We start from the raw sequence: 57671 nt of genomic DNA, 5'->3' as shown, positions 1-57671 counted from the left end.
CTGGAAATAGGCTGCAAAACGGTGCATGTACTGGTCGTAAGGTAAAATTGCTTCGCTTTGTGCGCCCATAAAGTTGCCATACCAGATGCCGATAAGCGCCATAATTACCGGTATGTTTTTATCGAAAGATGTGTTTTTAAAGTGTTCATCCACTTCAAAAGCACCTTTTAACACCTGCTCAAAGTTGTTGTAACCTATGGTTAAGGCAATTGATAAACCAATGGCGCTCCATAAAGAGTAACGACCACCAACCCAATCCCAGAACTCAAACATGTTTTTAGGGTCAATACCAAACTTCACTACCTCTTTTTCGTTGGTACTTAATGCAGCAAAGTGCTTGGCAATGTGTGTTTCCTCTTTGGCAGCAGCTAAAAACCATTCCCTGGCTGAATGGGCATTGGTCATGGTTTCCTGTGTGGTAAAGGTTTTGGAAGCAATCAGAAACAGGGTTTCTTCCGGCTTCACCTTTTTCAGGGTTTCCGCAATATGGGTACCATCCACATTACTTACATAATACGTTTGAATGTCTTTCACCTGGTAAGGCTTCAACGCTTCGGTTACCATTACAGGGCCTAAATCGCTGCCACCGATACCAATGTTTACAATGTACTTGATTTTTTTACCGGTATAGCCTTTCCATTTACCACCATGCACATTGGCACAAAAATCTTTCATCTGCTGCTGTACACGCTGTACATCGGGCATTACATCCTTTCCTTCACTCACTACCGGGTTACCCGAAAAATTACGCAGGGCAGTATGTAAAACACTACGTCCTTCTGTTTCATTGATCAAATCGCCGGCAAACATGCTGGCAATAGCTTCCTTCAAACTGCAGTCTTCTGCCAGTTGTAATAAAAGATGCTGGGTTTTGGGTGTTATCAGGTTTTTGGAATAGTCAAACAATATGTCACCTAAAGTGAGAGAGAATTTCTGAAAGCGATCCGCATCCTGTGTAAACAAATCACGCAGGTGCATACGCTGCATTTCATCTTCATAATGTCTTCTAAGCAAGAGCCAGGCCTGGGTATTCGTAGGATTTACTTTTGGAAGCATATTCTTTGTTTTTTATTCTTTTGTTTTTTCTCTATGTTGTTTATAATGCCTGTATTACAGCCAGCGTTTCTTCAATCATGTGTAATTGAATGTCCAGGTGCAATACCATACGAATATGGGTTGGGGAAATGGCTATAACATGGATGTTTTTCTCTTTTAGCAATGATGCGAGTTCAGCGGCTGTGTATCTACCTTTCACCTCAAAAATTACAATATTTGTTTCTACCGGCAATATTTCACCCACAAAATCTTTTTCACCCCAGGCTTTTGCTAACTGCTGCGCATGTAAATGGTCGGTTGCAAGCCGGTTTACATGGTTGTCCAGCGCATAAACACCAGCTGCAGCCAGAATACCTGCCTGGCGCATGCCGCCGCCCATTGCCTTACGCACCCGGCGCGATTTGGTAATAAAAGCCTGCGTTCCTAACAGCAAACTACCTACTGGCGCACCAAGCCCTTTACTTAAACATATAGAGATACTGTCAAATACCTGTCCATATTGTGCAGGCGTTTCCTTTTTTGCCACCAGAGCATTAAACAAACGTGCGCCATCCAGATGAAAAGCCAGCTGATGGGTAACACATACCTCTTTAATAGCCTGTATGTCGGCAAAATCGTAGCAAGTACCTCCACCAAAGTTCACCGTATTTTCCAGCGACACCAATGTGCTTACCGCTTTATGAATATCATGAGGATTGTTCACTCCCTTCTGTACCATTCCCGCTGTTACCCGGCCATTATTTCCCTGTAGCAATTTAACCGAACAACCGGCATTAGAGGCAATTCCCCCACCTTCAAATTGGTAAATATGCGACAATGTATCACATATAACCTCGTTACCAGGCTGGGTGTGACATCTAATGGCAATTTGATTGGTCATGGTGCCGCTGGGGCAGAAGAGGGCGGCTTCCATATTAAAAAGAGCCGCTGCTTTTGTTTGCAGGAAATTTACTGTAGGATCTTCACCAAATACATCATCACCGGTTTCCGCGTTCATCATCGCCTGTAACATGCCGGGAGTAGGGCGGGTTACTGTGTCAGATCTGTAATCCATCATGGCTGCAAAAGTAGTATTTCGTAACAGTTTAACCCGCAGAAAATCAGATAATAGTATACCCGTAATCAGCAGGAAAAAGGGCGCCCTGCCCCTTAATATAGGGTATTTATGGTAATTTTTTTATAAATCGCCCTTTTTTTTCAACAATTCCTCGTAGATTCCGTTGATAACGTATACCTTTGCAAACGCTTTATTCCTATTTTTTTGAATAGTTTAACGCCTCGACCGCAAAAGTTACAAACAATTGAAGTCCTGTAAACGTTTTTATAAAAACAAGTATTATACATTATGAGGCAGCTTAAAATTGCCACACAGATCACCAATCGTGATTCCCAAGCCGTAGAAAAGTATCTGCAGGAAATCTCTAAGATTCCGATGATCACTCCCGAAGAGGAAACCACACTGGCGCAACGAATCAAGATGGGCGATCAAAGAGCTTTAGACAAGCTGGTGCAGGCGAACCTACGATTCGTGGTATCTGTTGCAAAACAATATCAACACCAGGGTTTATCGTTAAGCGATCTTATTAACGAGGGCAACCTCGGTCTTATCAAAGCAGCTCAACGCTTTGACGAAACAAAGGGTTTCAAATTCATTTCATACGCCGTATGGTGGATTCGCCAGTCCATTTTACAAGCGTTGGCAGAGCAGGGTAGATTAGTCCGCCTGCCTCAAAACAAAATTGGCACCTACAACAAAGCAAATAAGGCTTACATGGCCTTTGAGCAAGAACATGAAAGGGAACCTTCTACCGAAGAACTGGCAGAAATCCTGGAAATGAGCGAAACAGAGATCAACAATATTTTCCAAAGCAACACCCGTCACACATCGTTAGACGCTCCGGTACACGAAGCAGAAGATGTGGCCATGGGCGACTTGCTGGAAGGTAGCGATGACACAGACGACGACGTGATGAAAGACTCTTTAAGAGAAGAAATCCGCCGCGTTTTAAAATCATTAAGTCCCCGCGAAGCTGAAATAGTAAACGCTTATTTTGGTCTGGATGGTGAAAATGGTGTAACTATCGAGCAAATTGGTCAGAAATACGATCTTACCAAAGAACGTATCCGCCAGATTAAAGAAAGAGCCATTAAGCGCCTGCAGAAAGCACGCTATAGCAATGCGTTAAAAGCGTACTTAGGATAACCAGTTTGGTTTTCTTTATGAATATACCCTTTGCACAGATGCTGCAAAGGGTATATTTTTGCCCCTTCAAATAAGAACATATCTCACAATGGAAAAAGAAACGGTAGAAAAGGTGCATTGCCTGATCGTTGGATCGGGACCTGCCGGTTATACTGCTGCTATTTATGCAGCACGGGCCAATATGAAGCCTGTGTTGTACCAGGGCATTCAGCCCGGCGGCCAGTTAACAATTACTACAGAGGTAGAGAACTACCCTGGTTATCCGGAAGGTATACAAGGACCAGAAATGATGGTCAATTTTGAAAAACAGGCCACCCGCATGGGAGCAGATATCCGCTACGGATTAGCCACCAAAGTGGATTTTACAGGTCCTGTTCACAAAGTATGGATTGACGACGAAAAACTGATTGAAGCAGACGCGGTGATCATTGCTACCGGCGCATCGGCCAAATGGCTGGGGCTGGAAAGCGAGCAAAAACTGAACGGCTATGGCGTTAGCGCCTGTGCGGTGTGCGACGGTTTCTTCTTCAGAGGTAAAGAAGTAGCTATTGTAGGTGCAGGAGATACTGCATGCGAAGAAGCTATATACCTGAGCAAGCTTGCTTCTAACGTACACATGATTGTGCGCAAAGGAGAAGAAGGCATGAAGGCCAGCAAAGTAATGCAGGACAGAGTAAAAGCTACTGCCAACATTAAAGTATACTGGCATTCTGAAACCGTAGAAGTTACCGGTGAAAACAAAGTAGAAGGCGTAACTATTAAGAACACACAAACAGGTGATGTGCAAACTGTTCCTGTAAGCGCGTTTTTCGTAGCTATTGGCCACCAGCCTAACAGCGGCATTTTTAAAGGATGGCTGGATATGGATGAGGCCGATTACCTCCAAACCATACCTGGTACCTCTAAAACCAACATTGAAGGCGTTTTTGCTGCCGGCGATGTACAGGATAAAATATACAGACAAGCTGTAACTGCTGCTGGCAGTGGTTGCATGGCTGCACTGGATGCAGAACGCTATTTAAGCGAAAAAGGACTGGTATAACCACGTTCTGTTAAACGAGTACAAGTAGACATATTATCAGGCTGCAGGTGACAGATAAATTTATATTATCTTGCCTGCAGCCTTTTTTATATCATATGCTTACAATTCATTTACAAAAGCTTCGCTTTTTTGCCACACACGGCTTGTATGCCGAAGAAACCATTGCCGGAAATGCTTTTGAAGTAGACGCGATAGTGCATTACCAGCCGGCGCGCCTGCCCGTAACCCGCATAGCAGACACAGTTGACTACACACGTATATACCAGGTAATAGCCGACCGCATGAAGCAGCCTACCGCTTTACTGGAAACCATTGTATACAACATAGCCAACGACATTATACAGGAGTTTGCCCTGGTACAGGAGGTGCATATCATACTACACAAACAACACCTGCCGGTAGTCAACTTCTCCGGCAGCGTAAGCGTACAATACCGTATCAACAGAAAAGACCAACAAACACAACCATAAAACAATAAGCCATGATAAAGAAAAACCTGGCCATAGCCCTGTTTAGCCTGGTAACCTTTCAGGCAGCCCTTGCACAGGATGCCACTGTTACCCTGAAAGAAGCAGAGAACCTGGAAAAACAACTGAAAGAAGATGCAGCACTGGAAAAGTTCAAGTCGGTAGCCATAGCAGATTCAACCAACATCACTGCCCTGCTGAAAACCGCCGAACTGAGTTGTGCAACAGGAGGAAGGATCAAAGATATAAAAGCCCGCAAGCCCTCTTACGACCAGGCCCTTACCTTTGCCACCCGCGCTTATAACCAACAGCCCGAAAATGCACAGGTAAACTACATTATGAGCCTGGTATCTTCTAAAATGCCGGAAGTAGAAGAAGAAAACAAAAAACTGGTTCAATACATTAAACAAACCAAAGAGTACGCTGACAAGGCCCTTGCCATTAATCCCAACCACGGCAAAGCCAACTATATGGTGGGCAAATGGAACCTGGAAATGCTGAATATGAACTGGTTTAAAAAAGCAGCAGCCAAAACCCTGTACGGTGGCAGCGGCATGCAAAAACCATCACTGGATACCGCTATAACCTACATGGAAAAATGTCGCACACTGGAACCTTATTTTGTGCAAAACTACCTGGACCTGGCTAAAGCCTATAAACAGGATAACAAACCCGCTAAGTCTATTGAAGTATTAAATAAGCTGGTAAAACTGCCTTCCCGTACTCAGGACGATATAGCCCTGAAAGCAGAAGGCAAGGCATTACTGGATGCAACATTATAATAGCTTTTAATAAAAAACCCCTGGTATTAATACCAGGGGTTTTTCTATATAAGTAATGATTTTATTAGCTTCCGCTACCACCACTCATCATATCCATTCCACCACCTTGCTCAGCCTTGTTATTCTTACGCTTGAATAAAGTAGCGTCAAACTTGCCAAAGCGATAGCTCAGGTTCAGACGCAGAATTTGTGGGTCACGTCTTCTTTGTGTATTCTGGATCATGAAAGTACTTTCAGAATAAGTGCTGTATAACTGTGTTCTGAATATATCATTCATGCTAAGAGTGATAGAAGCGCTGTTACCACCTTTCCAGCTCCAATCTTTACGAATAGCCAGGTCGAAGCTGTAACGCGGTTTAATATAGCCCTGTGCTGTACCAGTGGTTTGGCTACCCATCATTCCACCACCAAAACGGCGGTTGTTATTGCCGCTGTTGGGGGGTAATACTGTTTTAGCCTGGTAATCGCCTGAAAACTGGATAGAGAAACTCTTAGGCAGCTTAAAGTTGTTATTTACTTTAGCAAACCAGCTGATACGTTGGTTGCTGGTACCAGTAGCCGTTTTCAGATTATCGTAGTTGATTTTGGAATTGTACAGGTTTAAGTTTAACGACAGGTCCCATATTTTAGCAATGGTATTGCGGTTCGTTAACTCCAAACCGTAGGTAACGCTGTTGTTGGCGTTTACAGAGGTGTTGTACACAGCACTGTCGCCGGTTTGCGGGTTAATATCCTTATACTGATAGCTGGTAATTAAGTTAGTAGCATAACGGAAATACGCCGAGGCCAGGAAGTTGGCGTTCTTTTTATATGCATTGTTATAGTTCACCTCCAGTGAGTTGGTAAACTCCGGCTTCATAGCAGGGTTGCCCACACTCAGGTTTTGCGGATCGCTGTAATCCACCACAGGAGTCAACTGGAAAAATCCGGGACGATTCACTTTACGGGTATAGTTAAACTGTAAATCCTGCTTATCGCTCATTTTATAGGTAACAAACGCAGTAGGGAACAGGCTCAACGGGAAGTTTACGCTAAAGCTGGTGTCCTTGTTTAACAGGGTTCCTTTATAATTGCTGCTTTCTGTACGTAAACCCAGCTGATAATTCCATTTAGTGCCGGTTTTAAAGCTATAAGTTACATAAGCGGCATACACCTGGTCTTTATACTTATAATGGCTGCTGGCAACCGTATTCAGCTCATACTTATTAGTAGTGAAACTGTACAGGTATTGATCGTTGTCGTTTTGAAAATCACGGATAGCCGCACGTACACCTGCTTCCAGTTTGCTGTTTTCGGTTAACGGGTTTTCATAATCACTCTGGAATGTCCAGAATTTGTTGGTGCCCTTACTGTTGGTGCTTTGTAACACCGGGTTCAGATCGGGATATAAAGGATTGGTGGTGTAAGTATTTAACACTGCTTCGCTTTTGCTGGTACCACTGCTGTAGTTAACATCTGCACTGATATTATGACCACTTTTAGCAAAGTTGTGCTTATAACTTAACTGGCCACCAGGGTTATTGAAATTCATGTTGGTTTTAGACACCACATCATTGTGTGAAAACTTAGCACCGCTCTTCAACGAGTCCAGCAGCTGAGGCTGATCGTTATCAGATTTACCATTTACAAAATTGGCGTTTACAGTAAGTGTGTTACGGTTATCAATAAACCAGTCGAAACCTGGTCTGATAAAATAGAAGCGGTTGTTTTGTACACCATTGATCTCCTGGGTAATCATGGTAGGGTCGTCACTTATATTGGTACGATCGGTATAAGAAGTAGACTTTGACTTACGCTCGTTATACATGCCATTCAGGGTAAAATTAATTTTACCCTGGCGGTAATTAAGATCACCGCCGCCGTTAAACTTGCCACGGGAGTCAACACCCGCACGAATACCGCCATTATAACCGGTTTTCTTGTTCTTCTTTAATACAATGTTTAAAATACCACCACCGCCGCTGCTGGCATCGTACTTGGCAGAAGGGTTGGTGATCAGTTCTACCTTATCAATAATATCGGCAGGAATCTGGTCCATAGTTAAAGTAGTAGGGCGGCCATCCACAAACAATTGTGGGGAAGAGTTACGTAAAGTAACGTTACCGTCAATATCCACGTTTATAGAAGGAATCTGCTTCATTACCTCTGTAGCAGTTTGTCCGCTGCTCACCAGGTTTTTATCAACGTTGAATATCTTACGGTCAACACCCATTTCAAAAAATTGCTTGGCAGAAGCTGTTACCGTTACATTGCCCAGATTGGCATCGCTGGCTTCCAGTTTAATGTTGCCCAGGTCTTTATCCACCATATTCAGCATTTGCTGCATACGGTCGGTACCACCACCGCTGCCGGCAGAAGCATCACTACCACCTTCGCCACGGGAGGGCATTTTAAGATCAAAAGAAACGGGATTATTATAATCGGTATAACCTAATGCAGTAGCGCGCAGTTTTAATTTACCAAAAACAGGCAGGCTTTCCAGGCTAAAATCGCCGTTACTGCTGGTTAATACAGTACCAGCAATCACTTCTTTAGGCTTATGGGTTACTGTATCAAACTTAGAGGCAACAACCTGTACAGTGGCGCCTTCAATACCTTTGTTTGTTTTGCTGTCAACAATTTTTCCGTACAGATGGCCGGCATTCATATTCTGACCGCCACGGCCACCACCCATTCCACCAGGCCGTTGCGCATATACGTGAGATAATATACTCAGAAGCAAGGCAAGAACCAGATACAACAATCTTTTTTTCATAAATTCTCTCATTCGAAGTCAAAGCTCGTGTAACCTGATATACAAAAAAACTGCGCCAGATGGTATTCGGTCGCCCGATAAAGAATTTAGGCAATCAGCATCAGCCCTAATTGAAGCATTCCCACCACAAAACCAACCAATATGCCAATTACCGATAGTTTTGCCATTTGTGCCGCTGCGGGAGCGTATAAATGCTGATGTAAGAGAAGAGGAGAGAGACTGTTTATTTTTTCAGCAACCAGCTGTGCAATGTCCGTATCCTTTTCCAAAGCCTGCACATATTGATGCACTATTGCCGGAAAAAGCGTTTCCAGTTCACCCATAAAAATATCCTTCATTTGCTGAATAGTTCTGTCGCCAATAAACATGCTGATTACCGGCATAGCCTTAGGCAGCTTTACGCGTAAAAACTCATCAATATGCGCTTCCACTCCGGGCTTCACCTGTTGAAAAGTATCAGGTCGGGTAAGCTGTTGTTCTATAACTGTAAAAGAAAGCTCTTTTTGAATCACACGCCCCAGCTCAGTTGCAATACGCGATTGTTTAGCAGGTAGCAGCCCTTGCCATTTAAAACCCGGCAATACTACCGGCCTTACAGGGTAAAATAATAGATATACCACCACACGAACAGACAACCAGCCGGCAAAAGCAGTAAAAAAAGGAAGTAACCAGTAGCAGATGTTCATTGTTAATAAGGTTCAGTTTTATGAAATAAAAAAGCCTTGTAAAGTTATTAACTGTTACAAGGCTTTAACTGTGGGGAGGATAATGGGGCTCGAACCCACGGCCTTCAGTGCCACAAACTGACGCTCTAACCAACTGAGCTATACCCTCCGTTTTCCTTTTTGAGTACCTTTGTTCTCATTGGGGTTGCAAAAATAGAAAAAATTCAATATCAAGCAAATATGAAAGCATTTTTTTTTAAAATAATTTTTCAGGTCCTACGAAGCGCTTCATAAAAAAGCATGTTAATAGGAGGAATGGTAGCTTATAACAATCATATTTCCATTATTTTTGAGGAGCATGAGCAGAAAAATTTTAAGAATCATGATGAGTAGAAAAGTACTGCCTTTTATAATAATAGTATTATGCGGATTAGGTTTATGGGCTTTCAGGTATAGAGGTGAAGACGAAACAGCAATGGCACGTCGTCAGCAACTACTTGCAACAGTAGGATACATCCTGGAACAGAAGCATTACGATCCCAAGCTGATCGATGACAGTTTTTCAAAGGACATTTTCAAAAAATACATTGAAAGCCTGGACCCCGAGAAGAATATATACCTGGCTTCCGATATAGCTTCCCTTAAAAAGTATGAAACCACTATTGACGACGAAATCCATGGTGCACCTATTGGCTTTTTCGCAACTGCAGGTGATTTGTATACCAAACGCATGGGGGAAATTACCACCTTGTATAAAGAGATCATGGCCAAGCCGTTCGATTTCAGTGTAAACGAAAAAGTGCAGTTGGAAGCAGACTCACTGGACTATGTAGCCGATGAACAGGCCCGTAAGGAAAACTGGAGAAAACGTTTAAAATACCTGACATTAGACAGGTTTGCCGATTTACAGGATGCCCGCGCCAAAAGCAAAGCAACCGATTCTATCCATAGCAAAACCGACACACAACTGGAAAAAGACGCCAGGGATAAAGTGGTGAAGCTGATGGACCGCAACTTTAACCGTTTAAAAAAGCGCTTAACACAAGACGAACAGTTTAACCTGTTTGTAAATACGATTACCGGCGCAATGGACCCACATACCAACTATTTACCGCCACTGGAAAAAAGAGCGTTTGACGAAGAAATGAGCAACCGCTTTTACGGCATTGGAGCACAATTGCGGGAAGAAGATGCTGGTGGGGTAAAAGTAATTAGCGTAGTACCTGGTAGCCCAGCCTGGAAAAGCGGTCAGATTCAGGTAAACGACCTGATTATTAAAGTAGCACAAGGTTCAGCTGAACCCGTAGATATTACCGGCCTGGGTGTGGATGATGCCGTAAAACTGATTAGAGGTAACAAAGGCACAGAAGTAAAACTGACCTTAAAACGCCCCGATGGCAACATTAAAGTGGTTTCACTTTTACGTGACGAGATAGTACAGGACGAAGCATTTGCCCGTAGTGTAATACTGAATAACGGCAACAAAAAAATAGGTTACATCTACCTGCCTGAATTCTATGCTGATTTTGAGCGCGCTAACGGATCACGTTGCGCTGCCGATGTTGCAACAGAGGTAATAAAGCTGAAATCTGAAAATGTAGATGGCATAGTACTTGATTTACGCTCTAACGGTGGAGGTTCTCTGTATGAAGTAGTGCAAATGGTAGGTTTATTCATTAATAACGGTCCGGTAGTACAGGTGAAAGACAGAGATGGCAAACCATCTATCCTGAATGATGAAAACAATGATCATTTATATGACGGTCCTTTGGCTGTTATGGTAAATGAATTAAGTGCTTCTGCATCAGAGATCTTTGCAGCAGCTATACAGGATTACAAACGCGGTATTATTGTAGGCAGTACCTCTACTTTTGGTAAAGGCACGGTACAAAAGAACCTGCCATTAGGTAAACCTATTGATATGTTCAGTGGCCGTACCGAATATGGCGCATTAAAACTGACATTTGAGAAATTTTACCGTATCAATGGTGGTTCTACCCAGTTAAAAGGCGTTGCATCGGATATTGTGTTACCAGATTTGTTCGAGTATCAGAAGTTCAGGGAAAAAGATTACACCTCTGCTTTACAGTGGGATCAGATTCCTAAGCTTACTTATAATACCTGGGACAAAGATGCAGATATAAATACAGTGAAAAAAGCATCAGAACAGCGTATTAGCAACAGCTATGCCTTTAAAGCCATTAAAAACAGTGCTGAATGGGCCAACGCGAATGCTAATAAAGAAGTAAGCCTTAATATCACTCAGTTTAGAGATGACCAGAAAAAAGCACGTGAAATGAGCAAGCTGAGCGATAGCGCGCTGAAACTGACTAAAAACAAAGAATTAAACGTTCAGGTATTGAAAGCTGATAAAGAAAAATACTACAACAACCCCGATAAAGCGAAAGGAGAGCGTTATCAGGATTGGCTGAAAAGGTTGAAAACGGATTTGTATATAGATGAAACCATGCGTATTGTAACCGATATGGCCGCCGGCAGGCAGCAAAATGTTGCACGCCAGTAAATAATACTTTGAAAAACACCCGTATACCCCAACGATGAACGTTATTGTAGGATCGTATAACCCTGAGAAAATGAAAAATGAGGAAACAGGTAAAAAGTGGTTTGCCGTTTACACAAAACCACGCTGGGAAAAGAAAATAAACTCAGTGCTGGAAAAAAAGGGCATAGAAAGCTGGTGTCCTTTACAAAAACTGCAAAGACAATGGAGCGACCGCAAAAAGGTAATTGAAGATCCGTTGTTTAAATCGTATGTGTTTGTGCGCATTGCCGATCAGGAAAAACTGCGCGTATTGCAAACAGATGGCATTTTAAACTTTGTGTATTACCTGAATAAACCTGCCATCATTAAAGACGAAGAGATAGAAACGATTAAATCGTACCTGTTACAGAAAGATGCTATTATAACTGTACATTCTATCGATTCATTTGATAAAGATGCCCGCATCAAGATAAAACAGGGCATTTTTATGGATCAAACCGGCACCGTGTTACGGGCATCAGGGAAAAGAAAGGTATATGTAAGTATGGAAAGCTTAGGCCAGGTGATGATGGTGGAGTTTCCCATCGACCACCTGGAGCTTATTGATTAATATTATAGAGCCGCACCGATGGCAACATCGATTGCGGCTTTTATATCTGCATACATTTCCCGCTTTTGCTCGCTCTGCCCGTTCTTTACAAACACAATGAAGGAATACTTATTTTTTACATCAATCATAGGCCAGGTGCCATCTGTGCCTGGACTGGTTATTACTACTGCATTTTGTTGTTCATCGGCCTGTTGTACCCAGCCACCATATGTATAAGCCCATCCTTCCAGATTTTTGGGTATATATTTTACAGTAGCAGCAATAGTGCGCGCTTTCAGCAACTCATCTACCACCGTACCCGGTAATATTTGTTTACCATTGAATACGCCCTTATCCAGCAGTAGCTGCTCAAATTTTACAAAATCGGCTGCAGACGAGACCGCTCCTTCAGATGGACTTACCGCTTTATCAAAAGTGCTGAATGAGGTATTGCGCATACCCAGCGGCCGCAAAATACGATCCTGCATCAGCCTGTCGAATGGCTTTTTAGTAACCACCTCCAGTATACGGCCTGCAATATCCCAGCCCTGGTCGCTATACTGATACGCATCACCCGGTTTAAAATCAATCTCCCGTTTAGAAGCAATATCATTCACTGCCTCTTCCAGTGTTGCATATCCTTTTAAACGTCTTACAAATCCCTTGTCGGTACGAAAACCCAATGTTTGCTCCAGGCATTGACGAATGGTGACATACGACTTCATATAAGTAGTAAAAATGGGTAAGTACTGGCTTATTTTATCATCCAGCGACAGTTTGCCTTCCTGTACCAGGGTTAATACCAAAGCCGCAGTAAGCCACTGACTGGTTGCACCAATAGGCGCGGGGGTAGTTACCTGGCATTCGCCCAGCGTTTTCTGGTATACTACCTTATTGTCTTTATATACCATTATCACCGCATCTTTCCCCAGCTGTTTCTGGTATTGCTGCACCTTGGCATCTACACCACTGAAATTATATTGCGCCTGGGTAGACTGCATAATTAGCAGAGAAGCCGTTACTAAGCTGACGGATCTGCAGAAAACCGTTCGTATCTGTGACATATTTTCCTATTTAGAAAGGTTGGATTGTGTTTTGAAGATAATATGTTATTCTTTGATAAAATAAAAGTATAGAAGAAACCGGATTATTTACAGACTAACAGACTCAACAAATACAAAGAGTTAAGGGTTACAATAAAACAGGCTAAAATCAATCAACTATATGAATCTGAACAATTATACGATTAAAGCACAGGAAGTGATACAGGCGGCGCAGCAGCAGGCTTTTAATAATGGAAATCCGAATATAGAAACCAACCATATATTACAGGTGCTGCTGAGCGACTCAGATAGTCCTGTAGAATACCTATTAAAGAAAAACAACGTCAACATTTCTTATGTAGAAGGCAAGCTGGGTGAAAGTATCAAAAAGCTGCCTAAAACATCCGGCGATGCTGCACAAAGTGTTAGCCGCGATTTAAGCAATGCTTTACTACGTGCAAACTCATCCTTAAAGCAATTTGGAGACGAGTTCATCAGCGTTGAACACGTATTACTGGGCATTTTACACGGTAACGACGATACCGCCAAAATGCTGAAAGATGCCGGTTTAACCGAGAAAGGGCTAATAGCTGCTATTAAAGACTTACGCAAAGGCGCTACCGTTAACTCGCAAACCGCTTCGCAGCAATACAATGCCCTGCAGAAATATGCCAAAAACCTGAACGAATTAGGCAGTCAGGGCAAATTGGACCCGGTGATTGGACGCGACGAAGAAATACGTCGCACCCTCCACATCCTTTCCCGCCGCACCAAAAACAACCCCATACTGGTGGGTGAGCCCGGTGTAGGTAAAACCGCTATAGCAGAAGGCTTAGCCATGCGTATAGTAAACGGGGACGTACCGGAAAACCTGAAAAGTAAAATCATATTCGCTCTGGATATGGGCCAGTTGATTGCAGGCGCCAAATACAAGGGTGAATTTGAAGAGCGTTTAAAAGGGGTGGTGAAAGATGTAGCGGAAAGCGATGGAGAAATTATCTTATTTATAGATGAGATTCACACCCTGGTAGGGGCTGGCGGTGGTGAAGGAGCCATGGATGCAGCCAACATACTAAAGCCTGCCTTGGCACGTGGAGAGTTGCGCGCTATTGGAGCTACCACCTTAAACGAATACCAAAAGTATTTTGAAAAAGATAAAGCCCTGGAAAGACGCTTTCAGAAAGTAATGGTAAGTGAGCCAGGCGTAGAAGATGCTATCAGTATTTTACGGGGTATTAAAGACAGATACGAGACACACCACCATGTTCGCATAAAAGATCAGGCTATTATAGCTGCCGTGGAATTATCCAACCGCTATATTACCGATCGTTTTTTACCGGACAAGGCCATTGACCTGATAGACGAAAGCGCCGCACGCCTGCGCCTGGAAATGAACAGCATGCCCGAAGAACTGGACGAGCTGGAAAGACGCATTCGTCAGCTGGAAATAGAAAGAGAAGCTATTAAGCGTGAAAACGATGAAAGCAAGCTGAAAGACCTGGCACAGGACATTTCACTGCTGGCTGTACAGCGTGATACCTTAAAAGCCAAATGGAGCCAGGAGAAAGAGATTGTAGAAAGGATACAGGCTGCTAAAGCCAATATAGAATCATTAAAACTGGAAGCAGAAAGAGCAGAAAGGGATGGTGAGTTTGGTAAGGTAGCAGAGATTCGTTACGGTAAGGTAAAAGAGCAGGAGCAGGTAATTGCAGAAGCAACCGGCCAGCTGGACGCCATTAGTGAAAGAAGGCTGCTGAAAGAAGAAGTGGATGCAGAAGACATTGCAGAAGCCGTAGCCAAAGCCACCGGTATTCCGGTAAGCAAGATGCTGCAAACAGAACGTGAGAAGCTGCTGAACCTGGAAGACGAACTGCATAAAAGGGTAGTAGGACAGGAAGAAGCTATCACAGCCGTAGCAGATGCCGTACGACGTAGCAGGGCAGGGTTAAATGATCCTAAAAAGCCAATAGGTTCATTCATCTTCCTGGGCACCACTGGTGTAGGTAAAACAGAACTGGCAAAGGCCCTGGCAGAATACCTGTTCGATGACGACAGCATGATGACGCGTATTGACATGAGTGAATACCAGGAAAAGCATTCTGTTAGCCGTTTGGTAGGAGCGCCTCCCGGATATGTGGGTTATGATGAAGGGGGGCAGTTAACAGAATCTGTGCGCCGGAAACCTTACAGTGTGGTGTTACTGGATGAAATTGAAAAAGCACATCCGGATGTATGGAACATCCTGTTACAAGTGCTGGACGATGGCCGTTTAACCGATAACAAGGGGCGTGTGGTAAACTTTAAGAATACCATTATTATCATGACCAGCAATATCGGCAGCAACATTATCCAAGACAACTTTGAAAACGTAAATGAAAGCAATAAGGATAAGGTTATTGAGAAATCAAAAGCCGAGCTGATGAACTTGTTAAGACAATCCATTCGCCCTGAGTTTTTAAACCGGGTAGATGAAATTATCATGTTCCAGCCGTTACTGCGCAGCGAAATAAAAGGAATTATCCGTATACAGCTGCAACATCTCAAACACCTGGTATCCAACAATGGCATCACGCTCAACTTCAGCGAATACCTGCTGGACTTCCTGAGCGAAAACGGTTTTGATCCGCAGTTTGGAGCCCGTCCGTTGAAAAGGTTGATACAAAAAGAAATTATCAACGGCCTGAGCAAAAAGATACTGTCTGGAGACGTAGATAAAAACCATCCTGTGTTAGTAGATGTATTTGACGGGGTAGTGGTTTTTAGAAACGAAGCATAATAGTCTTTGTTCATAGATATACACTAGAGGTCATGTAATTAAATCATTACATGACCTCTTTTTTTGCATAACAGATTGTGAAAATTTGTAAGTTGCATCAGTTTTTCACCCCCCTTTGAGAGTATGTGGCCATTTAAAGAGAATTCCGGCAAAAAGAGTAGAGGACCCAAAGACCCATTTACGACTATCATCAGCATTCCTGGCACCTGGAAAAGCTGGGACGATCTTATGCAGAAAGTAGCAGTTCGTTGCGATGGTGAATATTTTATTGTAGGTAATATGCTTATCCATATTAAAAGCCTGCGACATTATTCCCTGGAAATGCATGATGTAGACAAAGACATTGTTTCCGGATTTACTGAAGCCGGAAAAACTACAGGCATGACCGAAACCTTCACTGCCAGCCTGGAAAAGGCCAATTCCATTATTTATATTTCCGGGCCAACCGGCAACCTGGAAGAAGCAGAATACATAGCTTTTGCAGCCACCGCCTTACTACAATCAGGCGGTATAGGCGTAAAAATAGAAACCGCAGGCAAAGCTTTTGAGAAAGACAACTGGCTAGAGCTCACCAACAAATTTAAGCCTGCCAACCTGTACAATATGTTTGTGGTAGCTTCTGTTACCGATGATCAGGCAGCTGTATATTCCCGCGGCATGCAAAACCTGGGATTAAAAGATACCATTATAGTAGGGGAAGACCCACAGCAAGCCATTACCACCATATCCGTATTCAGCAACTACCAGATCACCGATAAGTCCATTATACAGCACAAGCAAGTGTTTAGTACACAGGATAATGCGACCAAATTCAATATTACCATCGAAAAAAAGCATCCCTGCAAAGGACACCAGCTGCTGGAAAATCCACTGGGTGCATGGAAACTCTCTAAAACAATATAAGCAGGAAAATAACTATCTTACCATAGGCTTTTCCAATGGTAATTCAAACCTACATACCACGGGAGCAACTGGCACCCTACAGACCCACATTCCACAAACCCTTACCAGCCTGGCCTTGGAAGCTGGTTACCTTGTCCAGCCACACTTCAATAAAGATTTCAAACACTTTACAGGCCAAACACCCGGCGAAAGTTATGTAGTAGCAGGCGCAGACAAGCAAGTAAGAAAAGAAGCCGTCACCGAAAACAACCTGAAACTGGTAAGTAATGTTTTTCTCCGTGCAGCAAGCATTGAAAAAGCAGTAGAACTGGCTAAAGACTGCCCTATACTGGCCTATGGCGGCTCCGTAGAGGTAAAGGAAATACCAGCAGTGGCAGCAAATGTTGCCCGGTAAACCAGGGAGCTACTCAACGGATTGTATAAAATACCCGGTTAAAACGCAAAGCCAATGAGTAGCTTTTTTTCATATACAATATTCCGCAGGAGTGCTTATATTTAATAAAACAACTCCATTGATCTTATCCATAAATCAGAAGAATGGTTTATAGTTAATGAATAAACAATCAGTTATTACATGATTAACCTGAAAAGAACCACATCGGAAGATCCTGATTTTATTGCACTGGTGCTAGAGCTGGATGCAGATTTAGCTGCACGCAATGGGGAAGAACAAAACTTTTACGGTCAGTTTAATAAACTGGACAGCATTAAACATGTGGTGGTTGCCTATAGCCAATCAACAGCAGTGAGCTGTGGAGCTATAAAAGTATTTGACACCAGCAGCATGGAAGTAAAGCGTATGTTTACCAGGCCGGAAGCCAGGGGTAATGGAATTGCTTCACAGCTACTGGCCGAACTGGAAAGATGGACAGCAGAACTGGCTTTTACCCGTTGCGTATTAGAAACCGGTATCAGGCATACGGAAGCAATTTCATTATATCAGAAAAGCGGTTACCAGTTAATACCCAATTACGGGCAATATGCCGGAGTGGATACCAGTGTATGCTTTGAAAAGAATATAGCCGGTTAAACACACACTGGCAGCATTCCTTACTTCATCTGCACAGCGCTATCGTTCAGTTCAAAAGGATGCTTTTGAAGTAAACGAAGTATTTCAGCGCCTGCCAGCAATAATGGTCCATAACCATGTGCCGCATAGTTACTTACCGGCCGGTAATAATAAAAAGCGGGGTCAAACCCCATGCCTGTGCCTACACAGGTGTTTTGCACCTGTCCGTTCTCTGTCACCTGCGTACTCACCGCATTCCAGGCCAGCAATACCATAGGGCCATAAGCCTTGGCATCCAGCCAGCCTTTATTAATAGCACGGGCTATACAATATGCATAGATAGCTGTAGCCGAAGTTTCCAGGTAAGAGTCATTTTTATCCAGCAGCTGGTGCCAGAATCCCGTTTTATCCTGCCGTTCAGCCAGTCCTGCCACATGCAGCTTCAACATCTGCAACACTTCACTACGGCCGGGATAGTTGTCCGGCAAAGCATCCAGTAATTCAATCTTGGTCATCAAAGCCCAGCCATTGGCACGGGCCCAATGAAACTGCGGATGCGGGTCCATATCCTGTACCCAGCCATGCATATATAATCCTTTCTCTTTATTAAACATGCGGGAGGCAAACTGGTGATATTGTTTTAATGCCTCAGTATAATAAGTTTTGTTACCTGTCAGTACCCCCATTTGCGCTATAGCAGGCAGGCTCATATATAAATCGTCCAGCCATAAAGTATTAGGCTGGGGACGGTTACGTGCCAGCGTTCCGTCCTTTAAACGAAACTCTTTAGTCATAATATACGTAAGATAATTATCTACCATAGGGCGTACCAACGTGGCATCTGCTCCATTCCGTATGGCTTTGATCATAGATGCCGCAATAGCTCCTGCATCATCCAATGCATGTGGAGTTAATACACTGCGAACAGGAGTTGCCGCTCCCTTATTCTCCTGCACATACTTCCGGTACCGGTTAGTAACAGCACCAATGAAATTAACCCGGTTAAGCGTATAGTTGGTAAACGAAGTATCACCGGTAGCAGCACCCGCTTCCAGCATACCCGTATACGTTACACCCCATTCGTAACTTAACAGCCTGAAATCGCCCGGCTTAAAAATAGTATTACTATTAGCCGTGTGGATGTCATTCACCACCTGGCTGCTGGTTTTATCTACCAGCTGAAACGGAGTAACCCCATTCAGATATTGATATACTCTTTTTAAAACAGCTGTTACTTTTTGCGGAGTAGTTTCGCCGTAAGGCACTGTGTAAGCCGGTTTCATTAAATGTAGGGGAGCAGTAGCGTCATTGCCCTTACCAGTCATATACTGGGCAGATACAGACAAAGGCAATATTCCTGTACAAAAAAAGCCTATGACTATTAAAGCCCGCTTATTACATAGATTGTTCATATGGCATTATTAAGTTGTAAACAATACTATTGCATCCTTTTGGCATCTGTATCCTGCACTTTCCTGACCAGCCGCGAACCATACCCGATTTTCTGCGTTATCCTAAAAAATGCACGCTTTTATAAAAATAAGAAAAGGTTCCATATCAGGCAGGACAGTACAGGATAATTAGTATAAAAATTATCCTTAATATTCCAATAACGATTGCAATAATTTTTTACTTAAACACTGCTATATGAATTGTAACAAACATTTCTTAAGGGGCATGTTGTTGACATGCGTCTCGTTCTTCCTCATTTCACAAACGTATCTTTTAGCCCAATCCGGCAACACTACCGGTAAAGTAACAGATGAAAACGGAACTCCCATTAGTAACGCCACTGTACAGGTAAAAGGAGGTACCACTAAAGCAATTACCAAAACAGACGGCACCTTTAGTATTCAGGCCACTACGGGCAGCACACTGGTAGTGGGTTCAGTAGGCTTCTTAAGCATAGAAGTAACTGTAACCGGTTCGTCTTTGCTGTTGGCTTTAAAACCCAATGCCAACGACCTGCAGGACGTAATTGTGGTAGGTTACGGTACCCGGCGCAAAGGTGATGTTACCGGCTCCGTAGCATCTGTTAACCAGGATAAGCTACGTGAAGTGCCTACCACCAACGTAACACAGGCACTACAGGGCCGCATACCCGGCCTGGTGGCTACGCCGTCATCTTTTGCCCCCGGCTCAGGTGCCACCATACGCATACGCGGAAACCGTTCGCTGGTAGCCACCAACGATCCGCTGGTAGTGCTGGATGGTGTGCCTATTGCCTATAGTATCAATGACATTAACCCATTGGATATTGAAAGCATTGATGTATTGAAAGACGCATCCGCTACCGCCATCTACGGCTCACGCGGCGCTAACGGCGTAATACAGGTAACTACCAAAAAAGGAAAGACCGGTAAAATATCCGTAGAATATGACGGCAAAGTGTCATTCGATAACATCATACGTCCACTGGAGGTATTCAGCGCAGCAGAATATGCACAGTTAAGACGCGATGCCTATTTTGGCAACAAAGCCTATAATTTGGCTTTAAGCCCCGGCACCGGCACGAACACTTCACTATATTATCCCGATCCCAGAGTGGACTCTATACTCTTTCTGGCCCGGCAGGATTATTACACCTGGCAGTCGGTAGCAGATGGTTACACGTGGATAGACAGGAGTCGCTTTATAGCCGCCAAACGCGCTACCACCACAGAAGAAAAAGCCATGATGGCCAATTTAGGGGTATCTGTATTAGACAGTATAGCCATTTATGATCCCTCCAAAATAAAGGGGTACGACTGGCAGAAAAATGGCCTGCAAACCGGCATCACCAACAACCATAATATTACAGTAACCGGTGGTAGCGAAAAATTCAGAGCTTCTTTTTCAGCAGGCTATTTTGGCCAGAAAGGTATACAGGTAGGGCAGGACTTCAACCGTTATTCCTTTAGCTTAAACACCGATATCAGGCCCAATAAAGTAGTAAACTTTGGCGGCGGCATCATCTATTCCACCTCCATACAAAACACAGGCCCGAACGTATATGGTGTAGCCAGCAACATGCTGCCTATAGCCAGGCCATACGACACATCCGGCACGTTTATACTCAACCCGGGCAACGATGCCAACATTGTAAACCCCTTAAACGATGCCAACACTGTTTTTAATGAAACAAGAGTGAACAGGGCCATTCCCAACATGTTTGCCGAAATTCAGGTAATCAAAGGATTGAAACTGCGAGCAGCAGGTAACATAGATGCTTCTAACGTGCGCATAGGCACCTTTAACGGTTCTGTTTCATCCGTAAGAGCAGGCGGCACAGCCAACGCCAGTTACACCGCACGCAGCTACTTCTCCTGGTCGGTACAAAACCTCCTCACTTACGATACGCGTATTAAAAACAAACATTCCATCAATGCTCTGATAGGGCAGGAGTTTGTGCAAAGCCGCTTTGAAGAAAACTACTCAGCAGCCGATCAATTAATATACGAAACACAGAAATGGTATTCGTTACAAAACAATGCCGCCACCACACCTACACAAACAACAGGCACCTTTACCAAAACCAAAAACTGGTCGGCCTTTGGCAGATTAAACTATGGCTTTATGGACAGATACCTGTTAACCTTTACAGTAAGGGACGACTGGTCATCTGTGCTACCCGCCAGCCGTCAGCACCAGGTGTTTCCGTCGGGCGCTTTTTCCTGGCGTATAGATAAGGAATCGTTCATGCGCGACGTTTCGTTTGTAAACAGCCTGAAACTGCGTATAGGCTACGGAGAAGTAGGTAATGCCGGTATTGATCCTTACCGCTCCAGCGGTACACTGATAAGAACACCGTATAACTATGGCGGAACAGCAGCACAAGGATACGCCCCATCCACCTTACCATTGGATATTACCTGGGAAAGAACCAAATCAAAAAGCGCCGGTTTGGATTTTACCCTTTTTAACAACCGCATCAACGGTACCATCGAATACTATCAAACCAACAGTAACCAGATATTAAGCAAACGACTGCCTACCACCAGCGGCTTTTCCAGTGTGTTGGTAAACGTAGGTGATGTCAGGAACAGGGGTATAGACATTAGCCTTAGTACCATTAACATAGCCAATCCTAAAGGCATTACCTGGACAACAGACTTTATATTCGGTATTAACAAAGAATCGATAGTAAGCCTTGATACCAAACAGGATAATATATCCAGCCAGTGGTTTATAGGTCAACCCCTGAGCGTTTATTACGATTATAAGTTTCAGCGTATATTCCAGTACAGCGATACCGCCAAAGGCGGCATACTGGCTGATTATTTCTGGAAAAAAGCTGGTAACAAAACTAACACCAGTTATCAGCCCGGCCGCCCTTATGTAGCAGATATCAATGGCGACACCAGCATTACAGAAACAGACAAACAGGTACTGGGATCACATAACCCTAAATGGACAGGCAGTATCAGCTCAACACTTACTTATAAAAACTTTGAGTTAAACATACTGGTATATACCCGTCAGGGATCTTTAATCAGAGAAATGCGCCCCAGTCTAAATGGCCGCTACCAATCGTTTAAAGTAAACTACTGGACGCCATCCAATCCTTCCAATGAATATGCACAGGCCAACAACACGATTGATATACAGCAATACTGGCAGGCTATGGGCTTTAGAAGCGGCAGCTTTGTAAGAGTAAGAAACATATCACTGACCTATCGCTTTCCACAACCATTGCTCGACAAATGGAAAGTGGCGCGGTTAAACGTGTATGTAAACGTGCTAAATCCTTTTCTGTTTAGCAGTTACAAAACAGCCGATCCTGAAACCATTCCTTACCTGTCGTCTTATCCTAGCAGTTCCACTTCCGGCCCCGGGCCTAATTCATTTAACTACAGAAGCGTAGTAGTAGGGGTGAGATTAGGACTTTAATTATCGTATACTGTAAACATTCGTTATGAAAAAGCATATCATTATATATACATCATTATTGCTGCTCATATTCAGCGCCTGTAAAAAGTTTGTAAAGGAAGAGCTGGTAAGTACACTTACCTACGATTATTATAAAACAGACCAGGGGCTGGAAGACCTGGTAAAATCTGCTTACGTGCCTACACGTTTTAAGTTTGAGAACGAGCAGTGTTATGCCCTATTTAACTTTGGCACAGATGAATTCAGACTGGGCGATCAATTCAACTACAGCTTTTACAATACCTACGACCAGGCATCATTAAACCCTGCTCAGGGCTTTGTAAATGATTTATGGACTAACAACTACAATGGCATTAACATCTGTAACCTAGGCATAGCCTACATACCTGCCTACAACAACCCGGCTTCCAAAACACTGGCAACCGAAGCTGCTAAAAATCAGCGGGTGGCAGAACTGAGGTTTTTACGCGGTTATTACTATTTTCAATTAGTGCAACAGTTTGGCAGCGTTCCGTTGGTAGTACAATCAGCATCATCAGGCAGAAGCGATTTTACAAAAGAAACAGTAGCCAATGTATACAAACAGATCATTGCCGACCTGCAGTTTGCTTCACAAACCTTAACAGTCACAGTATCAGAAGCCGGCCGTGCCACCAAAGGAGCTGCCAACCATTTCCTGGCTAAAGCATACTTAACACGGGGTAGCGCTGTTACCGATCAACGCGGCCAGCAATCTACCGACATGGATAGCGCGATTTACTATGCCGAGCTGGTCATTAATTCAGGCACTTATGTATTAGAAGCAGACTATCTGAATTTATGGAAAGGAGTATATCCCAAAGGTTATCCTAAAGTAGCCGTAACAGCCACTATTAATGCAGATGGCGATCCACCATACAACACCAACTACCAAAGTACGGTTGCAGCAGGCGACTATGCCGAGTTTCAAACAGCGCAGGCCAGCAAGGAAATCATCTTTGCAGCACAGTTCAGTAATGTACTCAACTTAAATGGAGCCAGCGGCACCGGCGGCAACCGGGCGCATCTCTTTTACGTGATGCAGTACGATGCCGGTATTCCCGGGCTGGTAAGAACCACAGACAACTTTAATATGCGTCCATACCGCCGCCTGCGTCCTACAGATTATACTATAGACCTGTTCGACCGTAAAAACGATTCCCGTTTTTACAAAATATTCCGCACAGCCTACTATCGTAATAACGGAACCTCTGCCACAGCCAATAATGCCGTAGCCAAGTGGACAGCCACCGATGCACCCAGCGCAGCCTTAATAGGCAAACCTCGTTACACCAATGGCGATACGGCAGCCTTTTTTATCGTTAACAACAAAACAACCACACTTACCAGTGCCGACCTCGCCAACACCAACCGTTTCAGGTATGTAACTTTTGCACGTTATTACAAAAATGCATCTGGTGTATTAACCGAAGGCTTTAGCGATAACAAGTACCTTACATTGGTAAAACATCTTGACCCCGTAAGAGCCACCCCCAACTATAATGAAGAAAAGGGAGTAAGAAATGGCATACTGGCACGCTTTGCCGAAACCTATCTGATTGCCGCAGAAGCGTATGGCCGAAAAGCTAATTACTCCAGGGCACTGGATTATATTAACATAGTGAGAAGAAGAGCCGCTTACCATGCCGGCGAATTTAAAAACCCCGCTACCTGGATATTTGACGGTAGTACTAAAGATGATGTAAACAGCACAGAAGCCAACCTGCAGGCCACTACCGACCTGTTTACTTCCAATGCCGCCAGTGAACAATATCCATCTACTGTATCCAGCACTGCAGACCGTTTTATTCATTTTATGCTCAATGAACGCACCCGCGAACTATGCGGAGAATTTTACCGCTGGGAAGATCTGGTACGTACAGAAACGCTTGTAAGCAGAACCAAACAGTTTAACCTGGATGCCACTTTTATTGATGATCACTTCAAACTTCGTCCCATACCATCGCTGCAAATAGATGCAACAACTATCGGTGGGCAGCCGATGACTGACGATCAGAAAAAAGCCTATCAAAACCCTGGCTACTAATCATTGAATACAGACCGATAATAGAAAAAGGTGTGTTACCAACCGTAACACACCTTTTTTATACTACTTTTACGCCCCAGAATTCAAGCATGAAACATTCACAATCAATAGGAATAATAGCAGCGTTAGCTTTAATAGGAGTTTGTTTTTTACCCTGGAGCTATATTCCCGGTTTGCAGGCAACCCTAACCGGCATGAACACCGGCGTTACCCATTTTGGACGCCCTGGCCTGTTAACCATGGTATTAGCTGCTCTATCCGCTGTCCTGTTCCTGATTCCTAAAATATGGGCTAAAAGAACCAATGTGGTGATAAGTGCTGTTGGCATTTCCTGGGCTGTTCGTAATTTTTTATTGCTCTCAGCCTGTTTAATGGGAGATTGTCCCGAAAAAAGAGCCGGACTGTATCTTATCCTGCTTTTATCTTTTGTGGTATTATTAATGAGCTTCTTTCCTAAATTGGATGTAAACAAAAAAGAAGACTAGTTAGTCTTCTTCAAAAAAAGCAAGGCTGCCACCCACCCAGGTTTCCCGTTTGTTATAGCTTACCCCAATCATTTTACCTTTACTAAGGCGTGCCAGGTTATGCGTGGCAACAGGTCGCGCTTTTCCTTCTTCCCAGAAATAAAACACACGAATCTCTGTTTTAGCTGGTCCGTCCGGCGTTTCAATAACAGGAGCATACTCCACCTTTCTTTGCAGTATCCAGTTATGCCGGTCTGTAATACGCTTGATCATCTCCGCCGTTACATCTATTTCCACACCTCTTCCCGAAAAGGAAAATAAGGGCTTTAATACATATTGATCAAGGTTATCAGGGATAGCTAGTAAATCACTTAAAAAAGAGGTAGCCGGGATATAAGGATGCTGTAAATAGGGGAGCGTGAATTTACTCACCCGGTAAAACCAGTCAGGATGTGGTATCCATTCTACTTCCAGCTGCTCATGCAAAAGAGCGCCTTTAGCCTTTACTTCCGGTAGCTGTTGCTCCAGCTCGTCGAAGATAAGGCGGTTATAAATGCGCTTTACCCGAACAGGCTGGCCGTTCTCATTCGTATAATACAACCGGTTTCCTTCCGAATACAATGCTGTAAGGCATACAGGCTTTATACCCGTATAATGCTGCGTACAATAAAAATCAATACGGGTTTTCTGACGATGCGGAAACAGGTCCAGCAAAATCACTTCTTCCGGTTGGCAGCTACCTAATATAATATTACGCAGAAGTTGCAAATAACTTTCTTCTGTGTGCCCGTTCAGGTAAGTAGTTAAAGTACCAGGAATAGCATATACCTTTTGTGCAGCTGCCGCCATATAACTTTGAAAACCAAATAAGCTGGGAAAGCCTTGCATCTCTATCAATTGCGGCTCTGGCAAACCATCTGCGCCCAGGCAAACACCAAAGTCAAACACCATAAAATGCGAGTAAGGCTGGCTACCCGGAATGTTCCATTCAGCAGGAATAGCCGCATCAGTAATGGCAGTAAAGTTGTCCTGCGTTATCACATCAATAATGGCTTCACAGGCATCCAGCATTTTATGTTTAAAATCGCGTCCCACAAACACCGGCGTTTCTGCCACCCGAAATTCTATAGCACCCGGGTACTGGCTGTCTAATGCCTGGAGGTATTGTTGGTATAAACTTTCTGAATAATTCCTGTTAAACCATTGCCTGTATTCCTTAATCATAACTGCACACTTATAAAGCGGGAAGATAAATACTTTCTTTTAATTCTATTTTCTTTAACAATACCACTTGGTTACTTAACACCCTGTTTGGTAATAAATAGATGCAGGCCTGCTAACAACAAAACATCTACTTAAACACACACCAAACCTACAATCATTTATGAAACAGTATATCTATTTCATGGCTATAATAGCCTTGCTGGCAATGTCATGCGGACAGGGAGAGTTACAAAAAGAAGCAGCGTCCGATTCAACAGGCACTGGCATCAACATAGGCAACATACAGGAATTATCTGCCAGTGACACCCTGCCATACAACGATTCTGTTACCGTGTTACAGTCAGGCGGCGCGCCCATAATAGCTGCCGACTGGGATAAGAAACTGGTTAAAACTGCCCACTTAAATCTGGAATTACATAACTACGACAGCTTTGACTATGCGTTACATCATCAGCTGAAAAGCTTTGGCGCTTATATAGCTTCCGAAAAACAGGAAAGAACAGAAAGTACTGTACAAAACACGCTCACGATAAAAGTTCCTGTGGCGCAGTTTGAAAGCCTGCTGGGTAGTTTAAACGGACGTGGCATTCTTGTGAAGGAAAAGGAGATCACAGCCGAAGATGTAACCACCAGTATTATCGACACCAAAGCCCGCACAGAAGCTAAAAAAATAGTACGTGCACGCTACCTGGAACTGATGAAAGAAAGTAGAAAAATGGATGATGTACTTACCATACAGGATCAACTCAACAACGTACAGCAAACCATAGAAAACAATACCGGCCATGTAAACCAGCTGGAGCAGCAGGCAGCTTACAGCACCATTAACCTGAGCTACTATCAGCCCAACGTTATCACCGACGTACAACCTGACCAGCCTGGTTATGGATGGCAGTTGTTCACGTCCTTTACCAACGGTTTATCCATTATAGGTAATGTACTCCTTTTTATAGTTGCCATATGGCCATTCGCCATCATAGGCATAGTTGCATGGCTATATTTTAGCAAAAGAAGAAACCATTTGAAAACGCAAAAATCAATACAAGATGCGTAGATTTAAGCTCAGGAACAATTACAGAATATGACGAAGAAGAAACTGGTAATATTAACAGGGGCAGGCATCAGTGCAGAAAGCGGTTTAAAAACTTTTAGAGATAACGGTGGCTTATGGGAAGGTCACAAACCACAGGAAGTAGCCAACCCACGCGCCTGGCAACGCAACCCCAAAATGGTACTTGATTTTTATAATTTCCGTAGAAGCGAAGTATTAAAAGTACAACCCAACGCGGCTCATATTGGTCTTGCTGAATTGCAGGACCAATATGACATGCAGATCATCACCCAAAACGTAGATGACCTGCATGAAAGAGCCGGCAGCAGAAACGTATTGCACCTGCACGGCGAGATATTTAAAATGCGCAGCGTACGCAACGAAAACAAAATTTACGATATCACCGGCGATATAAACTTGGGAGATAAAGCGGAAGATGGCGGCCAGCTAAGACCACATATCGTTTGGTTTGAGGAACCCGTGCCATTGATAACCAAAGCAGCAGAAATAACCAGCGAAGCCGACATTTTCGTAGTAATAGGCACTTCATTAGTAGTGTATCCTGCCGCAGGCTTATTAGACTACACACAACCCGGTATTCCCGTATTCATATTAGATAAATCAATACCAGAACATCGTTCTGGTATCAGAATTACCACAATAGAAGCCCCGGCCACGGAAGGCATAGAACAATTAAAAACTTTATTGGCAGCTTTATAATAATCTCCCATTAAACCTGTTGCATGTCTCCCTGTCAAACCCCTTGACAAGACAAGGCTCACTTAAAGGAAAGAATATAGTATGGCATATACTCATGCAAAGTATGCTCAATCAAAAACACCACCAGTGAATAGTGGTTTGAAACCATTTAAAGGAAAATGGACAGAAGCAGAAGCCCGGCATCTGTTAAAACGAACCCAGTTTGGAGCAAAACCAGCTGATGTAAAAGACTTTGCCCGGCTGTCAGTAGCACAATGTGTATCAATACTCATCAACACTGCGGAACCAGCACCATTACCACCGGTAAATGATTACAACGATATCAACTTTACTGATCCGGACGTGCCCGCAGGCGAAACATGGGTAAATGTGGTGAAATCTGTTGGCACACAAAACTTCAAAAGACAGAATTCCTTAAAGATATGGTGGACAGGGCAGATGCTGTTCCAGTCCAGAACCATCCGGGAAAAAATGGTAGTTTTCTTGCATAACCATTTTGTTACAGAAACACGGATAGTAGGCAGTTATATGGCCTACCAATACAATGCCCTGTTACGGGATCATGCATTGGGTAATTTTAAAACCCTGGTGAAACAGATAAGCATTAATGCAGCCATGCTTCGCTATCTGAATGGTGCCCAAAACACAAAAAAAGCGCCAGACGAAAACTATGCACGGGAGTTACAGGAACTATTTACAGTGGGCAAAGGCCCCGGGTCGCATTACACAGAAGCAGATGTAAAAGCAGCCGCAAAAGTATTAACAGGATATACCATTAATAACACAACCGGCACTTATCAGTTTGTTCCTGATAAACATGATGAAGGAGATAAATCCTTTTCTGCCTTTTATAATAATCATGTGATCCATGGGCGTAAAGGTAAAGAAGGTGAGCAGGAACTGGACGAACTCCTTGATATGATTTTTGCGAAGGAAGAAGTATCCTGCTTCATATGCCGCAAGCTGTACCGCTTTTTTGTATATCATCATATAGACGAACATACAGAAAAGAACATCATTGTTCCACTGGCCCAAACCTTCCGAAAAAGCAATTATGAAATAAAACCGGTGTTACAACAACTGTTACAAAGCACTCATTTTTATGATATGGCCAACAGGGGAGGTATTATAAAAAGTCCGCTGGATTTTGCTGCTGGCATGTACAGAGAATTTGACATCCAATTATCTAAAGACATAGATATAGTCAGCAAATCCCGGATAGTGCAACGCATCTATCAATTTGCGGCCACCACCCAGCAGAATATCGGCGACCCTCCCAATGTAGCAGGTTGGCCTTCCTGGTACCAGGAGCCCTTGTACGATAAGCTTTGGATCAATTCAGACACCTATCCCAAAAGAAGCAGGTTTGCCATATCTGTGATACAACAGGGCATTAATTTCCAGGAAAATTGTATTGCCCGGGTAGACATTATTGAGTTTGCCAAAAAGACATCTGATCCGTCGCAGCCAGATGTACTTATTAATGATTCAATTCAATTGCTATATCCCTGTAACCTTTCAGAAACGGAAAGAACCCAGATAAAGAATTCTATTTTATTGACTAACATGCAGGGCAATATGGGCGATCATTACTGGACACAGGCCTGGCTGCAAATGTTGCAAAAGCCGGACGACAAAACCATTCGCAATAATGTATTGAACAGGTTAAACAATTTATATAAATACCTGGTAAGCTTGCCACAGTATCAATTATGCTAATTTTATAACCGTGAACAAATGAAAAGAAGAGACTTTTTAAAAAATACAGCCGCTGGTGTACTGTTACCTTATCTTTTAAATGGCTTTTCATTAAAAGCATTCGCTGGCACCTCACTGATGCATGCTGCCAGTTATGGTGCTGATAACGATCATATATTAGTATTGGTACAACTAAGTGGTGGCAACGATGGCTTAAACACGGTGATCCCCATCAGTCAATACAGTGCTTACCAGGCAGCCAGAAGCAATATTGCACTTCCCGAAAACAAGCTGCTCTCTCTTTCCGGAACAGAACAAACCGGCCTTCATCCTGCTATGGCCTCTATGCATCAATTAATGAAAGAAGGCAAAGCCGGTATTATACAGGCAGTAGGATACCCTCAACCCAATTTTTCACATTTCAGATCGTCAGACATATGGATGACAGGCTCTGATTCCGCTAAAATAATTACCACTGGCTGGGCAGGTCGTTATCTGGACCAGGTATATCCCGAATTTCCGGAAAAATACCCCAGTACAGTTATGCCTGATCCCTTGGCCATACAAGTAGGTTCTATTGTTTCAGAAACATTTATGGGGCCAGCTTATAATATGGGCTTGGCAATTAGTAATCCAACCTCTTTCTATAACCTGGTGGAAGGTAAAAGCGAAATAGATAAATCGACCCGCCTGGGCGAACAATTGGATTATCTGCAAAACGTAAGCGTTAAAACAGACCAATATTCCACTGTTATTAAAACAGCAGCCACTAAAGTTCCCAAACAATACAGCCAATATCCTGCGCAAGGAACCAATGCACTGGCCGACCAGTTAAAAATTGTAGCCCGCCTTATTGCAGGTGGCTTACAAACTAAAATCTACCTGGTAAGCCTGGGCGGGTTTGACATACATTCAAGCCAGGTGATCAGCAAAGACACCACCACTGGTACACATGCTGTGGTATTAAAAAAATTGTCTGATGCAGTGTATGCTTTTATGAAAGACCTTGACTATTTAAAAGTAGGGGATAAAGTAATGGGCGTAACCTTTTCCGAATTCGGACGCAGGATTCGCTCTAATGCCAGTGGCGGAACAGACCATGGAGCTGCAGCCCCGGTATTTTATTTTGGCAACAAGGTAAAAGGCACTATTGTTGGTAAAAATCCAACCTTGCCGGAACATGCTACTGAAAATGATAACATAGCCATGCAGCACGATTTCAGAAGCTTGTATGCCACTTTACTACAACAATGGCTCAAACTGTCACCTGCACAATCAGAACAGGTACTTTATGGTAAATTTCCGTTATTACCCATAGTATAAAACAGCTACGATAATAATTCAACCTCCTCAGTAAAACGTATCCCTTCTGTTTCCAGTTCGCTCAAAACAGGATGGTATATAACAGGAGATAAGGGAATATGTAAACCGGTTAAGCGAATAACTCCTTCCAATATCAATTTAGCAGCAATACCCAGCGGTAAACCTACCGTTTGGGCCATGGCTGTATAACTGTCATCTTTACCTTCAACTACTAAATAGCTTTTTGCGCGGAATGACTGGTTCTGTATTGTATATTTCAGCTCATGCATCATTACCACCAGATCTTTATCATCAGGTAATAAGGGCAGCCTTGTTTCCAGCAGCCATTGCAACACATCTGCAGCGCTGCAAAGTCCCTTGTTAATAAGTGTATTATTGTCGTTCAGTCCCAGATACACCAGCTGATTATATATTATGGTATCCGGCTTCAATTCATAAGCTGAATCAATGTGCAGGCTGCTGAAATGTTGGAGAAAGAATCCCTGAATGCTAAGCCCATCTGTAGCATACACTTTTTCTTCATTTGTAAGCTGCCAGTCCACTATAAAACGCCAGCCTATGCAAAAATGAGGATGCCGCAAAGTGGTTCTTACAAACGTATGCGCCTTTTGCAAATCATATAGCCCGATATAAGAAAGAGAATCCCGGTTAGGGTAACATACATAAGATTGAAAATGTGGGATAGATACCGTTTCGTTCTTTGCAAAAAGCGAAGAATAGGGTACACTTACTATTTCATTATTTTGTTTGTAGACCGCACCGGATTTACCTGCCATTACCACATTACGTGGATTCCAGCTTATTTTATAATGCCAGGGGTTGGTGTCATTTTCAGGGGCAACCAGCCCTCCACAATGTGATTGAAAAGAGCTGATAATGCCCTGTTGCGTGTGAATAGAATGGATAAGCCGCCCTGCACTCATGTGATCGATACCAGGATCTAAACCCATTTCACATAAAAACAACAAGTCGTTTTGCTCAATAGCCGGCTGCAAAGCCCGCATACTATCATCTATATAAGAAGCTGTAAGCAAATGTTTTTTGAACGAAACACAATCGCGGGCGATAATAATATGCAAAGCAGGTGGCATTAAAGAAATAACCAGGTCGCTTTCCTGGATGTAAGCTACTCTTTCCGTCTCATTTTCCAGGTTAATAATTGCACCTTTTACCAGCGGGTAATTGCCCATGATCTTTTCCTGTATGCTACCGGCGTTGCCATCTACAATAGTTACCCGCCACTGCAATTGCTGAGATAACCGTAATAAATATTGAATAAGTACAGTTGCCGATTTGCCCGCACCAAAAAGTAAAATGTGTTTCATACTTTAAGATACACCTGTTATCCTGAAACAAACACATAACAGGCAGGCTATTTATTATTCAGCAATCAGGTAAACACCTTTCTTTTCAATACTTAAAAGAGCCACTTTATAATCTACACGTTGCCCGTTTTTAGCCATAGGGGCGTTCAGCACCACTTCGTCCTGTGCAGAAAGATTGTTTACATATAAAGTTTCGCCTTTTTTAAACTTGCCATTGCTATCATAATATTGCAGGTCCAGCACCACCAGGTCTACCGGGATATTACTTTTATTGTTTACATGCAAACGCACCTGCTTATTATTGTTATCCATTTGCTCTACCTCATCCCTTACCGAAACATAATCGGTGATCTTGTTTTTACTGGCAACAGTAACAGGAGCGTAGTTTTGGGAAACAGAAACGGTAGCAGGCCCATCGGTCGTTTTAGTAACAGGCGTACTATTATGATAAACCGCCTGTGTTACAGGTGCACCAGTAACATTCTGAACAGGCTTAGTCCATTTACCTTTATTAGCAGGCAGTGTGGCAACAGCAGCAGTAAGCACTGTTTTTTTAGTGACAGCGGCCACAGTGGTAGCCACCCGCTTACCAGTATTAACAGTAAAAGGAGGTGTAACAGTAGTAACCCGGTTTTGAGTAGCCGGTATTGTATTAGCAACAGTTCGCATTTCCGGAACTGCTTCCGGTTGGGTCGGGGCCGGCTCGTTAACAGAAGGCTGCAAAACAGCCGGTTCAGCTGCAGGAGTAGAAACACGTTCTTTTACCGGCTCAGTGGTATTAATCGTTTCCAGCTTATGCTGGTTGTTCCAGCTGCTACCAATCCAGATGCCGGCAGCCAGTACCGGAAACAATCCAACCAGCAGGGCATAACGAGCAAAACTGGCTTTTAAACCAGAATGTTTTCTACCCAATACAGTTTGGCTATACCGTTCTTTTATGATATCCAGCGATTCGCTGTATTTTGTTTGAGGAACCATCTTTTCATCCTGCAGTTCGCTATTGCCTACAATTTGGGAAACAACAAGAGGAACAGTCGGCTGATGAGGTGTTATTGGTGCCATAGAAGGAATAGCCGTTTTTTCCTGGGGTATAACAGGCATTTCCTGCAACAGGATTGCAGTCGGCGTAACAGCTTTCTCTATCGCCGGTGTTATATTTTCATCAATTTTCCGCCAATCAGCCTTAATTCTAAACCGAGGTTTGCCGGGTTTGGCCGTTTTCCGGTAAAAACGGTCGTAAGGCTGTTCCTCCACAGCAGGAGCAAAATCTGCCATTTCCGGCAATTCTCCAGGATATCGCCAGGCAGCACTTTTGCCCTCTACCCAAATAAGGTCGTATGCTTTTAGCCCCATCACTCTTAATTGTTCCACATTATAGGGTCCTGTTTCCTTATTGTTCCGTAATAGACGATAAGTACTCATAAATAAGCCTGTTTGTATATATAATGCACTTGTCGTGCCTTTTATTGTGAACAATCAGTTAACATAAAAAATAGCTATCTTCGCCGATCGGTTTCTATAACATAAAATCTACAGAAGCACATTCAATGATGGACGAGAATTTATTGCCACAAGAAACAAGCGATAATGACCGCATTATCCTGGTGAATATTGAAGAACAGATGAAAACGGCCTACATAGATTATTCTATGTCGGTTATTGTGGGCCGTGCGTTACCCGATGTAAGAGATGGCTTTAAGCCGGTACACCGCCGGGTGTTATTTGCCATGAATGAGTTGGGAAACCATAGTAACAAGCCTTATAAAAAATCTGCCCGTATTGTAGGGGAGGTAATGGGTAAATATCACCCGCACGGTGATAGCGCCATTTACGACACCCTGGTACGTATGGCCCAGGAATGGAGCCTGAGATATACACTGATTGATGGTCAGGGTAACTTTGGCAACCAGGATGGTGATGATGCGGCGGCTATGCGTTATACAGAGGCCCGTCTGGAAAAAGTAGCAGAAAGCATGCTGCTGGATATTGAAAAGGAAACTGTTGACTTCCAACCTAACTTCGATGATTCACTCGAAGAACCAACCGTATTACCAACCCGGATACCCAATTTGCTGGTAAACGGCAGTAGTGGTATTGCCGTAGGTATGGCTACTAACATGCTGCCCCACAACCTGGGCGAAGTAGTTGATGGCTGTGTGGCTTATATAGAAAACAAAGAAATTACCGCTGAAGAGCTTACACAATATGTAAAAGCGCCCGATTTTCCTACCGGAGGTATCATATTTGGTATGGAAGGCGTAAAACAAGGCTTTTTAACAGGCCGTGGCCGCGTAGTACTAAGAGGTAAGTGCACGGTTGAAACCAAAGACAGTGGTCGTGAACAAATCATCATTACCGATGTGCCTTACCAGGTAAACCGTGATGCATTAACAGATCGCATTGGTCAATTAGTTACTGAGAAAATTGTAGAGGGTATAGCCCATGTGAACAATGAAAGCAACATGCGTGAAGGTACCCGTGTGGTAGTAACTTTAAAAAGAGACGCAGTTGCACAAGTTGTTATAAATCAGCTTTTTAAATACACAGAATTACAAACCAGTTACGGTATTAATAACGTAGCAATTGTAAGAGGCCGTCCTAGAATTCTGCATCTCAGAGACCTGATCAGTGAGTTTGTTGAGTTTAGAATGGAAGTGGTTATTCGCCGTGCCAAATATGAATTAAGGAAGGCCCGTGAACGCGCCCATATTTTACAAGGTTACCTGATTGCGCTTGATCATCTGGATGAAGTGATTGCATTAATTCGCAATTCTTCTACACCTGATATAGCCAAAGACGCGTTAGTAACAGCAGGCTGGGGCATTGATGAAATTCAAGCCAAAGCCATCCTGGAATTACGTTTACAGCGTTTAACAGGCATGGAAAGAGATAAGATTAAGGCAGAATATGACGAACTGATGGCGTTGATTAACCGTTTGGAAGAATTGTTAGGCAACGAAGCTTTACGTTATGACCTGATCAAAACAGAATTATTAGAGGTTAAAGAGAAATTTGGCGATAAGCGTAAGACAGAGATTCAATACATGGCAGATGAAATGCGTATTGAAGACCTGATTGAAGAAGAAAACGTGGTAATTACTATTTCTCATCTGGGTTATATTAAACGCACTTCAGCAACAGAATACCGTCAGCAACGCAGAGGCGGCAGAGGCGCAGTAGGTAGCAAAACAAGGCAGGAAGATTATGTAGAACACCTGTTTGTGGCATCTACCCATGATAACATGATGTTCTTTACCGAAAAAGGCCGTTGTTATTGGTTGAAAGTGTATGAAATTCCAGAGGGAGAAAAGCAAGGCAAAGGTCGTGCTATTCAAAACCTGATTCAGATCCCAACAGATGATAAGGTAAGAACCATTATTAATGTTAAAAATCTGGCTGATAAAGAGTTTGTAAACAGTCATTACATTATCCTGTGTACCAAGAAAGGTATTATTAAAAAGACCTTACTGGAAGAATTCAGCAGGCCACGGGCTAATGGCGTGAATGCTATTAATATTGTAGAAGGTGACCAGTTACTGGAAGCCAGAATGACTGATGGTAACAACGACATTCTGATGGCTATTAAAAGCGGCCGTGCTATCCGTTTCCCGGAAGATAAAGTTCGTACTACAGGCCGTGGAGCAATAGGCGTTACCGGAATTGAGGTTGACGACGAGAATGATGAGGTTATTGGCATGATATGTGTCTCAAAAGAGACCGCTAAAACCGTATTAGTAGTAAGCGAGAAAGGCTATGGTAAAAGAACGCCAGTGGATGAATACCGTATCACCAACCGCGGTGGTAAAGGGGTAAAAACCATCAGCATTACCGAAAAAACCGGTCACCTCGTAGGAATTGTAGATGTGGAAGAAAAAGAAGATCTTATCATTACCTGTAAATCAGGCATCACCCTTCGTACTGCCATAAACAGCATCAAAGAAGCTGGCAGGGCAACACAAGGCGTGAAACTGATTAAACTGGATGAAACAGATGAGATTGCTGCTATATCTAAAATTGAAGAGGAAGAAGTAGTAGCTGCCACTGAAGAAAACGGCGAAAACGGCGTATCCGAAAATGGAGAAGCTGCAAGTGGCGAAATCGAAAATGGTGGTGCAGAAGAAAATAGCAATCCGGCAGAAACGGAAGAGTCAACAGATTAATACCCAACATTAAAAAAATGATGTGTTTATGAACATGAAAAACCTACTGTTAGCAGTAAGTATGATGATCGCTGGCAAGGCAGTTGTGGCACAAAAACTGGATGAGCCCAACAAGCTGTTGTTGTTAAGCAAATATGAAGATGCAAAGAAAGAAATAGACAAAACCTTCACTGATCCTAAAGCATCCGAAAACCCGGAAGCTTTGTTGTTAAAGTCGAAGATTTATGCAGAGTTATACCTGGATAGCGCTTTAAGAGCCAAATATCCCGACGCAGGCGATCAGACTTACGACGCTTTGAAGAAATATATCGCTAAGGATGCCACTTTAAAGTCGTTGAAAGAAAACAATGGTATGCGTGCAGTAAGTATCATTTACTCTACCAAGTTTAACGAAGGCCGTAAATATTTTACTGAAAGCAAATGGGAAGATGCTTTAAACAGCTTCGTTATTGCGGAAGACATGGGCGATTTTATTTCTAAAAATGGCTTGGGTAATAATAAACAAAACATCGACACCTTTACTGTGGTATACGCTGGTTATGCAGCGCAAAACGCTAAAAACACAGAAAAGGCAATGCATTACTACACAAAATTTGCTGCTGAAAAAATAGGTGGTAAAGATTTTGTAGAAATCTACCGTTATATCCTGAACGTAGAGCTGGACACTAAAAATGCTACTGAATTTGGTAAATACCTGGCTTTAGCCAAGCAATTATATCCAAACGAAAGCACTCTGTGGAATGCTTACGAAATGGAATTCATGACCAAAAATGCTGGCCTTAGCCAAATGCTGGCTAAGTACAAAGAAGCAGATCCTAGCGGCAAATTAACTTCTAAAGACTACGTTACTTATGCAGAATACTTTGCAAACGTTCCAAAAGAAGAATTAAGCAAACTGGATAGTGCTGAGCAGTTTAACGTAAAATCATTAGCTTCTGAAGCTTTTGGAAAAGCGTTTAACGGCGAACAAAACGGTGTATACGCGTTTAACTCTGGTGTACTGTTGTACCAACAGTTCAACACCATGGAAGACGCGTTTTTAGCTTTAAGAGGTGAAGGCGCTGCTTTAAAAGCAAAACGCGACACTGTGCAAAAGCAACAAACAGCTTTAGCTGACAAATCCATTGAATGGATGGAAAAAGCTTACAACATCTTAAAAGCTAAAACTGACAGGGAAAGAGTAGAAACTTCATGTTTAAGCAAAAGCGTGGATTTCCTGGCTAACCTGTACCAGTGGAAAAGAGACAAAGCCCGCGGTAAAAACGTACAGGACTATGACAAATTCGACGCTAAATACAAGCAATACGATTCAGAGCATGGCATGTACACCACGCCAAAACAACAATAGATTTCCTCTATAAAGAGAAAAAAGAGCATCAGAAATGATGCTCTTTTTTTATTCTGATTCTCCAGCTGGTACTTGTGTGGAGTAAGGGTAGTTTCAGGATAATTTGCAAGAACCCGACAGGGATGTATAGTAACAGAAAAAGGATAACTATAAAGTGTTAGATAGAGATTTGATAAAATAGAAGGAAGCAAAACTTAACATAATATTAATTATGAAAAGAAACAGGAAATAATAAGGAGAGGAGTACGCTGAACAAAATGAACAGCCAAAGCTTACAGATGATTTATAACTTGCTGTTAAACAACATTTCTTGTACAACAATTGTTGCCCATGAAGCAAAAATTACACTCTATACTACTGATTGATGATGATGATGCTACCAACTTTATAAACTCCTTCCTTCTTAAGCAGCTGGATATTACCGAGCAAATTACTATTAAAGACAACGCTGCTGCCGCACTGGATTTTTTACAAACCGGTATACAGGAAATGCAAATACCGGACTTAATTTTTCTGGATATTAATATGCCTGGTATGAACGGCTGGGAATTCCTGGAGCAATTTCAGGCCAGATTTTCTACAAGAAAACTGCATACAGTCATCGTAATGCTCACAACATCCGCCAATCCTGATGATGCAGAAAAAGCTGCCACTTATCCGGAAATTGCTGCCTTTAAAACCAAACCGCTGGACAAAACTAAAATAAGTGAAATTCTACGTCTGCATTTTCCTCAACTGTTCCGCGAAGCCGTTTAGGCTACCGGAACAACATTTTCAGTTTTGGATAGCTGAATCGTAAAGCAAAAACAACTTCCCAAGCCCTCAGTAGAATCTTCTACCCAGATACTGCCATTGTGCAACCCTGCAATTTTAGCACAATGCGCCAGACCAATTCCGGTTCCGTCATATTTAGAACGGTTATGCAGACGTTGGAAAATGATAAATATCTTATCCTGATACTCCATAGGAATGCCAATTCCGTTATCCCTCACGCAAAATTTCCAGCCCGTAGCTATTTTTTCGGCGCTAATATCTATGCGTGGAATATTACCTGGCTGCTGGAATTTTATGGCATTTACAATCAGGTTCTGAAATAACAATTTCAGTTCTAACGGATAAGCTAACAAAACTGGTAAATCGTGTGTGTCTATTTTTACCTGTTTTTCTTCAATAAGCCTGCCGATGTCACTCATAATTTCAAACACTACCATATTGGTGTCTACCAATTCAATAGTTCTGTCCCGGCCAATACGACTATAATCCAGCAAGGCTTTGGTTAAATTTTGCATCCTCGTAGCAGCTTCACTGATAAAATCCAGATACTGCTTTTGCTCATCGTTGATGGTCAATCCGTATTCATTCTCATACATTTCCACCAGGCTGGTCATTGTCCGTAAAGGTTCCTGCAAGTCATGACTGGCCACATAAGCTAACTGCTGTAATTCTTTGTTTTTCAGTTCGGTATCACGAATATGTCCTGCTAGTTTTTCTGCCATGTTATTATAGGCAGTGGCCACCAGGCCAATTTCATCTTTCGAATACACCTTTGCACGCCTGTTCCAATGCCCCTTGGCAAAAGCTTTAGACGCTTCAATAATGCCCGCCAATCCCTTTTGAAGCCCTCTGTTCACATAAATCGCAATCAGTAAACCCGAAATTTCTACAGTAAGCGCTATACCAAATAGCATCTTCAGCACAAAATGCTCCAGCCATCTCGATCCGGCACCCAGCGCATAGGAAAACCCATTCTCTTTTTCGGTAATACTCATATTGATCGGCTCTATGCGTTCCAGCAGCATACGAATGGTATCTTCCGCCGGCAGGGATTCATTAATTTCTTTGTGTATTTGCTCACTGATATGAATCAACTCTGTTAAAGCTGCTTCTGCTTCCGTCCAGGCATTTACCGCTTTACTAATATAAGAGTTACTGTGAAAACGGCGCATCAGCTTTACCATACCATCAATATCATCCTCATGCACGCCACCAGCCATAAAAGCCTTCCGGATCACCTCCATATCAGGTTCAACTTTCATCATTTCCCGCCGGGCAATGCCATCACTTAGCGGAATCTGTAAATGCGATTTAAATTTTTGATAATCTACTTCGTTACGGCTAACACCATATTGTAACAAGTGATACACGGCATCTTTCTGACCTTTCGACCATAAACCTTCGCCACCCACATAACCACGAAGCGCAGAAAGTGTACTTATGGAAAAGAAAAGAGCAAACAGTTCCAGGCCAATGAGCATGGCCATAATACCTACAGTGAAATAAAGTTTCTTGGCAATGGAAATATCCGCGAAACGCTTTAATAATGAAGTCATTATTCTACAAAATAGTTATACGCTGCCATGATTTAAGACTATTGCTGAGATAGCGATAAAACATGCGGCAACTGAAATGGTTGCTTTATTAAACGTATAACAGTTTGTCCGTTATACGTGGTTTTTCGGTAGAATAATCAGAAAGTAAACTGTGCTAACAAATATATGAGTTTATTACTACTAAGGCTGCTTTTTCAAACTGCCGCGGGTGCCCGTAGTATCATACGTATGAGTAGAATCCAACGAGAAAATATAAAGGATCATTTCCCGTGCATCTGCATTGGACAAATTGGGATGTGCTGTCATTTGTTCATCACCCCAGATACCTTTACTGCCACTGATAATGCTGCGGCTTAGATTACTCACCACACCATCCAGATGTTGATATTTCTGAGCAATAATTTTAAAGGCTGGCCCCTTTACCACACTGTCTACCGCATGACAGGTAAAGCAGTCATTAGCCGTAATCAGTCGCGCGCCATTCCTAAACTCCTCAGGCACTATGTTAGCAGCAGTGTTAATAAGGCTTTCAGTGGCATTATGGCTACCGGTAGCTCCGGAGTTTCCCGAATTACAAGCCACAAAAAACAGCAGTAAAGCCAGTATATAGCATGAGTACTTTTTCATAAGGTTCTATTTTAAATATGATTTCATAAACATTCTACATTCAAAAACATATACTTATTCCCAATTATTCAGCAGCCGTCTCAACACAATAATCTGCCCTATATGGTACGAGGTATGATCAGCAATCAGCATGGCCTCCCGGAAAAGATTCTGCCCGTTATCCGCATGCTCAAAAGGAGAAAACAAATCTGCATCTTTCACTTCCAGTAAAGCGACAAAAGCATTTCTGTCACTTTGGATAGACTGTAATGTTTTTTCCCATTTTTTTACGTCAGGAGCAGCTTCTTGGGGCCAATATTCATCAGGCCATTGGGGTGATACATGATGCGGGTTACGGCTAAATTCCAGTATATCCCATTGGGTAATACGAATGTGTTCTGTCAATTGCCAGATGCTATAGGGGAGATTGACAGGCTTCTCCCCTCTTAGTTTAGGTGGTAAATTATCCAGCGCCTTTTCCAGACTTATATGTGCATTACCTCCATTCAATAGCTGTTTAAGATTATGTACAATTGTTTGCTGAACCGGGGTTGGATGATGAATCGTCTTCATAAGTTATACTTTTATGTAATAAGATGTAAATAAAATGATGCCATGAAGTATAATCTGCTCACAAAGCGAATGGTATGTATTTTGACCATGATTGCTTTTTAATTCAAATGACTCCCATATGAAAACACTGGATGCTATTGTAATTGGCGCTGGCCAGGGTGGCACTCCGCTGGCAAAAAAGCTGGCAAAAGCAGGTTATAAAACTTTATTGGTAGAAAAAAGATGGGTGGGTGGTACTTGCATCAACGATGGTTGCACGCCCACTAAAAATATGATTGCACATGCAGCTATAGCCCAACGGGTAAGAAAAAGCGAGCAATGGGGTATACATACACCCGGCATGAGCATTGACTTCGAAACCATATGGCAGCATAAAAATAAGATTGTCAATCAATTCCGCGATTCATCTGTACGGGGAGTAGAAGCTACTGAAGGCCTGGAACTTCTTATAGGGGAAGCATCCTTTATCGGACATAAAGCCATACAGGTAAAAACACCGGATGGACAAACAGAAACCTACCAGGCAGAAAGTATCTACATCAATGCAGGAGCCAGGCCAGCGATTCCCGAGATAACCGGCTTATCCGTTACCCCTTACCTCACCTCTACTACCCTGCTAGAATTGCCACAGATTCCGGCACACCTTGTTATACTGGGTGGAAGCTATATCGCCCTGGAAATGGCGCAGCTGTTTAGCCGTTTAGGCAGCCGGGTAAGTATCATAGAACGTTCTCCTTACTTATTACCCAAAGAGGACGCAGACATTTCAGCTTGTATTAAAGATATACTTCGTGATGAAGGAATTGCAGTATATACCCACGCCAACGTACACAATGTTGAAAAACATATTACAGGTGGAGTAGCCGTGTTCCTGGATAAAAAACATCATCCCGAAATAATATTAGGCAGCCATTTGTTACTGGCATTAGGTCGTACACCCAACACAGACACACTGTGTACACAAATGACCAGACTAGATATTGATAATGAAGGATTTATAAAGATCAATTCCAATTTACAAACCAACATTTCCGGCATTTATGCATTGGGAGATATTAAAGGAGGTCCGGCCTTTACACATGTCTCCTACAATGATTATGTAATTATACTTCGCAACTTACTGGAAAATAAAGGATTAAATACAAATAACCGGATAATACCTTATTGTATGTTTACCGATCCGCAATTAGGCCGGGTAGGCATTACAGAAAAGGAAGCCCGCACCCAAAATCTGCCCATAAATGTTTATACCCTCCCTATGACCAAAGTAGCCCGAGCTATAGAATCAGGTCAAACCCAGGGAATAATGAAAGCGGTAGTTCATAAAGAAACAGGTAAGATTTTAGGAGCCACTATTATCGGGGAACAAGGAGGTGAAACCATTACCGTATTGCAAATGGCCATGTTGGCCGGCATGACCTGTGAAGATCTGCGTTACCAGATGTTTGCACATCCGCTGTATGCAGAATCTGTCAACAACCTCTTTATGCAGGAGCCGCAATAGACAAAACCGGCTTTATGCTATATGTTTAGCGGGTATTTGTTTCTACACATTGCCCGCATTGACAAAAGTTTGCTATTATTATGAATCCGGTCACATATTTGACCTGTAAAAGTCTATGGTTTCTCTTTCCCAGGTAACAAAACGTTTTGAAAACGACCATCTTGCAGTGGATTCGCTTTCCCTGACTGTTAAAGAAGGGGAAACAATGGTTCTATTAGGCACCAGCGGATGTGGCAAAACCACTACACTGCGCATGATCAATCGTCTTATCCAACCCGATGCCGGTGAAATTCACATTCACAACAAGCCCATATCAGCCATTCCACCTGCAGAACTACGTAAAGGCATTGGTTATGTAATGCAACAACCAGGTTTGTTTCCGCATTACACCATTGAGCAAAATATAGGCATCGTGCCTACATTGCTCGGCTGGAAATCCAAAGATATACAACAAAGGGTACACACACTGATGAACCAACTTCACTTACCTGTTGCCAACTATGCACATAAATATGCCCATGAACTCAGCGGTGGACAGCAACAACGTGTGGGACTGGCCAGGGCTATGGCTGGCAATCCATCCATATTATTAATGGACGAACCCTTTGGCGCACTTGATCCAGCTACCCGGCTACATGTTCGTAATGATTTTATGGAATTGGAAGCATCCACAAAAAAAACGATAATAATGGTAACCCATGATATGGAAGAAGCCTTTTGCATGGGCAACCGCATATGCCTGATGCACGAAGGCAAAATAGTGCAGCTAGGCACGCCCGCCGAATTGCTGTTTGCTCCGGCAAACGATTTTGTCCGAAGCTTTTTCGATAGCCACCGTACACTATTGGAGTGGCAGGTAATTCCACTGAAAAACATTGAGAAGTGGCTGCCATTACAAACTGATAATGAACAAGATAACATCCCTGTTATTTCCAGCAGCGACAGTTGCTGGAAAGCATTGGAATGGCTAACACAAGGCCAGGAAAAGTTGCTCATAAAAACAGGAAACAACTGTTGCGTCGTTGATAAAACACACATCATTGACGCCATTCATCATTTTAAAACGGAGTACAAAACAACACATGGATGAACAACTTTCCTTATGGGCTTTTGTGCAACAGCAGAAAACTAAAATCCTGGAGCAAACCGTAATGCATATAGGCCTTACAGCCGTAGCATTACTGCTAGCCATTATTGCTGGTGTTGTTTTAGGTATACTGATAAGCAGAAAACCCAAACTCGCCGGCGCCACACTGGGCATTGCCGGCGTACTACAAACCGTACCCAGCATTGCCCTGCTCGGTTTTATGATTCCTTTACTGGGCATAGGAGCCAAACCAGCCATTGCCGCCTTGTTCCTTTATGCACTGTTGCCCATCATCCGTAACACCTATACCGGCCTTACTTCTATAAATGCTGCTGTGCTGGAATCAGCCTATGCAGTTGGCATGACCAATCGCCAGGTATTATGGAAAGTACAACTTCCACTGGCCATGCCCGTAATACTGGCAGGCATAAGAACAGCCACTGTAATTACCGTAGGCGTAGCCACCCTTGCAGCATATATAGCCGCCGGTGGCCTGGGCGAGTTTATATTTGGGGGCATTGCACTCAACAATAAAAACATGATACTCGCAGGGGCTATTCCAGCCGCCTTGTTAGCCCTGTTATTGGATTGGTTGCTTTCCCGTGTGCAGCGACTTAACATGAAAAAAATGCGCTATGTGACATTCTCTATGCCCCTGGTCATCATACTGTTATCCCTGCTTTACCTGGCTCCGGCAACCGCATCCGGCAAACTGCTGGTAGGGTTTACTCCCGAATTCATGGGTCGCTATGATGGCTATTTAGGACTGCGCAAAGTGTACGGTATGGATGTACGCACCGTGGTTATCAACGACATGATCATGTACAAAGCGGCAGGCGAAAAACAGCTGGACGTTATCAGCGGCAGCACCACTGATGGCAGAGTGCAAGCCTACGACCTGGTTGCTTTGGCAGACGACAAACACATCTTTCCTCCATATTATGCCGCCCCGCTGGTCAACAAAACCACGTTAGAGCGTTATCCGACGCTGGAACCGGTACTCAATAAACTGGCTGGCAAAATCAACGACTCATTGATGACTGCCATGAATTACCGGGTAGACTACAAAAAAGAAGACCCGGAAAAAGTAGCCAAAGACTTTTTAATCACTTCCGGATTATACCGCCCAGCCGCCGGCCAAAGGAATGGCCAGGTGATCATAGGAGCTAAAATGTTTGGGGATGGTTATGTATTGGCTCCCATGTACAAAATGTTGATTGAAGGCTACACGCAGCTCGAAGCTGTTACCAAAACAGGACTGGGAGGAACCCAGATTTGTTTTGATGCTTTAGTCAATCACCAGATAGATCTGTATCCCGAATACACAGGAACCGGCCTGCTGGTATTACTAAAAACACCTCCCGCTATTTCCGACAGCCTGATGCCTTATCCTGATAAAGTATATAATTACGTAGCCCGTGAATTTTCGGCACGTTTTGGGTTACAATGGATGCAGCCGGTTGGGTTTAATAATACCTATGCTTTAATGATGCGAAGACAACAAAGTTACTTTTTAGGTGTTCGTACAATAAGCGATCTGAAGAATTATCTCGACAAACAAAGAATGTTATAATAGACCTATGCAATTGCTAAACGAGTACAAAAAGGTGAGGGATCGGTCTGCCTTTATTTGCAGGCCCCTCAAAACAGAAGATTATGTGGTGCAACCCGTGGTAGATGTAAGTCCCCCCAAATGGCACCTGGGCCATACCACCTGGTTTTTTGAAACATTTCTGCTGATGCCCCATTGCGAAGGCTACCAGGTATTTGATGCAGACTACAACTTCGTGTTCAACAGCTATTACGAATCGGTAGGCAAAAGAGTCATCCGAACAGACCGGGGCAATTTAAGCCGTCCTTCCGTATCTGATATTTATAGCTACCGCGAATACGTAGATGCCGCCATGGAGCAGTGGCTTACCTATGAGCTATCGCCCGAATTAACCCAACTGGTGCTGCTGGGTCTGAACCATGAAGAACAACATCAGGAACTCTTATATACTGATATTAAATACATACTGGGCCATAATCCATTAATGCCTGCCTACGGCGAAGGCCCACAATTAGCCAGTATAAATAATACCAAAGAGCCCATCTCCATCAAAGCCGGTATTTACGAAATCGGCCACACAGGAGAAGGCTTCTCTTTTGACAATGAACTAGGCCGCCATAAAGTATACCTACAGGACTTTACTATTTTATCAGGGCCTGAAACCAATGCCGACTTTCTCGCTTTTATTGAGAGTGGAGGTTACCAGGATTTTCGGTACTGGCATTCAGAAGGCTGGGATTGGGTACAGAAAAACCAGGTAAAAGCCCCCATGTACTGGCATTGGCTGGATGGCGAATGGCAATACTATACCTGGCAAGGTTTGCAACCTTTACATGCACACGAGCCGGTAGTACATATCAGTTACTACGAAGCAGCTGCCTATGCAGCCTGGAAAGGTATGCGATTACCTACCGAGTTTGAATGGGAAATAGCTGCCACTCAATTTAATTGGGGCCGTCGATGGGAATGGACCGAAAGCGCTTACCTGCCCTATCCGGGTTTTGTAAAAGCGCCGGGAGCCATCGGAGAGTATAACGGAAAATTTATGGTAAATCAGATGGTACTGCGTGGAAGTTCTGATGTAACTCCACCCGGACACAGCCGTATCACCTACAGAAACTTTTTTCATCCACACCTGCGCTGGCAGTTTACCGGCGTAAGGCTTGCCCAATAATACACTTTAAAAACCGACGCTATGCAAATCAACACCTCAGGGAATGCGCCACAAGGACTGGAGCGTACGCTTACTTTTCGTGAGCAATTTTTTGATGATGTGGTTACAGGACTTAGTTGTTATCACAAACATCTGGACTCAAAGTATTTTTATGATGCTGCGGGCGATGCACTGTTTCAACAGATTATGCAATGTTCCGAATATTATCCTACCAACTGCGAAATGGACATTTTCATGAACAAACGCAGCCACATTGTGCATGCTATCAGCGAATTACTGCCGCCTGAGTATGACGTAATAGAATTAGGAGCAGGAGACGCCAGCAAATCCAAATACTTATTACAGGAAATGGTGAACCAAAACGTATCGTTCACTTACTACCCGGTAGACATTTCCGGTAACATACTCCTGGAACTGGAACAACAGCTGCCCAAAAGTATTCCCGGACTTTCCATGCACGGACTGCATGGCGATTATATGAACATGCTGAAACAAGCCACCGCCTTATCTAAAAAGCCGAAGGTTGTACTGTTTTTAGGAGGTAACATAGGCAACTTTGAGCCGGAAGCCGCGACACAATTCTGTACCGAGCTCAACAGCCAGTTAAATCCCGGCGACCTGATATTAATAGGTTTTGATTTAAAGAAGCATCCGATGATCATTTTGGATGCCTATAACGACAAACAAGGTTTTACCCGTGCCTTTAACCTCAATTTATTACACCGCATCAACCGCGAACTGAAAGGCAACTTTGCCATCAACCAGTTTGAACATTACCCCTGTTACGATCCCTCCACAGGCGCTTGTAAAAGCTACCTGATAAGTAAGGTTGCACAGGAAGTAAGCATTAATAATGAGGTAAGTTTTCTGCTGAACAAAGACGAGCCTATATATATGGAAATAGCACAAAAGTATAGCACCAGCGAAATCCATTTCCTGGCCAGCGAATCCGGTTTTACCAACATGTGTGAATTCACTGACAGTAAAGGCTGGTTTGCTGATCATCTATGGCAGGTGTAAAGACTCCTGCTACGTACCGGGTAATTGCGATAAAGAGTCATCTTTCAGCTGCACGCCCGACAACTGTAATGCAAAAGCTTGCTGAATAAGATAATGTATCCTGAAAGCAGCCTGCTGGTAAGGTAAACCTTCAGGCCGGATATTAGATACACAATTACGACTTTCATCTGTAAGGCCTGGCCTGGGGGCAAAAGTAATATAGGCTCCCAGGCTATCCGCCGAACTTAATCCCGGCCTTTCACCAATTAACATCAAAGACAGCTGCGCCTGCAATAGTGCAGCCGTTTCATCCCCAATGGCCACCCGGGCCTGCTGCACAATGGCTATAGAAGTAAAACTAAATCCACTGGCTTGCAACAAAGGCACCAACTGCTGTAGTAATTTACTGGCATGCGCCTGCACAGCCAATGCCGACAATCCATCTGCCAGTATAATAGCAATATGTGCAGGGCTATTCGCCTGTTGTTGTAAACTACCAACAGAGTCTGCTGATAACTTGCGCCCTAAATCGGGTCTTTGGAGATACTGCTGCCGTTGCATAGCCTGGCTTTGCAACTCCACCACCGGTAAAGACAAAACATCTAATGCTTCCTTCAGGTTTTCTATATCCAAAGCGGCATATACCGCATCACGGGCATGTGCATGCGCCAACCGGAAAGACAGGTTTTCTTTCAACGGTATTGCCGTTCCCGTTCTGCCCAATGCAATACGTGCATTCGTGTAAGCACGTAAAGCCGTCCAGGCATCTTCCCATATAGGCTGAGTATACTTTTCCATTCCGTGCTTTATTTTATTCCCTGGAGCAAACGATGCCCTGCAGGCACAGGTAACATATTCCCTCTTTCATCCATAATACCCTGCTGCAGCAACCACTGCGCAAATTCCGGAGCTGGCTGCAGCCCCAGCACCCTCCTGATATATAATGCATCATGAAAGGAGGTCGACTGATAATTCAACATCACATCATCTGCACCCGGTATGCCCATAATATAATTACAACCCGCTACCCCTAACAGGGTAAGTAAATTATCCATATCATCCTGATCAGCCTCGGCATGATTCGTATAACAAACATCTACCCCCATGGGCAACCCCAGCAGCTTGCCACAAAAATGATCTTCCAGAGCTGCGCGGATAATCTGTTTGCCATCAAACAAATACTCCGGACCAATAAATCCTACCACCGTATTCACCAAAAAGGGATTGAAATGTCTGGCTACAGCATAGGCCCTTGCTTCACATGTTTGCTGATCCATGCCTTCATGAGCATTGGCCGACAACGCACTCCCCTGGCCCGTTTCAAAATACATCACTTGATTACCGATGGTTCCTCTTTGCAGCGAGAGCGTAGCTTCATACCCTTCTTGCAATACCCCCAGGTTTACCCCAAAGCTGGCATTTGTTTTTTCCGTTCCACCAATAGATTGAAAAGCCAGGTCAACCGGCATATTCCGTTTCACCATTTCTATAGTGGTAGTAATATGGCATAATACACAACTCTGTGTAGGTATATCAAAGCGCAAACGCAGCTGATCCAGCATGTTAAGCAAGGCAGCGGTAATATCCGGACTGTCGGTAGCCGGGTTAATTCCAATCACCGCATCTCCACTGCCATATAGTAAACCGTCAATTATACCGGCAGCAATACCAGTCAGGCTATCCGAGGGATCATTAGGCTGTAACCGCACTGCCAGATGCCCCTTCAAACCAATGGTATTACGAAAACGTGTTACCACTTCACACTTTTTAGCCACACTGATCAAATCCTGATTGCGCATCAGTTTACTTACAGCAGCCACCATTTCAGGAGTAAGCCCCGGAGCCAGCTGCTGCAAAACAACAGTAGAAGCCTGGTCACTCAACAACCAATCTCGCAATTCACCTACAGTAAGGTGACTAACCATAGCAAAAGCAGCCACATGGTGCGTATCTATAATCAACCGCGTAATTTCATCTTTCTCATAAGGCACCAGCACTTCCTGCAAAAACACTTTCAAAGGCACATCTGCCAATGCCATCTGGGCCGCTACCCGCTCCTCATAACTCTCTGCTGCAACACCTGCCAGTGCATCGCCCGAACGGTAAGGCGTGGCTTTAGCCAGTAAAACAGTAAGACTGGGAAACCGGTAAGTATGCTGTTTTATGGTACAACTATAACTCATACAATAGAAGGAATACGATGACGACCTGTAAGATAAAACAAGGCTGTTACAATTACCAGCCCTATAAAAAACAAAGCACTTAACATAGGATAAAACCAGCAAATGGTTACACAGCATACCAGCGACAACACTAAAGCAACAGCTGGCATAAACGGATACAACGGCGCTGTAAAAGGCCGGTGCAATTCCGGCTCCTTTACCCGAAGCACAAAAAGGCTGATCATACTGGTAATATACATTACCACAGCCCCCAGAGTAGAAATGATCACCAGCTTTTGAGTATCCAGGTATCGTATTGCCAGCAGGCCCAATACGCCACCCACAAACAAAGCGAGGTGCGGCGTTTTAAAACGACTGTGTACTCGTGCCAGTATAGCCGGCAAAAAATTACTTCTGCCCAGCGCAAACAGCTGCCGCGAATAACTGATAATAATACTATGAAACGAAGCAATCAGTCCAAACAACCCTATACCCGCAAACAACCGGGTAATGCTGCTATTCTTCCCCAACACAATACCTATCGATTCAGGTAAAGGATAATCTATATTCGACAATAACCTCCAGTCTGTAATTCCCCCGGTAAAAATCATCACTGCAAGCGCCAGCACAGTCAACGTTAAAATACCAGAAATATATCCCCGCGGAATATCCTTTTTAATGTCACGCACTTCTTCCGCCACCATAGCCACTCCTTCAATACACACATACAGCCATATGGCAAACGGCAAAGCCGCAAACAGTCCGCTCCATTGCACCGGTAAAGCATGCGCCATAAAATTTACCCATTTAAAAGCAGGGGCCACAATACCCAGGTATATTAAAAGCTCCACCACAGCAAGCAGGGTAACTATTACAGAAAATACTGCCGACTCTTTTATACCCAGCAGGTTTATGAAAGTAAACAGGATGTAACAACCAATTGCTGTATATAAAACAGGCACAGAAGGATACAAAAAATGTACATAGCTACCCAACGCATAGGCAATAGCCGGCGCTGCAAATAAAAACTCAATTAACGAAGCATACCCTGCAATCAATCCCCCCAGCGGCCCCATAGCCCGGTAAGCATAGGCAAACGGCCCACCCGCATGCGGAACAGCTGTAGTTAACTCCGTGAAACTGAAAATGAAACATACATACAGTACGGTGATGATAAGGGTAGCTATTAAAAAGCCTACGGTACCAGAAGTGCCCCACCCATAGTTCCAGCCGAAATATTCACCTGATATCACCAGCCCCACAGCAATAGCCCAAATATGGATAGGCCTGAGCACTTTTTGAAGTTCAGAAGCGTTAGTTGGCATAAAATGTTTGTGTTCAGGTGAATATAATATTTTATTCTCGCATTAATAACTGCTGATATATATTATAATTCTCTTCATCAAAGCACACAAAAGTCACCTCTACTGCATCCTGCTGCTCCAGGAAAGCCCGCACCGTGGCAATAGCTATTTCTGCCGCTTTTTGTTTGGGGAAATGATAAATACCCGTTGAGATATTAGGGAATGCAATCGTGTGTACCTGGTTCCTTACCGCCAACGCCAGGCTGTTCCGGTAAGCATTAGCCAACAACTGCTCCTCCTTCACATCCCCTTTATTCCAAACCGGCCCAACCGTATGTATCACATATGTAGCCGGCAAATTGCCACCAGTAGTCATCACTGCTTCGCCCGTTTTACAGCCCCCTTGCTTTGCCCGTATCATTTTGCATTCCTCTAATATTGCTGAGCCACCTGCACGATGAATGGCCCCATCCACGCCTCCACCGCCTAATAAAGACGAATTAGCCGCATTAACAATAGCGTCCACCTTCACTTTAGTAATATCTCCTTTCAGCAATTTAAGATTCCGTGTTGTCATATAAACACAAGGTACAGCAGTTTTTTGGACGGCTTTTTGATTAAGTACAGGTACTAACAAAATTGTACAAACCATGAAAACTAAACATTTCCTGTCTACCCTGCTGGTAGCGTGTCTCCTATCCTTTACTGCCCAGGCAGCCAACATCAGTAACCATGATATTAAAATGCGTGTAAGCGCCATGAATACTGAGGAAAAACAGCAACGTTCTGAAGCCATCAGATTGCGTGTGGAAGAGATTAAAAACATGGATATGTCGCAACTTACCACTGCAGAAAAAAAAGAAATCAAAGCCGAAATGAAGATGATGCGCAAAGAAGCCAAAGCCATTGGTGGTGGCGGCATTTACATATCATTGGCTGGCGTAATCATTATCATATTGGTTTTAATATTGATATTGTAATCCTTCCTCTTTATAGATAAAAGCCGGTTTACTGAGAAAGTAAACCGGCTTTTTTTATGCATGAAAATTACGTTTTGGCATGTTTTGGAAAGCTTTTTGTTTTTAGTAAAGTAATTCTTAACCTATATAATCTGATACACTATGAAAACCAAACACATCTTACCCGCGCTGGCCCTGTTCACCTCTATCACATTTTCAACCCAGGCAGCTACACCCAGTAACAGGGAAATAAAAGAACGCATATCCGCAATGACGGAAGACCAGAAGCAGCAACGTTCCGAGGAAATAAAAATGCGTGTGGAGGAAATAAACAAAACAGATAAAAGCGAACTCACCACCGCAGAGCGCAAAGCCATGAAAGAGGAAATGAAGATGATGCGCAAAGAGGCAAAAGCTATGGGCGGCGGCGGCATTTACATCTCCCTGGCAGGTATCTTAATCATTATTTTAATTCTGATTCTTATTCTGTAAACAACAATCCCTTCATATAAACAAAAGAAGCTGCCTTCACTTATGAAGCAGCTTCTTCTATTATACACCGGTTATATCCGGCTAATTATCGTAGTAGTAATAATACTTCTTAATGTCCATCTCTTCCGGTTTGCCACCCTCATTTACCCGGTAGCTGATAATAAAATCCAGTTGGTTTGCTTCGTTATATTCATTCCTGTAAACCACCTTACTCATCAGTTTAGCATGTTCATCAGGAAATTTCATCACCTGTTCTATCAAATTTCCTTGCGCATCCACCTTTTTAATGGTACAGCCCAATTTACTCATCCCTGTTTTTGCTATAAACTGGCTGTTATACATTGCCACCAGCTCATCCATCCCCTGGCTTCTCAACCAGTTGTGCAAGGCTGCCAGGTTATAATACCCCATTACCCAATCCAGGTTCTCCACCTGCGAAAGCTGTGTAGTGGTTACATTACCTTTATAAACTGTTTCCTCTATTTTATATAACTGCATTTTACCATCGTATAATCCGTAATACTCCGTTTTCTCTATTTTTTTCTGAGTATTATAAAAATACTTTTTGGTAAAAGCCGGGTAGTTTGCCTCATTATACTTACCCATTTGCTCTTCGTTAATCAATAACTCATCTTTATATACATAGGTAAACAAACTGGTAAACTGTTGGTTGGTCAAAGTCATCTTAGATTGCAATAACCCCTTTTCGTATTGATATTTCACCACGGTAACCGTACCATCCTCCGTAGTACTGGTTTCCTCTGTTTTCAAGCCATTAGCATAGCGGTATATAATAGAAGATTTTGTTCCCTCTGTACAGTTATGTTTATGTTCCGCTACCAGTACACCATTTTCAGTAATGAATTCATCTATATAAGCACTTTCCTGTTCCTGGTACCATTTACTGCCCGGTGCTGCCTTAAAACCAGCAGTAGTAAACTGGGCATATGCTTTTGAGGTAGCAGTAAAATACAGGATGCGATAACTGTCGCCGGTATGTTCATATACCTGTAACACACTCCTGTCAGTATCTACAGCGGTTTTATGCATCGCAACAAACAGGTTGCTCACTGGTTTCTTCTGATCGTTATAAGTGAGTTCCCGCGTATGAGAATATTCCTCCGTCTTGTACTTTTCAGAAATAAGTTTGCCATCCCTATTGTAGATAGAAATACTGGTAACATCGTTGTCTTTAAACACTTCTTTAAAAAGCAGCATGGGAACATTAATTGGGTTGAGAATAAAAATAAGGGAAATAATGCATAAAAAAGCCCGGTTACCGCCGGGCACCTGGTGGTGCCGGCAATAACCGGGCAGGTAAAAGCGTAACACCGGGGGGCTTACTGCTTATTTATGAAGTTGAATCGCATTCAGTTTTTTATTATCTCCCGCACCCAGCACTACGCTATTAATAGTCGTATCCTGGTAACCATTAGAAGCATTTACAAACACACTATAAGTACCCGCTGTTAAACCACGCACCTTAAACTCACCATTACGGCCTGGTAAAGCATAAGCCGTATCAGTACCATTGTATACACTTATCACGGCATAGGCCTCCTGTGGTTTTACCGATCCTTGTAGTGATGCAGTAGTGTTTTCTATGAACCAGCGAATAACCGGGTTAAGATAGAAGGCATTATTACGAAGCTGGAATATTGATTTCTGTACATCAAAGTCAAGCCATAATCTTGACTTTCCCTTAGCATAACGCTCACACTCGTTACCTTTCAGTTTCAGCACAATAGTCAAACTGGTTTTATCACCCGGCAGGTTTAAAGGATAAGTGATGCTATCCTTCACCAGGCTGTTACGGTTGCCTATTTCAATTTTAATCTGCCTTACCTTTCCTTCACTGATAACACCCGAAGCCAGCAGCGTGTCTATACCATTACGCAGCTGTAACAAATCATATACGCCTGCACGTATCTGCAGGTCTTCCCATACCTTACAACTGTCCTTGTCTCCATTACCCCATCCCGGACGATCATCGTCACTCTTGTCACAGGTATCCACCAATACCTGAACCGATTGAATATCAATGTACACGTTGTCAAAATAGCCCGGGGCATCCGTCAAAAATAACGATACAGATTGTTTACCCTGGGGCACTACACCATCGGAAGACGAATTTTCTTTGTTACAGGCCACGAATAACATTGTGGCGGATGCGGCGGTAGCTATGGCGCCCATCATTAGATGCTTCATGTTCATAAGAGGAATATTTAGCGTAGACGTGTTATCGATGAAGCGTGGTTTATGTAAATTATTTTTTTAAGAATGCTTTAACCAATAAGCATGCCGGGTAAGGGTTTCAGAGATTAAAATATCAATGTCCAACCACCAACGACACTATGGGAACATTTTAGGCATTACCGGCACGAACGTTGTAGCCATAAATAAAATGCAATACTATGAGCATTCTACATCGATTAAAACACGAAAACTCGCTCAATCAGCCTAAGTGGTTGGTTCTGTTGAGAATGGCCCTTGGAGCAATGCTCTTTATCAAGGGAATTACGTTTATGGGCGACAGTAGTCAGCTGGAAAATTTAATTGCAAACAGTCAATTAAGGGGACAGTATTCACCTTTATTGGCCACTATCATATCCTGGACCCACTTATTTGGTGGTTTATTTATTTTAACCGGCCTGGCTACCCGTTACATGAGCCTGATACAAATACCTATCCTGTTAGGAGCGGTATTATTCGTAAACCTGCCCACTTTTACCCTGGATAATGCCTCCGAGCTAATCCTTTCTATCCTGATGCTGGTATTATTACTGGTGTTTGTAATAGAAGGCAGCGGTAAAATTTCGGCAGACGAATATTTCAGGACTTATTACCGCGCTGGTTACCATAAAGTAAAAGTGGATATTTAACGGTAACGCCTTTAAACAGAAAAGTCATTCAGAACAGCGGAATTACTCCAATGATCTGAATGACTTTTTTTTTATGCGCTCCCCGAAAGGGTGCTCATTACAATAACACTACTTCATCCTGTGGATCTTTTTCGCTCCAGTACACTTTCACTTTGTTTTGCGCGAATGTATCAATAGCACGTCCTACATAATCTGCATAAATAGGAAACTCCCTGCTAAAGCGCCTGTCAATTAATACACACAATTCTACCTTGGCAGGACGCCCAAAGTCCAGCAAAGCATCCAGCGATGCACGTATAGTTCTGCCAGTCCACAAAACATCGTCTACCAGAATTACATTTTTCCCCTCAATACTAAAAGGGATATCTGTAGCATTGGCCACATGTATATTGGTTCTCACATCATCCCTGTAAAAAGTAATGTCCAGCTTGCCATAGGGCACTGGCTTTCCAGGCAGTAACTCCTGCAAAGCAGCTACAATTCTATCGCTCAGGAATATCCCACGGGGTTGTAAACCTATTATTACTGTATTTTCCAGCTGTAAATGGTTTTCTAATATCTGACGCGCCAGTCTCTTCACTATCAAGGCTACCTGCTGTGCCGTTAGAATAGGTTTCAAAATATCTCTCTTATTTTGCCACTAAAATAAAGCATTCCAATGAATCCTGAATGCTGTATCTTAGGCGGGTTTAATTAATGCTATTGTAATAGATGAAAAAGATAATTGTAACCTTTGGCGCTTTGGCCGCCTTATCTGGTGCATTTGCCCAGACCAAAACAACCAAGCCTGCTACCGGCGGAGTGAAGAAAACAACCACTAAACCAGCTACAGCAAGCGGCACACAAAACATTACCGATACATTTAGCTACGCAATAGCTATGAGTACCGCCAGCTTTTTTAAAGATAAGGGCGTTAACCAGGTAAACATGGCTATGGTGCAGAAAGCATTTGAAGATGTGATGAAGAAAAACCAGCCTGCACTTACCCAGGAACAAATGAACCAGAGCATTATGAACCGCATGCAATCCCTGCAAAAGGATAAAACTGCAGTAGCTCACAAACAAGGTCAGGCGTTTTTAGCAGCCAATAAAACCAAGCCTGGTGTGGTTACTACCGCCAGCGGCTTACAATATACCATTATAAAAGAAGGTACAGGCCCGAAACCTAAGCTTACCGATAAAGTGAAGGTGCATTACCATGGTACTTTAACCGATGGCACTGTATTCGACAGCTCTGTTGACCGCGGCACCCCTATCGATCTGAATGTAAACGGCGTTATTGCCGGTTGGACCGAAGCTTTACAAATGATGCCCGTTGGCAGCAAATGGAAATTGTTTATTCCATCTGAACTGGCGTATGGCGACAGAGATGCAGGCCCAACCATCAAAGGTGGCTCTGCTCTTATTTTCGATGTAGAACTGTTGGCTATCGACGCTCCTGAAACAGGCGCAAATCAGTAATCAACTGTTGCCAATAAAAAAGGCGGTGGAGCAAATGCTCCACCGCCTTTTTTATTGGCAACCGGTTTAGTTAAACCCGGTAATTATTCTTCTTCAGACAGGAATGGATATTTATAATCCACCGGGGGATTAAACGTCTCTTTCACCGTACGTGCACTCAACCAACGGTATAAATTCAGCATACTACCCGCCTTATCATTGGTGCCGCTGGCCCGGGCTCCACCAAATGGCTGCTGACCTACTACCGCACCGGTAGGTTTATCATTAATGTAGAAGTTACCCGCAGCATTACGCAAACCTGCTGTAGCTTTAGCCACCGCTTCCCTATCCTGCGCCAGTATAGAACCTGTAAGCGCATAAGGCGAAGTAGAGTCTACCAGTGACAACACTTTATCAAAATCGTCCGCTTCGTACACATACAAACTTAGCACCGGCCCAAAAATCTCTTCCACCATACTCGGATAACGCGGATCTTTCACTTCAATAACGGTTGGGCTGATAAAATACCCTTCCGATTTATCATAAGTACCACCTACCAGTATGCTG

General features: G+C 43.2%; 49 protein-coding genes and 1 tRNA gene (2 of these 50 running past the window's edge). 29 read left to right on the top strand and 21 right to left on the bottom strand.

Annotation, left to right across the window (positions count from 1 at the left end):
• Positions 1-1056 carry the 5' portion of a glucose-6-phosphate isomerase gene (pgi, locus tag FLA_RS11675; RefSeq protein WP_076380667.1) on the bottom strand. Its footprint begins 600 nt before the window's first position, so the window shows 1056 of its 1656 coding nt (coding positions 1-1056); the start codon lies at positions 1054-1056; the stop codon falls past the left edge of the window.
• A 40-nt stretch (positions 1057-1096) separates the two neighbouring features.
• Positions 1097-2113 carry a threonine aldolase family protein gene (locus tag FLA_RS11670; protein WP_076380666.1) on the bottom strand — a complete coding sequence of 339 codons (1017 nt, stop codon included), beginning with the start codon at positions 2111-2113 and terminating at the stop codon, positions 1097-1099.
• 288 nt (positions 2114-2401) lie between these two features.
• Between FLA_RS11670 and FLA_RS11665 the strand changes: the two genes are divergently transcribed.
• The 4 genes from FLA_RS11665 (at position 2402) to FLA_RS11650 (ending at position 5550) form a co-directional block, all read left to right on the top strand.
• Complete coding sequence (locus FLA_RS11665; RefSeq protein WP_076380665.1) at positions 2402-3259, top strand: sigma-70 family RNA polymerase sigma factor; 858 nt, start codon at positions 2402-2404, stop codon at positions 3257-3259.
• A gap of 88 nt (positions 3260-3347) precedes the next feature.
• Positions 3348-4301, top strand: coding sequence for a thioredoxin-disulfide reductase (gene trxB, locus FLA_RS11660; protein WP_076380664.1), 954 nt, complete (start codon positions 3348-3350; stop codon positions 4299-4301).
• 95 nt (positions 4302-4396) lie between these two features.
• Positions 4397-4771, top strand: a complete 375-nt coding sequence (folB, locus tag FLA_RS11655) for a dihydroneopterin aldolase (RefSeq protein WP_076381016.1) — start codon at positions 4397-4399, stop codon at positions 4769-4771.
• A gap of 11 nt (positions 4772-4782) precedes the next feature.
• Positions 4783-5550: a tetratricopeptide repeat protein gene (locus FLA_RS11650; protein ID WP_076380663.1), complete on the top strand. Its 768-nt coding sequence runs from the start codon at positions 4783-4785 to the stop codon at positions 5548-5550.
• Between the two features lie 64 nt (positions 5551-5614).
• Here FLA_RS11650 and FLA_RS11645 read toward each other — a convergent pair whose 3' ends face one another.
• From FLA_RS11645 to FLA_RS11635, 3 genes are all read right to left on the bottom strand, one after another.
• Positions 5615-8305 carry an outer membrane beta-barrel family protein gene (locus tag FLA_RS11645; RefSeq protein WP_076381015.1) on the bottom strand — a complete coding sequence of 897 codons (2691 nt, stop codon included), beginning with the start codon at positions 8303-8305 and terminating at the stop codon, positions 5615-5617.
• An 86-nt stretch (positions 8306-8391) separates the two neighbouring features.
• The gene (locus FLA_RS11640; protein ID WP_076380662.1) at positions 8392-8991 is read right to left on the bottom strand and encodes a DUF445 domain-containing protein; all 600 of its coding nucleotides are present in this window, start codon (positions 8989-8991) and stop codon (positions 8392-8394) included.
• Between the two features lie 71 nt (positions 8992-9062).
• Positions 9063-9139, bottom strand: a tRNA-His gene (locus tag FLA_RS11635).
• A 213-nt stretch (positions 9140-9352) separates the two neighbouring features.
• On the opposite strand from FLA_RS11635, the gene FLA_RS11630 reads away from it, so the two are divergent.
• Positions 9353-11494 (top strand): carboxy terminal-processing peptidase, encoded by a 2142-nt coding sequence (locus FLA_RS11630; protein WP_076381014.1) that lies wholly within the window; start codon positions 9353-9355, stop codon positions 11492-11494.
• A gap of 34 nt (positions 11495-11528) precedes the next feature.
• Positions 11529-12083: a UpxY family transcription antiterminator gene (locus tag FLA_RS11625; RefSeq protein ID WP_231940427.1), complete on the top strand. Its 555-nt coding sequence runs from the start codon at positions 11529-11531 to the stop codon at positions 12081-12083.
• A gap of 2 nt (positions 12084-12085) precedes the next feature.
• On the opposite strand, the gene FLA_RS11620 is transcribed toward FLA_RS11625, so the two are convergent.
• Positions 12086-13063: a serine hydrolase domain-containing protein gene (locus FLA_RS11620; RefSeq protein ID WP_076380661.1), complete on the bottom strand. Its 978-nt coding sequence runs from the start codon at positions 13061-13063 to the stop codon at positions 12086-12088.
• A gap of 223 nt (positions 13064-13286) precedes the next feature.
• Here FLA_RS11620 and clpB point away from each other — a divergent pair, with 223 nt between their 5' ends.
• The 4 genes from clpB to FLA_RS11600 all read left to right on the top strand — a co-directional run bounded on the left by clpB (position 13287) and on the right by FLA_RS11600 (position 17814).
• Positions 13287-15881: an ATP-dependent chaperone ClpB gene (gene clpB / locus FLA_RS11615; protein WP_076380660.1), complete on the top strand. Its 2595-nt coding sequence runs from the start codon at positions 13287-13289 to the stop codon at positions 15879-15881.
• Positions 15882-16004: 123 nt separating this feature from the next.
• On the top strand, positions 16005-16784 hold the full coding sequence (locus tag FLA_RS11610; RefSeq protein ID WP_076380659.1) for a hypothetical protein: 780 nt from the start codon (positions 16005-16007) through the stop codon (positions 16782-16784).
• On the top strand, positions 16756-17178 hold the full coding sequence (locus FLA_RS31675; RefSeq protein ID WP_076380658.1) for a YciI family protein: 423 nt from the start codon (positions 16756-16758) through the stop codon (positions 17176-17178). Before FLA_RS11610 ends, FLA_RS31675 begins: the two co-directional genes overlap by 29 nt.
• A gap of 180 nt (positions 17179-17358) precedes the next feature.
• The gene (locus FLA_RS11600) at positions 17359-17814 is read left to right on the top strand and encodes a GNAT family N-acetyltransferase (RefSeq protein WP_076380657.1); all 456 of its coding nucleotides are present in this window, start codon (positions 17359-17361) and stop codon (positions 17812-17814) included.
• A 20-nt stretch (positions 17815-17834) separates the two neighbouring features.
• Here FLA_RS11600 and FLA_RS11595 read toward each other — a convergent pair whose 3' ends face one another.
• Complete coding sequence (locus tag FLA_RS11595) at positions 17835-19205, bottom strand: glycoside hydrolase family 88/105 protein (RefSeq protein WP_076380656.1); 1371 nt, start codon at positions 19203-19205, stop codon at positions 17835-17837.
• A 235-nt stretch (positions 19206-19440) separates the two neighbouring features.
• On the opposite strand from FLA_RS11595, the gene FLA_RS11590 reads away from it, so the two are divergent.
• The 3 genes from FLA_RS11590 (at position 19441) to FLA_RS11580 (ending at position 25212) form a co-directional block, all read left to right on the top strand.
• On the top strand, positions 19441-22662 hold the full coding sequence (locus FLA_RS11590) for a SusC/RagA family TonB-linked outer membrane protein (RefSeq protein ID WP_084206366.1): 3222 nt from the start codon (positions 19441-19443) through the stop codon (positions 22660-22662).
• A gap of 25 nt (positions 22663-22687) precedes the next feature.
• Positions 22688-24727 carry a RagB/SusD family nutrient uptake outer membrane protein gene (locus FLA_RS11585; RefSeq protein WP_076380654.1) on the top strand — a complete coding sequence of 680 codons (2040 nt, stop codon included), beginning with the start codon at positions 22688-22690 and terminating at the stop codon, positions 24725-24727.
• Positions 24728-24816: 89 nt separating this feature from the next.
• The gene (locus FLA_RS11580) at positions 24817-25212 is read left to right on the top strand and encodes a hypothetical protein (protein WP_076380653.1); all 396 of its coding nucleotides are present in this window, start codon (positions 24817-24819) and stop codon (positions 25210-25212) included.
• Here the strand turns inward: FLA_RS11580 and FLA_RS11575 are convergent, their stop codons facing one another.
• Complete coding sequence (locus FLA_RS11575) at positions 25213-26415, bottom strand: ATP-grasp domain-containing protein (protein WP_076380652.1); 1203 nt, start codon at positions 26413-26415, stop codon at positions 25213-25215.
• A gap of 160 nt (positions 26416-26575) precedes the next feature.
• On the opposite strand from FLA_RS11575, the gene FLA_RS11570 reads away from it, so the two are divergent.
• The 4 genes from FLA_RS11570 to FLA_RS11555 all read left to right on the top strand — a co-directional run bounded on the left by FLA_RS11570 (position 26576) and on the right by FLA_RS11555 (position 31207).
• The gene (locus FLA_RS11570) at positions 26576-27469 is read left to right on the top strand and encodes a DUF4349 domain-containing protein (protein WP_076380651.1); all 894 of its coding nucleotides are present in this window, start codon (positions 26576-26578) and stop codon (positions 27467-27469) included.
• 27 nt (positions 27470-27496) lie between these two features.
• On the top strand, positions 27497-28186 hold the full coding sequence (locus tag FLA_RS11565) for an SIR2 family NAD-dependent protein deacylase (RefSeq protein ID WP_076380650.1): 690 nt from the start codon (positions 27497-27499) through the stop codon (positions 28184-28186).
• 81 nt (positions 28187-28267) lie between these two features.
• Complete coding sequence (locus FLA_RS11560; protein ID WP_076380649.1) at positions 28268-29905, top strand: DUF1800 domain-containing protein; 1638 nt, start codon at positions 28268-28270, stop codon at positions 29903-29905.
• 18 nt (positions 29906-29923) lie between these two features.
• Positions 29924-31207: a DUF1501 domain-containing protein gene (locus FLA_RS11555; RefSeq protein ID WP_076380648.1), complete on the top strand. Its 1284-nt coding sequence runs from the start codon at positions 29924-29926 to the stop codon at positions 31205-31207.
• Positions 31208-31212: 5 nt separating this feature from the next.
• Here FLA_RS11555 and FLA_RS11550 read toward each other — a convergent pair whose 3' ends face one another.
• Both FLA_RS11550 and FLA_RS11545 read right to left on the bottom strand, forming a co-directional pair.
• Complete coding sequence (locus tag FLA_RS11550; RefSeq protein ID WP_076380647.1) at positions 31213-32532, bottom strand: saccharopine dehydrogenase C-terminal domain-containing protein; 1320 nt, start codon at positions 32530-32532, stop codon at positions 31213-31215.
• A 54-nt stretch (positions 32533-32586) separates the two neighbouring features.
• Positions 32587-33954 carry a hypothetical protein gene (locus FLA_RS11545; protein ID WP_076380646.1) on the bottom strand — a complete coding sequence of 456 codons (1368 nt, stop codon included), beginning with the start codon at positions 33952-33954 and terminating at the stop codon, positions 32587-32589.
• A 125-nt stretch (positions 33955-34079) separates the two neighbouring features.
• Between FLA_RS11545 and gyrA the strand changes: the two genes are divergently transcribed.
• From gyrA to FLA_RS11530, 3 genes are all read left to right on the top strand, one after another.
• A complete protein-coding gene (gene gyrA, locus FLA_RS11540; protein ID WP_084206364.1) occupies positions 34080-36692 on the top strand; it encodes a DNA gyrase subunit A in 2613 nt (870 codons plus the stop codon).
• A 34-nt stretch (positions 36693-36726) separates the two neighbouring features.
• The gene (locus FLA_RS11535) at positions 36727-38040 is read left to right on the top strand and encodes a hypothetical protein (protein ID WP_096510936.1); all 1314 of its coding nucleotides are present in this window, start codon (positions 36727-36729) and stop codon (positions 38038-38040) included.
• Positions 38041-38370: 330 nt separating this feature from the next.
• On the top strand, positions 38371-38796 hold the full coding sequence (locus tag FLA_RS11530) for a response regulator (protein ID WP_076380644.1): 426 nt from the start codon (positions 38371-38373) through the stop codon (positions 38794-38796).
• On the opposite strand, the gene FLA_RS11525 is transcribed toward FLA_RS11530, so the two are convergent.
• The 3 genes from FLA_RS11525 to FLA_RS11515 form a co-directional block, all read right to left on the bottom strand.
• Positions 38793-40370 (bottom strand): sensor histidine kinase, encoded by a 1578-nt coding sequence (locus tag FLA_RS11525; protein WP_076380643.1) that lies wholly within the window; start codon positions 40368-40370, stop codon positions 38793-38795. The two genes, FLA_RS11530 and FLA_RS11525, sit on opposite strands and share 4 nt — an antisense overlap.
• Positions 40371-40550: 180 nt before the next feature.
• Positions 40551-40997 carry a c-type cytochrome gene (locus tag FLA_RS11520; RefSeq protein WP_076380642.1) on the bottom strand — a complete coding sequence of 149 codons (447 nt, stop codon included), beginning with the start codon at positions 40995-40997 and terminating at the stop codon, positions 40551-40553.
• A 54-nt stretch (positions 40998-41051) separates the two neighbouring features.
• Entirely contained in the window at positions 41052-41549 is a 498-nt protein-coding gene (locus FLA_RS11515) for a DinB family protein (protein WP_076380641.1), read from the bottom strand.
• 118 nt (positions 41550-41667) lie between these two features.
• Here FLA_RS11515 and FLA_RS11510 point away from each other — a divergent pair, with 118 nt between their 5' ends.
• From FLA_RS11510 to FLA_RS11490, 5 genes are all read left to right on the top strand, one after another.
• The gene (locus tag FLA_RS11510; RefSeq protein WP_076380640.1) at positions 41668-43053 is read left to right on the top strand and encodes a mercuric reductase; all 1386 of its coding nucleotides are present in this window, start codon (positions 41668-41670) and stop codon (positions 43051-43053) included.
• Positions 43054-43168: 115 nt separating this feature from the next.
• Complete coding sequence (locus tag FLA_RS11505) at positions 43169-44143, top strand: ABC transporter ATP-binding protein (RefSeq protein WP_076380639.1); 975 nt, start codon at positions 43169-43171, stop codon at positions 44141-44143.
• A complete protein-coding gene (locus tag FLA_RS11500) occupies positions 44136-45713 on the top strand; it encodes an ABC transporter permease/substrate-binding protein (RefSeq protein WP_076380638.1) in 1578 nt (525 codons plus the stop codon). The genes FLA_RS11505 and FLA_RS11500 overlap by 8 nt, the downstream gene beginning before the upstream one ends.
• A gap of 7 nt (positions 45714-45720) precedes the next feature.
• The gene (gene egtB / locus FLA_RS11495; RefSeq protein ID WP_076380637.1) at positions 45721-46866 is read left to right on the top strand and encodes an ergothioneine biosynthesis protein EgtB; all 1146 of its coding nucleotides are present in this window, start codon (positions 45721-45723) and stop codon (positions 46864-46866) included.
• 21 nt (positions 46867-46887) lie between these two features.
• Positions 46888-47886: an L-histidine N(alpha)-methyltransferase gene (locus tag FLA_RS11490; RefSeq protein WP_076380636.1), complete on the top strand. Its 999-nt coding sequence runs from the start codon at positions 46888-46890 to the stop codon at positions 47884-47886.
• A gap of 9 nt (positions 47887-47895) precedes the next feature.
• Here the strand turns inward: FLA_RS11490 and eutC are convergent, their stop codons facing one another.
• Genes eutC through FLA_RS11470 form a run of 4 tightly spaced genes read right to left on the bottom strand, consistent with a single transcriptional unit; the run spans position 47896 to position 51908 of the window.
• Positions 47896-48663: an ethanolamine ammonia-lyase subunit EutC gene (gene eutC / locus FLA_RS11485; protein ID WP_076380635.1), complete on the bottom strand. Its 768-nt coding sequence runs from the start codon at positions 48661-48663 to the stop codon at positions 47896-47898.
• Positions 48664-48671: 8 nt separating this feature from the next.
• On the bottom strand, positions 48672-50048 hold the full coding sequence (locus FLA_RS11480) for an ethanolamine ammonia-lyase subunit EutB (RefSeq protein WP_076380634.1): 1377 nt from the start codon (positions 50046-50048) through the stop codon (positions 48672-48674).
• Positions 50045-51352: an ethanolamine permease gene (gene eat / locus FLA_RS11475; protein ID WP_076380633.1), complete on the bottom strand. Its 1308-nt coding sequence runs from the start codon at positions 51350-51352 to the stop codon at positions 50045-50047. Before eat ends, FLA_RS11480 begins: the two co-directional genes overlap by 4 nt.
• A gap of 31 nt (positions 51353-51383) precedes the next feature.
• A complete protein-coding gene (locus tag FLA_RS11470) occupies positions 51384-51908 on the bottom strand; it encodes an O-acetyl-ADP-ribose deacetylase (protein WP_076380632.1) in 525 nt (174 codons plus the stop codon).
• A gap of 73 nt (positions 51909-51981) precedes the next feature.
• Between FLA_RS11470 and FLA_RS11465 the strand changes: the two genes are divergently transcribed.
• Both FLA_RS11465 and FLA_RS11460 read left to right on the top strand, forming a co-directional pair.
• Positions 51982-52311 carry a hypothetical protein gene (locus tag FLA_RS11465; RefSeq protein WP_076380631.1) on the top strand — a complete coding sequence of 110 codons (330 nt, stop codon included), beginning with the start codon at positions 51982-51984 and terminating at the stop codon, positions 52309-52311.
• Positions 52312-52452: 141 nt separating this feature from the next.
• A complete protein-coding gene (locus FLA_RS11460; RefSeq protein WP_076380630.1) occupies positions 52453-52782 on the top strand; it encodes a hypothetical protein in 330 nt (109 codons plus the stop codon).
• 81 nt (positions 52783-52863) lie between these two features.
• On the opposite strand, the gene FLA_RS11455 is transcribed toward FLA_RS11460, so the two are convergent.
• The gene (locus tag FLA_RS11455) at positions 52864-54000 is read right to left on the bottom strand and encodes a hypothetical protein (RefSeq protein ID WP_096510934.1); all 1137 of its coding nucleotides are present in this window, start codon (positions 53998-54000) and stop codon (positions 52864-52866) included.
• A gap of 129 nt (positions 54001-54129) precedes the next feature.
• A complete protein-coding gene (locus FLA_RS11450; protein WP_084206363.1) occupies positions 54130-54996 on the bottom strand; it encodes a DUF4382 domain-containing protein in 867 nt (288 codons plus the stop codon).
• 200 nt (positions 54997-55196) lie between these two features.
• Between FLA_RS11450 and FLA_RS11445 the strand changes: the two genes are divergently transcribed.
• Complete coding sequence (locus FLA_RS11445; protein WP_076380627.1) at positions 55197-55664, top strand: DoxX family protein; 468 nt, start codon at positions 55197-55199, stop codon at positions 55662-55664.
• A 97-nt stretch (positions 55665-55761) separates the two neighbouring features.
• Here FLA_RS11445 and pyrR read toward each other — a convergent pair whose 3' ends face one another.
• Positions 55762-56283 (bottom strand): bifunctional pyr operon transcriptional regulator/uracil phosphoribosyltransferase PyrR, encoded by a 522-nt coding sequence (gene pyrR / locus FLA_RS11440; RefSeq protein WP_076380626.1) that lies wholly within the window; start codon positions 56281-56283, stop codon positions 55762-55764.
• Between the two features lie 92 nt (positions 56284-56375).
• Between pyrR and FLA_RS11435 the strand changes: the two genes are divergently transcribed.
• Complete coding sequence (locus tag FLA_RS11435) at positions 56376-57125, top strand: FKBP-type peptidyl-prolyl cis-trans isomerase (RefSeq protein ID WP_076380625.1); 750 nt, start codon at positions 56376-56378, stop codon at positions 57123-57125.
• An 83-nt stretch (positions 57126-57208) separates the two neighbouring features.
• Here FLA_RS11435 and pruA read toward each other — a convergent pair whose 3' ends face one another.
• A protein-coding gene (pruA, locus tag FLA_RS11430) for an L-glutamate gamma-semialdehyde dehydrogenase (RefSeq protein WP_076380624.1) crosses the window boundary here: on the bottom strand, positions 57209-57671 show its final stretch. The gene runs 1172 nt beyond the window's last position; the window shows 463 of its 1635 coding nt (coding positions 1173-1635); its start codon lies off the right edge, out of view — the gene reads right to left on this strand; its stop codon occupies positions 57209-57211.

The sequence above is a fragment of the Filimonas lacunae genome (genome assembly GCF_002355595.1).
GTDB classification, from domain to species: domain Bacteria; phylum Bacteroidota; class Bacteroidia; order Chitinophagales; family Chitinophagaceae; genus Filimonas; species Filimonas lacunae.
This window is presented reverse-complemented; position numbering and strand designations above follow the sequence as displayed.

Excerpts from the sequence above, each read along its gene's own strand:
- FLA_RS11670 (WP_076380666.1), bottom strand. The coding sequence starts at position 2,113 with ATGATGGATTACAGATCTGACACAGTAACCCGCCCTACTCCCGGCATG.
- FLA_RS11665 (WP_076380665.1), top strand. The coding sequence starts at position 2,402 with ATGAGGCAGCTTAAAATTGCCACACAGATCACCAATCGTGATTCCCAA.
- trxB (WP_076380664.1), top strand. The coding sequence starts at position 3,348 with ATGGAAAAAGAAACGGTAGAAAAGGTGCATTGCCTGATCGTTGGATCG.
- folB (WP_076381016.1), top strand. The coding sequence starts at position 4,397 with ATGCTTACAATTCATTTACAAAAGCTTCGCTTTTTTGCCACACACGGC.
- FLA_RS11650 (WP_076380663.1), top strand. The coding sequence starts at position 4,783 with ATGATAAAGAAAAACCTGGCCATAGCCCTGTTTAGCCTGGTAACCTTT.
- FLA_RS11645 (WP_076381015.1), bottom strand. The coding sequence starts at position 8,305 with ATGAAAAAAAGATTGTTGTATCTGGTTCTTGCCTTGCTTCTGAGTATA.
- FLA_RS11640 (WP_076380662.1), bottom strand. The coding sequence starts at position 8,991 with ATGAACATCTGCTACTGGTTACTTCCTTTTTTTACTGCTTTTGCCGGC.
- FLA_RS11630 (WP_076381014.1), top strand. The coding sequence starts at position 9,353 with ATGATGAGTAGAAAAGTACTGCCTTTTATAATAATAGTATTATGCGGA.
- FLA_RS11625 (WP_231940427.1), top strand. The coding sequence starts at position 11,529 with ATGAACGTTATTGTAGGATCGTATAACCCTGAGAAAATGAAAAATGAG.
- FLA_RS11620 (WP_076380661.1), bottom strand. The coding sequence starts at position 13,063 with ATGCAGTCTACCCAGGCGCAATATAATTTCAGTGGTGTAGATGCCAAG.
- clpB (WP_076380660.1), top strand. The coding sequence starts at position 13,287 with ATGAATCTGAACAATTATACGATTAAAGCACAGGAAGTGATACAGGCG.
- FLA_RS11610 (WP_076380659.1), top strand. The coding sequence starts at position 16,005 with ATGTGGCCATTTAAAGAGAATTCCGGCAAAAAGAGTAGAGGACCCAAA.
- FLA_RS11600 (WP_076380657.1), top strand. The coding sequence starts at position 17,359 with ATGATTAACCTGAAAAGAACCACATCGGAAGATCCTGATTTTATTGCA.
- FLA_RS11595 (WP_076380656.1), bottom strand. The coding sequence starts at position 19,205 with ATGAACAATCTATGTAATAAGCGGGCTTTAATAGTCATAGGCTTTTTT.
- FLA_RS11590 (WP_084206366.1), top strand. The coding sequence starts at position 19,441 with ATGAATTGTAACAAACATTTCTTAAGGGGCATGTTGTTGACATGCGTC.
- FLA_RS11585 (WP_076380654.1), top strand. The coding sequence starts at position 22,688 with ATGAAAAAGCATATCATTATATATACATCATTATTGCTGCTCATATTC.
- FLA_RS11580 (WP_076380653.1), top strand. The coding sequence starts at position 24,817 with ATGAAACATTCACAATCAATAGGAATAATAGCAGCGTTAGCTTTAATA.
- FLA_RS11575 (WP_076380652.1), bottom strand. The coding sequence starts at position 26,415 with ATGATTAAGGAATACAGGCAATGGTTTAACAGGAATTATTCAGAAAGT.
- FLA_RS11570 (WP_076380651.1), top strand. The coding sequence starts at position 26,576 with ATGAAACAGTATATCTATTTCATGGCTATAATAGCCTTGCTGGCAATG.
- FLA_RS11565 (WP_076380650.1), top strand. The coding sequence starts at position 27,497 with ATGACGAAGAAGAAACTGGTAATATTAACAGGGGCAGGCATCAGTGCA.
- FLA_RS11560 (WP_076380649.1), top strand. The coding sequence starts at position 28,268 with ATGGCATATACTCATGCAAAGTATGCTCAATCAAAAACACCACCAGTG.
- FLA_RS11555 (WP_076380648.1), top strand. The coding sequence starts at position 29,924 with ATGAAAAGAAGAGACTTTTTAAAAAATACAGCCGCTGGTGTACTGTTA.
- FLA_RS11550 (WP_076380647.1), bottom strand. The coding sequence starts at position 32,532 with ATGAAACACATTTTACTTTTTGGTGCGGGCAAATCGGCAACTGTACTT.
- FLA_RS11545 (WP_076380646.1), bottom strand. The coding sequence starts at position 33,954 with ATGAGTACTTATCGTCTATTACGGAACAATAAGGAAACAGGACCCTAT.
- gyrA (WP_084206364.1), top strand. The coding sequence starts at position 34,080 with ATGATGGACGAGAATTTATTGCCACAAGAAACAAGCGATAATGACCGC.
- FLA_RS11535 (WP_096510936.1), top strand. The coding sequence starts at position 36,727 with ATGAAAAACCTACTGTTAGCAGTAAGTATGATGATCGCTGGCAAGGCA.
- FLA_RS11530 (WP_076380644.1), top strand. The coding sequence starts at position 38,371 with ATGAAGCAAAAATTACACTCTATACTACTGATTGATGATGATGATGCT.
- FLA_RS11525 (WP_076380643.1), bottom strand. The coding sequence starts at position 40,370 with ATGACTTCATTATTAAAGCGTTTCGCGGATATTTCCATTGCCAAGAAA.
- FLA_RS11520 (WP_076380642.1), bottom strand. The coding sequence starts at position 40,997 with ATGAAAAAGTACTCATGCTATATACTGGCTTTACTGCTGTTTTTTGTG.
- FLA_RS11515 (WP_076380641.1), bottom strand. The coding sequence starts at position 41,549 with ATGAAGACGATTCATCATCCAACCCCGGTTCAGCAAACAATTGTACAT.
- FLA_RS11510 (WP_076380640.1), top strand. The coding sequence starts at position 41,668 with ATGAAAACACTGGATGCTATTGTAATTGGCGCTGGCCAGGGTGGCACT.
- FLA_RS11505 (WP_076380639.1), top strand. The coding sequence starts at position 43,169 with ATGGTTTCTCTTTCCCAGGTAACAAAACGTTTTGAAAACGACCATCTT.
- FLA_RS11500 (WP_076380638.1), top strand. The coding sequence starts at position 44,136 with ATGGATGAACAACTTTCCTTATGGGCTTTTGTGCAACAGCAGAAAACT.
- egtB (WP_076380637.1), top strand. The coding sequence starts at position 45,721 with ATGCAATTGCTAAACGAGTACAAAAAGGTGAGGGATCGGTCTGCCTTT.
- FLA_RS11490 (WP_076380636.1), top strand. The coding sequence starts at position 46,888 with ATGCAAATCAACACCTCAGGGAATGCGCCACAAGGACTGGAGCGTACG.
- eutC (WP_076380635.1), bottom strand. The coding sequence starts at position 48,663 with ATGGAAAAGTATACTCAGCCTATATGGGAAGATGCCTGGACGGCTTTA.
- FLA_RS11480 (WP_076380634.1), bottom strand. The coding sequence starts at position 50,048 with ATGAGTTATAGTTGTACCATAAAACAGCATACTTACCGGTTTCCCAGT.
- eat (WP_076380633.1), bottom strand. The coding sequence starts at position 51,352 with ATGCCAACTAACGCTTCTGAACTTCAAAAAGTGCTCAGGCCTATCCAT.
- FLA_RS11470 (WP_076380632.1), bottom strand. The coding sequence starts at position 51,908 with ATGACAACACGGAATCTTAAATTGCTGAAAGGAGATATTACTAAAGTG.
- FLA_RS11465 (WP_076380631.1), top strand. The coding sequence starts at position 51,982 with ATGAAAACTAAACATTTCCTGTCTACCCTGCTGGTAGCGTGTCTCCTA.
- FLA_RS11460 (WP_076380630.1), top strand. The coding sequence starts at position 52,453 with ATGAAAACCAAACACATCTTACCCGCGCTGGCCCTGTTCACCTCTATC.
- FLA_RS11455 (WP_096510934.1), bottom strand. The coding sequence starts at position 54,000 with ATGCTGCTTTTTAAAGAAGTGTTTAAAGACAACGATGTTACCAGTATT.
- FLA_RS11450 (WP_084206363.1), bottom strand. The coding sequence starts at position 54,996 with ATGAACATGAAGCATCTAATGATGGGCGCCATAGCTACCGCCGCATCC.
- FLA_RS11445 (WP_076380627.1), top strand. The coding sequence starts at position 55,197 with ATGAGCATTCTACATCGATTAAAACACGAAAACTCGCTCAATCAGCCT.
- FLA_RS11435 (WP_076380625.1), top strand. The coding sequence starts at position 56,376 with ATGAAAAAGATAATTGTAACCTTTGGCGCTTTGGCCGCCTTATCTGGT.